Origin of the sequence: Parvimonas sp. oral taxon 393 str. F0440, from assembly GCA_000223315.2 — a bacterium.
In the GTDB taxonomy this organism is placed as follows: domain Bacteria; phylum Bacillota; class Clostridia; order Tissierellales; family Peptoniphilaceae; genus Parvimonas.
Window position 1 is genome coordinate 1 of the sequence record AFUS01000005.1, and the last position, 57,671, is coordinate 57,671.

The following is a 57,671-nucleotide window of genomic DNA, read 5'->3' on the forward strand; positions in this document are numbered from 1 at the left end:
TTGAATTTAATTTTTAGGAGGATTTATAATATGAATAAGATGAAGAAAAAAGCATTTACACTTATTGAACTTTTAGTTGTTATTGCTATACTAGCAATTTTGATTTTAATCGCGGTTCCTAGATATAATAATTCAAGAGTTAAGGCTGATAAAACTGCTCATTCCGCAAATGTTAGAGTTTTAGAGGTTGCAGGGCTTAGATATTTAACTGAGGAAAAAGTTGAAACTGATATGGATATTACTGAAGAATTGGTAAATAAAAAGTATATAAAAGAAATGCCTAAATTACCTAAGTCTATAAAAGGAACAAATTATAAAGTTGAAATCAAAAATGGTGATATTATAGTAACACCGGCAGTTGAAAAAGATGATTAAAAGAAAATCATTTACTCTTATAGAATTAATTGTCTGTTTAGCTATAATTTCTGTTATGGTTATGATTATTAAAGTAAATTTTGTGAATAACAAAAAATCAATTGCCCTTGAAGAACTGAATTTGATAGCTGAAAGTATTGAAAACGCAAAAGTCTTTTCTATAGAAAACAGGGAAAATGTTGTTTTAGAATCTGATTCAAAAAATGATACTTTTAATATTTCATCAGAAGGATATATTTTTAAAAAATTTTATTGTAAAAACTTGAATATATTGAATAGTATTAAATTGGAATTTAACACAAACGGAATTCCAAGTGAAGGAAAGACTTTTAAATTTTCATATAAAAAAGAGAATTATGAAATTAGAATAAGACCTGTAACAGGTTTTGTTAATGTGATTAAAGATGAAAAATAATTTTTTTAGAAATAGAGCATTTACAATGATAGAATGTATTTTTGCAATTTTTATTTTATCTGTTATAAGTATTTATATAATTTTTGGAATTAATACTTTTTTACGAATTCAAAATGTCAATATAAATAATAATGAAAAATTGTTAGGTATTGAAAATACAGTTGTTCTTATAAGAAATAATATAAAAACTAATAAGTCTATTTTAAATGAAGTGAATACTAAAAAATATGATGTTAAAATTTCAGATTTAGGTGAATTATATAATATAAAGATTTTTTTAAAAGATGACATGGAGAAAGTATATGAATTTTATATATCCAAATAAATTAAAATCATTTACATTGTTAGAGCTTTTAATTACAATTGTAGTTTCAAGTATTATTGTTATTTGCTGTGTGTATATTTTTTATGGAACATACTTTGCAAATTTGAATCAAAGAAAAAATTATTCAAAATTAGAACAAATAAATTATGCAATGGAATATATGGAAAATGAAATTTCTGATTCGGTAGAAACTAAAGTTGATTCAGATGGAATAAAGATAAAAAGGTATAGATATAATTCTTTTATAAGCGAAAATTCAAATCATACAATATCGAAAGTAAATGAAATAGCATATAAAAAAGTAAAATATGGGAATAGATATGAAATTCGCAGGATATCTAAAGACATTTTAAATTCAACATATTATGGTAGTAATTTGTTGATAAAAGATTTAGATTTTTTTAATGTGGAAAAATCTGGTGATTATTTGATTTTAAGGTTTTCTTTTAATAGTAAAGAATATACTAAATACATTTTTTTGAAGAATAAAAAAATTGAATATCTTACGGGAGAAAATTGATATGAAATGTAAATCTTATATTATGCCGATTGTTCTGTTAATATTTTCTTTAGTTGTTGTTGCATTTTTTTCGATTTATCATAGAACGATTAATACTCATAATCATAAAAATTCAAAAGAAAAATCTATTCATAAAAAATTGGAAGAAATAGGTTTGGAAGATATTCTAGGTACGAAGAATACTTTAAATTTTATAAATAGTAAATTAAACAATAGGGAGAATTTTAATTTAAGGATAAATATTAGTGAATTGTTGAAAGTTAATAATATCAATGACTATTCAAAATATTTTGAAAAATACAATTTAACCTTAAATAGTAAGAAGATTAAGAAAAAATTAAATTTTTATGATAAAAGAAGTGGGGCTGTATCTTATTTTGTTCATCAATATGAAATTTTTTTTGAAGTAAGGAATAATAATAATCTTGTTGAATATAAGATTGTTGATAAAAATAGAATAGAAAATTATTTATTTGATTTGCAAGTTAAGAATTTTATTGATGGGAAACTTAAAATGTTAAGTAATGATTTTTATTTTGATTTAAATAAAGATTATTCTAAATTATATGATAGAATTTTTAGTGATGAAATACAAAATACATATTCTGAAGATTTAAGAATTTATGATTATAAAGATAAGATATATTTTATGTATAACGAACAATATATCAAATTATTGAAAAATTATCTCTTATACAAGGGATTTGAAGCAGAAAATATAGACTTAAACTTATGTGATATTGATAATTTTGCAAATAAGCATAATTTACTGAATTGTTCTAGAGATGATTTCATTAAAACTTTGCTAATAGAAAATTCAGAATATATTAAGGATTATAAATATAATATTATAAACATTAATATTAAAAATAAGCTATATTTTGATTTAAGTAAAGAGGTAAAAGTTTTTAGTAATTTAAAAATAGAAGATAAAGGTGAGGTTATTGTTACTGATAACAGACTTAAAATTCAGGGAGTTTTTGTAAATAATTCAAATAAAGAAAAGTTTGATTTTAATTTTGAAGGGATTTTGTTTTCAAAAAACAAATTAACAAGTAAATATAAATTTTTGCCGGAAGTCTTAGATGTGACTGCAAGATTTATAAAAATAAGTGAAGATTTTTACTTGGAAAAAATAGATAATAATGATATTAAGTAGTTTGATTAAAAGTGATAAATTTGATATACTATACCTGTTAAAGTTTATTTTTTGGAGGATAATTAAGTGCAAATTAAAATTATAAATAGAAGTAAGAACGAAAATCCTACTTATGCTACAGAAGGAGCTTCAGGATTTGATTTAAGAGCCAATTTGGAAGAAGATTTAGTGATTAAGCCTATGGAGAGATTGGCAGTACCAACTGGTATATTTATAGAAATACCTTTAGGATATGAAGGTCAAATAAGAGCTAGAAGTGGAATGAGTTTAAAGCATGGCATAACTATGGCAAATGGTGTTGGTACTATAGATAGTGATTATAGAGGAGAAATAAAAGTTCTAATTGTTAATATTTCTGATAGAGAATATGTTATAAAAAATAATGATAGAATTGCACAAATGATAATTACAAAGTATGAAAGAGTTGATTTTAAACTTGTAGAGGAACTTTCAGATACATCCAGAGATAAAGGTGGGTTTGGTCATACAGGTTATTAGTAGGGGAAAATATGGAAAATAAGAGAAAAACAAGGTCTAAGACAAAAAAACTAATTTTAATAAAGATTATAAACTATTTAAGAATATTATTTTGGGATTGTTTTTACTGAATTCTTTTTTTATTATATTTTCTTTTTTTGCTAATACAGGATTTTTAGGAAATTTTGTAAAAAATATTTTTCAAAAGTTATTTGGTAGTACATATTTTATATTCTTAGTTATTATGGAAATAATTTATATAGTCGTACTTCTTGGAAAACTAAATAAAAAGAATAAAAATCGTAGCATTATGTCTTTATTATTGTTTTTTAATTATATGGCTATAGTTGATTTATCAAATAACACCTCTAATAATTTGTCAATAAAATTTGCAGTTGTAAAAAGTATCACTCCGAAAGGAAGTGGTTATATTGGTGCTATTTTAGGATATTTTTATAATATTATGATTGGAACAATAGGCCTTTATATTTTTACTTTTTTAATAGGATTATTTTTGATATTATCATTTTTAGATATAACATTTGTTGACTTTTTAAAGATTATGAAAAGTTATATTTTAAAAGCTTATGAAAATATAAATAATAAATATTTAAAATATAAAGAAGAAAAAGCACTAAAAGATAAAACAAATGAAGCAAATAATGTAGAAACTTTAGAAATTATTGAAAATGTAGATAATTTTGAAGAAAGAGAAATTGTTGTTTCAAATCACAATGATAGCGTATCTAATAAAAATGATATTGAGATTGTAGAGATGGAAAAAGAGCATTTATTAGACAGTTTTAATTTATTTCCTGATGATAATATAGGTAATTTAGATAAAAAAGATGATATTACTGAAAAAAAATCAGATGATTTAGATATAAAGATTACTACTTCAGAAGTGAAAAAGATAGAATATAAAATTCCATCATTAAGTTTATTAAAGGGAAGTAAAACTAAAGAAACTGAATCGGAATTAACTTTAAAACAAAGAGCTAAAAAAATAGAAACAACTTTAAAAAGTTTTGGAGTAGGAGCAAAAGTTGTTAGAATAAATAAAGGACCAACTGTAACTTGTTTTGAATTACAACCTGATATGGGAGTTAAAGTTAATAAAATTGTAAATCTAGCAGATGATTTATCTTTAGCATTAGCATCATCGGATATAAGAATTGAAGCTCCAATTCCGGGTAAATCTGTTATAGGAATAGAGGTTGCCAACACTTTAAAAGAGAATGTGTCTTTGAAAGAGATATTGTCTTCAAGAGAGTATCAAAGTTGTACTTCTAAGATGCCTATGGCTTTAGGAAAGACGATTTCAGGTGAAATTATTGTTTCTTCAATTGATAAAATGCCACATATGTTAATTGCAGGTGCAACAGGTTCAGGAAAATCTGTTTGTATTAATACATTAATTATGAGTATTTTATATAAATCTTCTCCTGATGACGTAAAGATGATTTTAATAGATCCAAAGGTTGTTGAACTAAAAATATATAATAATATTCCACATCTTGCTATACCGGTCGTAACAGATTCAAAGAAAGCAAGTGCAGCTTTAAATTGGGCTGTTAGAGAAATGGAAAGACGTTATACTTTATTTTCTGATAACCAAGTTAGAGATATTAAAGGCTATAATGAAAAACAAAAGACTGATAAATTGGAAAAATTACCATATTTAGTTATAATTATAGATGAGCTTTCTGATTTAATGATGGTAAGTGCAAATGAAGTAGAGTCATATATTTGTAGACTTGCTCAAATGGCAAGAGCATGTGGTATTCATTTAATAGTTGCAACTCAAAGACCATCTGTTGATGTTATAACAGGAACAATAAAAGCTAATATTCCTTCTAGAATATCTTTCCAAGTATCTTCACAGATAGATTCAAGAACTATTTTAGATTCTTCCGGAGCAGAAACACTGTTGGGAAAAGGTGATATGTTGTTTAATCCTTCCGGGCTTTCAAAACCTATTAGAATTCAAGGTTGTTTTGTTTCTGATAGTGAAGTTGAAGCAGTTGTTAATAATATTAAAGAACAAATGCAAGAAGTGTTTTATGATGAAGAAATTATTAAAAATATTGAATCTGAGGTTTCAAATATGGATAATAGTGACGACGAAGATGTTGATGATTTATTTTATGATGCAGTCAGAATAGTTCTGGAGGAAAATTCCGCTTCAATATCTCTATTACAACGTAAGATGAAAATTGGATATGCTAGAGCCGGAAGAATAATTGATGAAATGGAAAGTAGAATGATTGTTGGAAAACAAGAAGGAAGTAAGCCTAGAAAAATTTTAGTTGGATTTGATTATTTAGATAAAATGAAAGGGGACAATAATGAATATAGCAAATAAATTAACTTTGTTTAGAATATTTTTAGTACCAGTTTTTATAATGAGTTTGTTATTTTTAGGGATTGATAATATTTTAGGCTTTCTAATTTTTGTAATTGCCTCTTTAACTGATATGTTAGATGGATATTTAGCAAGAAGTAGAAATTTAGTTACTACATTTGGGAAATTTATGGATCCTTTAGCGGATAAAATATTAGCATGTTCAGCACTTGTAATGCTTGTACAATTTGGAAAAGTTGAAGCTTGGATGGTTTGTATAGTTTTGGCAAGAGAGTTCATAATTTCAGGGTTTAGACTAATTGCAGCATCAAATGGAATAGTTATATCAGCTAGCATTTATGGAAAAATAAAAACTATAACACAACTTTTTGCTATAAGTTTTATTCTCTTAAATTCTACGAATTTAATAAAAATTCCACTGAATATTGATGTTGTATTGTGGTATATATCTGTTATATTTACTGTAATTTCAGCAGTTGATTATATTTGGAAAAACATAAAAGTATTAGATTTAAACAATATTTAAAATAGGAGGAAATAATGGCAATAAAGAAAACTGATAAGTTTGAAAGAATAGAAGATAAAGATGAAAGAAAAAAAGCTCTATCCATTGCACTTGAAAAAATTGAAAAAGATTTTGGAAAAGGAATAATAATGAGAATGGGTGATGCCCCTAAAGTAAATATAGAATCAATAAGCACAGGAGCAATGAACTTGGATATTGCTTTAGGAATTGGAGGAATACCTAAAGGAAGAATTGTTGAAATTTATGGTCCGGAATCTTCCGGTAAAACTACATTAACATTGCATATAATAGCAGAAGCCCAAAAAATTGGAGGAGTAGCGGCATTCATTGATGCAGAGCATGCTTTGGATCCTGAATATGCCAGAAAATTAGGAGTGGATGTTGATAATTTGCTTATTTCACAACCTGATACAGGAGAACAAGCACTAGCTATTGTGGAAGCATTGGTTAGAAGTTCTGGAATTGACTTAGTTATAGTTGACTCTGTTGCGGCACTTGTTCCTAGAGCGGAAATTGAAGGAAATATGGGAGATTCTCATATGGGATTACATGCAAGACTTATGAGTCAAGCATTGAGAAAGTTAGCAGGGATAATCTCAAAGTCAAATACAACTGTTGTATTTATTAATCAATTAAGATCAAATATTTCAACTAATCCTTATGCCGGTGGAGGTCCTGCTGAAACTACAACAGGAGGTAGAGCTTTAAAATTCTATGCGAGTGTAAGAATCGATATAAGACGTGCTGAACAATTAAAACAAGGTGATGGAGAACCATATGGAGCAAAAACTAAAGTAAAAGTAGTTAAAAACAAAATGGCACCTCCATTTAAAACATGTGAATTTGATATAATTTTTGGTGAAGGAATATCAAAACTTGGAATTATAGTTGATATGGCAGCAGATAAAAATATTATTAAAAAGTCAGGTGCATGGTATAGTTGTGGAGATATTAAATTAGGACAAGGAAAAGAAAAAGCAAAAGCTTATTTAGAAGAACATCCAGCATTTTTAGAAGAAATAAAAGAAAAAATATATGCAGCTTATGGCATTGATTATGAGAAAAAAGATGTTCCGGAAGAAATTGAGACAACGACTTTAGTAGATGAAGAAATCGAAAATTCAGAAGAATTATTGTTGGATGATTTAATAATTGAATAATTTTTATATTAAAGATGAGATTAGATGCTCATCTTTTTTATGTGGATTCTATATAAGATGATTTTTATTTATTATTATGATATAATAAATATGATTTTATTCCATATATTAAAGCGATATTTTTTATATAATAGTCGTTTTAATTTAATTATGATATAAAATAATTATTTTTTAGGAGGTTTTATGAAAATAGATTTATTGAAAGACAGTTTTATAAATATTTCTAAAAATATTTATGATTCTGATTTTATTAATTTAGCAAAAATTAATTGTGGAAAAATATGTTTTGATGATAACACTCTGTTTCTTTCTAAAAGTAGTAAAAATAAACTAAATTCTCAACCGATAGAAAATAACAAAGAATGTATTTATATTTTTAAGTATTTTGATTCTTATGGGATACTAGCTGATTTGCCAATTGAAGAATATATTTCTGAGAAAATAAAATGTCATGAACTTGTTTTACCGGATGTTATTCAAGGGATGATTGCAAATTATCATATTTACAATTCCGAAACCGCTCCTTCTTTCATTGTGCATAAAGAAGAAATTGATTATGAAAGTATTATTGAAGAAAAAAATACGAAAAAGAATATCATTTTGATAATATTGATTTATATGTATATTTTAGAGATGAAGCAAAAGAAATTCTAGAAAAATTTTCAGGTATAGAGCAAATGTATGTAGCTGATGGTCACCATAGATTATATACATCTTCCATGTTAAAAAACAAAAATACTGTTTTTTCTTGTTTTTTAAGTTTTTCACAAGTAAAAATTTCTCCTATTCATAGAGTAATAAAAAATATAGATGCTACTTCTTTTGAAAAGGCAAGAATATTTATGGATAGCTTTTTAGAAGTTTTTGATGAGGGAGAATTGAAAAAAGGATTTGTCAGAATATCATATCAAGGAGATTCTTTTCTTGTAAAGTTAAAAGATACAGAAAAGGATTTGTTTTGGAATAATGATGTTTTTAGAATGAATACTCAAATTATTTCAACGGCTTTTTAGAATTTTAAATTTTTCAAATGTTGAATATATTGGAGATTGTGATTTAGATTCAACGAAGAAAAATCTTGGTAAAAATGAAGTATTAATTGAAATTTGTCCATTAGATTCTGATGAATTTATGGAATTAGCTAATGAAGTCTGTGTACTTCCACCGAAATCTACATTTTTTATTCCAAAGTTTCCATCATTTTTAGTTTTTAAAAAGTATAAATAGGAGGTACTTAAATGCAAGCAGTTATATTAGCCGCAGGACTTGGTAGCAGATTAAAGAAACTTACTGAAAATAATACAAAATCAATGGTAGAAGTAAATGGCATTTCTTTAATGGAAAGAATGCTTAGAATATTAGATAAAAAATCTCTTTCAAATATTGTTGTCGTTACAGGATATAAGAGTGAGTTTTTTATTAATTATATAAAGTCTCTAAATATAAATACTAAATTGACGTTTATAAACAATGAAATTTATGATAAAACGAATAATATTTATTCAATGTTTCTTGCTAAAAATGAAATGATTAATGAAGATAGTATTTTACTTGAATCTGATTTGATTTTTGATGATAAAATGATTACAGAAATCTTAGAAGATAAACGAAAAAATTTAGCTTTGGTTGCAAAATATGAACGTTGGATGGATGGAACTTGTTTAAAGATAAATGAGGATGAGGAAATATTAGATTTTATTCCTGGAAAAGATTTTAATTTTAAAGATGCAAATAATTATTTCAAAACTATAAATATTTATAAATTTTCTAAAGAATTTTCAAAAAATATTTATTTTCCTTTTTTAGAAGCATATATGAGTGCTAATGGAAAAAATGATTATTACGAAGCGGTTTTAAAGACAATAATTGATTTAGGTAAAAATCATATATATGCAAAAGTGATATCAGAAGATATTAAATGGTATGAAATTGATGATGAACAAGATTTAGATATTGCTTCTTCAATATTTTCAACAGGAGATGAAAAACTTGAAAAATACCAAATAAGATATGGTGGTTATTGGAGATATCCTAAATTACTGGACTTTTGTTATTTAGTAAATCCATATTTTCCACCTAAAAAATGATAGATGAATTAAAATATAATTTTAAAGTGCTTCTTGAACAATATCCTTCAGGACTTAATGTCAATTCGAGTCTTGTGGCTAAAATTTTTGATATAAAGAAAGAAAATATTGTTGTTGGAAATGGAGCTGCTGAACTTATAAAATCAGTCATCGAAAAAATTGATGGAAATATTGGTTTTATAAGGCCTACCTTCGAGGAATACCCTAATAGACATAATAGCGAAAAATCAATAGTATTTATTCCAAAAAATGATAATTTTTCATATACCGCTAAAGATATAATTGAATTTTATTCTAATAAAGATATAGAAGCATTGATTTTAATTAACCCTGATAACCCTACAGGTAATTATATCTGTAAAAAAGATGTTTTTACTCTAATTGATTGGGCAAAGGATAAAAAAATTAAATTTATCTTAGACGAGAGTTTTGTTGATTTTGCAGAAGAAGAAAATTCTACATTTTTAGATAATGAGTTGTTAAGTTTATATGATGATTTTATTGTTGTAAAAAGTATTTCAAAATCTTATGGAGTTCCGGGTATTCGACTTGGGATTGTTGCAACTTCAAATTCACATTTAATTTCTATGGTTAAAAAAGATGTTTCAATTTGGAATATAAATTCATTTGGAGAATATTATCTTCAAATATATGATAAATATAAAAAAGTTTATGCTAATGCATTAACTGAAATAAAAAATGCTAGAAAGATTTTTTTAAATGAATTAAACAAAATTGGAGAATTTAGAGTTATACCATCTCAAGCCAATTATTTTACTATTGAATTGAAAAAGGGAAATTCTAAAGAGTTATGTTCTAAAATGCTTGAAAAATATAATATATTTATAAAAGACTTGACTTCAAAAATTAATTTAAAAGATAGAGAATTTATTAGAGTAGCTGTTAGAAATATTGAAGATAATGAAATTTTCATTTTAGCAGTTAAAGACTATTATAAAAATTTATAGCTGCAAATATACAATATATTAAAATATTAAACAGTAAATTTTAACTAAATTATAATAAATTTACTGTTTTTTATTACATAAATACATAATAAAATAATTATTAATTTTAAAATAAAAATTTGTATAAAAGTTATAAATATGATATACTAAAGTGTACTAATATTGGAGGTAATTATGAAAATAATAGTGGATTTATTGGGGTCAGATAAAGGTGCTGAAACAATTTTTAAAGGGGTAATTGAAACAAGTAAATTGATTAAAGATTTGGCTTTTGTAGTTATTGGTCCAAAAGAAATAATAGATAAAATAGATATTGATGACGATTTAAAGAATAGATTGGAAATTATAGATACCAAAGAATATATTTTAAATACAGAAGAACCAACTTTTGCAGTAAGAAAGAAAAAAGATGCATCTATAGTTTTAGGAATGAAGTATTTAGATAAAGGAAATGCAGATGGTTTAATTTCTTTTGGAAGTACAGGTGCGGTTCTCGTTTCCGGACTTCTTATAGTGAAAAGAATGGAAAATGTTGAAAGACCTGCATTGACAATAACATTGCCAACTAATGAAGATAAAATGATTTTATTGGATATTGGAGCAAATATTGAATGTACTGTCGAAATACTAAAACAATTTGCAATAATGGGAAATATTTACGCCAAAGAAACTTTAAATAAAGAAAATCCAATGATTGCTTTATTAAATATTGGAAGCGAAAATGGTAAAGGAACAAAAATTTTAAAAGAAACATATTCAATTTTAGAGAATGAAGATATGAATTTCATTGGAAATATTGAGTCAAGAGATATTTTTAATGGGGATGTTGATGTAGTGGTATGTGACGGATTTCACGGAAATATATTACTCAAAACTATTGAGGGATCTGTCAAATTCATATTGGATAATATGAAGAAAACTTTGATGTCTTCAACAATTGGAAAAATTGGAGGACTTTTAATAAAGTCTCCAATGAAGAAACTAAAAAAGACTTTAGATTATAAAGAATACGGAGCATGTCCTATGTTGGGATTAAAAAGAGTTGTATTTAAAGGTCATGGAAGTAGTGATGAGAAAGCTGTTGTTTCAGGTATTGTTTCGATGGTTGATTATATAAGAAAAGACATAAATTCAAAAATTGAAAAAGAAATTGAGAGAGGAGAAAAGTAATGGTTTTTGAAAAAGTTAAAGAATTTTTACAAAATTCATTTAAAGGAAAAGAGATAAATTTAGATACTAAATTTAGAGAAGATTTACAAGCTGATTCTATAAAAGTTTTAAGTGTTATTATGGACATTGAAGATGAATATAACCTAGAATTAGATGAAGAAACTATTCGTTCAATTGTAACAGTTAGAGATTTAGTAGAATATATAGAAAAAAATATCTAAGAGGCAATTCAATGATTACAAATGAAAGAAAAAAATTATTGGATGAGTTAATGGAAATACTAGGATATCAATTTAAGGATTTAGAATTATTGAATTTAGCATTTGTTCATAGATCGTATATAAATGAATACAAGGATTTTAAATTATCTAATGAAAGACTTGAATTTTTAGGAGATGTTGTTCTTGGTTTTATAGTTAGTGTTGAACTATATGAGCAATTTCCTAATTCTGATGAAGGATATTTGACTAAAATTAGAAGTAAAGTTGTATGTGAAGAATCTTTTTCTAATGCTGCAAGAACTTTTAATCTAGGAAAATATCTTTTATTAGGGAAAGGAGAAGACAATTTTGGAGGTCGAGATAGGAATAGTATTTTAGCAGATACTTTTGAAGCTCTTTTTGGTGCTTTATATCTTGATGGTGGGTTGGAAGTAGTTACAGATATAGCTAATAAATTCTTCTTTGATACTGTTGTTTATGGAATAAATAAAAATATTTTTATAAAAGACTATAAAAGTTATTTACAGGAATATTTTCACAAAGGTTCTTCAACTAAAATTACGTACACACTAGTTTCAGAAAGGGGTCCAGACCACGACAAAGAGTTTGATATGTGTGTTAATATTGATGAAGTTATTATGGGATATGGAACGGGTAAAAATAAAAAACAGGCTGAACAACAAGCAGCAAGAGATGCTCTTATAAAGTCAGGAGCAATAAGTGAATAAATGTAATATAATTCCTATTTTTGTTCCACATATGGGATGTCCACATGATTGTATCTTTTGTAATCAGAGAAAAATTACTAATTTTGTAGATGTTCTTGATGAAATTGATATGCGCAGAAATATCGAAAAATATCTTTCGTATTTTAAAAGCAAATCAATTCCTATTGAAATTGCTTTTTATGGAGGTAGTTTTACAGGATTAGATAAAAATTTAATGATAGCTTATCTTAATATAGCCAAAGATTATATAAATAAAGGTTTAATTAAATCTATAAGATTATCAACTAGGCCTGATTATATAAGTAGAGAAATTTTGGATATATTAAAAAAATATGAAGTTGGAACTATAGAATTAGGTGTTCAATCTATGACCAAAACAACATTAGACTTAAATAACAGAGGACATAATGTAGAATGTGTATATGAATCATCTTTGCTTATAAAAGAATATGATATTAAATTAGGTCTACAAATGATGGTCGGACTGTATGGAGACACTTTTCAAACTACATTGAATACAGCTTTTGAGTTATGTAAAATTAAACCAGATTTTGTTAGAGTATATCCTACACTTACTATAAGAGATACAGAATTGGAAAGACTTTATTATTTTAAAAAATATATACCAATGAGTCTTGAAGATTCTATTTATTTGTGTAAGTATATTTATATATTATTTGAATATTATCATATACCTATAATTAGATTAGGGTTACAAAGTAGTGATAATATTTCAGAAGATGGAGATGTAGTTGCAGGACCTTACCATCCATCCTTTAGAGAACTTGTTGAAAGTTCTATTTATAGGGAATTTATAGAATATTATATGAGTATTTTTGATATTAAAGATAATTTTATCATTGAATGTAATAAAACTGAAGTTTCAAAAATAATAGGAAACAAAAAATTAAATTTATATTATTTTAAAGAAAAATTTGATATCAATATAAAGATAAAAACTCATATTTTAGATAAAAATATTTTGAAATTAGATGAAAATATAGTTTATATGAATAATTTTATAGATTATTATTTTAAGAATAATATTTTAAGGAGAATTGATGAGACTTAAAAGCATTGAAATAAATGGTTTTAAATCATTTGCAGATAAGATAAAATTAGATTTTGAGACAAATATCACGGCGATAATAGGTCCAAATGGTAGTGGAAAAAGTAATGTTGCAGATGCTGTCAGATGGGTTTTGGGAGAACAAAGTGCTAAAACCTTAAGAGGAAGCAAAATGGAGGATGTTATTTTTCCGGAACCGATAATAAAATTAAAAAAATTATTCAATTGTGAGTATAACTTTCGATAATTCAGATAACATAATACCTATTGATTTTAAAGAAGTAACTATTTCAAGGAAATTATATAGAACAGGAGAAAGTGATTATTTTATAAATAAATCAAATGTTAGATTGAAAGAAGTTAGAGAATTATTTTTAGATACCGGCATAGGAAGAGAAGGTTACTCAATAATTGGTCAAGGTAGAATTGAAGAAATTATAAATGGAAAATCAGAAGATAGACGAGCTATTTTTGAAGAAGCTTCAGGTATATCAAAAATTAAATATCAGAAGAATGAGTCCCAAAAGAAGTTATTCAGAGCAAAGGATAATTTAACGAGACTTAGAGATATAATTATTCAAAATGAAAATCGATATGGTTTTTTAAAAGGGCAATCTACTAAGGCTAAAAGAGGGATAGCTCTATTAGATAGCATTGAAAAAGCTGAATTTTCTATATCATATAAAGATTATAATAATTTAAGTAGTAATTTTAACAAATATTCTGAGACTTTGGAAATAAATAAAGAGGAATTATCTGATATAAATAAAGAATTTGAAGATGTTAAGTTAAAAATTTCTCCACTTAGAGATGAGCTAAATAGTATAACAAATTTAATTGAAACTGATTCTGCTGAATTGAATAAAATAACAAATAAGAAAAATGATATTATTAATAAAAAGAATGTTTTAATTGAAAGAAACAAGTTTATAAATTTAAATAATCAACAATCTTTAAATTTAAAACAGGAGTATATTAATAATTTAGAAAAAATTAATCTTGAAATTATAGAAAAGAAAAAAATATTTCTGAAAAACAATTATTTTTAAAAAAATATATAGATGATAAAAATAAAGTAAAAAATAAATTATCAGAAAAAAGGGAAACATTAGATTCTAAATTACAAGTTTTGGATAAGTTTATTTTAGAAAAAAATGAAATTGAAAATAAGATAAATGATTTAGAAACTGAAAAAAGAGCTAATGAAATTGTAACAGATAATATAAAAAGAAAATCGAAGAAAATACTGAAGAAATTTCAAGATTAAATATTGAAAAACAGAATTTAGAAAAAAATTTATCTGAAAATAAATTCCTTTTAGAGTCTAATATACAAAAAATAGAATATTTAAAGCTAGATATCTCTGAAAAGGAACTATTTATAGCAAATTTAGAAAATGAGCTTAACTTATTGAACAATCAAAATTCTAATATAAATAATGAAATTAACTATAAAAATAAAGAGGTAGTTATGCTTAAAAATTATATTAGAAATTATGAAGGATACGGAAAATCCGTACAAGATTTGTTTAAACTTTGTGATAAAGAAATTGAATTGAAATCGATGATTTGTGGTACTCTAGGAGAGCTTATTTCTGTAGAAGAAAAGTATAAAAAAGCCATTGATACAGTATTATCTTCTAACTTACAAGGGATTGTCGTTCATAATGATTTAGAAGCTAAAAAAATTATTGAAAGAATAAAAAATAATAAAATTGGAAGGATTAACTTTTTTCCAATTTCAAAAATATTATTTAAAAGAGAAAATAGCAATTTAATTGATAATAACATATTATCTTTTGCAAATGATGTAATAACTTGTGATGATGAGTACAAAAACATAATCAATTATTTTTTGGCAAATACTGTAATATGTGATGATTTGGATATTGCTTTGAAATTATCAAACAAGTATAAAAATAGATTTAGGATTGTTACATTAGATGGTGATGTAATAAATAGCTGGGGTTCTATATCAGGTGGCTATAAGTCAAGTAAAAGTTCTTTTTCAATAATCGGAAGAAAACAACAATTAAATGAAACTTTATCAGTTATTGAAAATTTAGAAAATAATTTGAAAAAAAATTCAAATAGAATTTCTGATATAAAAAATAATATAAATCTTAATAAAGAAAATTTACTTAATTTAAAATCAGAAAAAGATGATACTAACTTAAAAATCGATTCATTGCAAAAACTAATATATAAGAATGAATTTGATATAAATAATATTTCTGAAAAGATTGATGAAATTGCTAATTATAAAGAAAATCATTATGGGTTTAATTCGGATAAGGAAAAGGAATTACTTTTATATCATGATAAGAGTGCAGATATCAATGATACAATTAGTAGAATTAATTTAGAAATTAATGAAATAAAGAATTTTATTTCAGAATTGGAAAAAGATGAGATTATTGTAATAAATAACTTGGACTCAATAGAAAGAGATATAAATGTTTTAGATAATTCTAGAAATATTTTATTGGAAAATAAAAATTCAAATGAAAATAAGTTAAAACTTAAAGTAACAGAATTAGAAGAATTTGAAGAGCAATTAAAAAATAATTTATCTGAAATAAAAAGAATAGAAAAAATTAATGATGATTTAGACATTAAAATTGATAAATTAACTAATTCAATAGGCTTTAATATTGACTTAAAGAAAAGATTGGTGTTTGATAATGAAGAAATCTCAAAAAGATATTCTGAATTAAGTGAAAAATCTTTAACTTTAGAAAAAGAAATTGAGAAAAATGATCTTAGAATTTCAAATATAAAAGAACAATTTTCGAGTTTAATTAATAGACTGTGTGAAGAGTATTCTTTAACTTTAGAAAATTGTGAGAAAAAAATGCAATTGTATAAAAATGAGCATTTTAATAAAGAAGAATTGAAAAAATTAAAAGAAAGTTTAAGAGAATTAGGTTCTTTTAGTTATGATTCTATTGAAGAATTTGAAAAAGTAAAAACTGAACTCGAATTTCAAAAAAATCAGGAAATTGATTTACAAAATTCTATAGAAGATATAAACAAAATTATATTAAAATTAGAAAATACGATGAAAAAACTTTTGTTAATGAATTTAAAAATATAAATGAAAATTTTTCAAATATTTTTAAAATTCTATTTAATGGTGGAGAGGCAAGACTTGAGCTTGATAGTGATGATATTTTAAATTGTGGAATAGATATTGTTGCAAAACCTATAGGAAAGAAAATGCAGACATTGTCTTTAATGTCTGGAGGTGAAAAATCATTAACAGCTGTAGCTTTATTGTTTGCTATTTTTGAAACAAGACCATCACCATTTTGTATTTTAGACGAAGTTGATGCCGCATTAGATGATTCAAATATATTAAGATATGTTGAATATTTAAAGAATTATTTAACGGAAACTCAGTTTATAATGATAACCCATAGAAAACCTACTATGGAAATGGCAGATATGATTTATGGTGTAACTATGGAACAAAAAGGAGTTAGTAAGATTGTTTCTATGACTTTTAATAAGGAGAATGAATAATATGTTAATTTTTTTGGGAAGAAAAAAGAAGAAAATGAAACAGAAGAAGTTATTGAAAAAAAACATAGTTTTTTTGAAAACTAAAAAAAGGATTAGTAAATACGAGAAATAATTTATCAAGCAAGATAGATAATTTACTATCTATGTATACAAAAATAGATGAAGAATTATTTGAAGAATTAGAATATATTTTAGTTTCTGCTGATATTGGTGCCAATGTTACTATGGAGTTAATAGATGATTTAAAAGATATTGTTAAAAGTGAAAAAATTAACGATCCGTCATTAATTAAAGACAAATTAATTGAACTTATGAACTCAAAATTAATTTCTAAAAAATTAAATCATAATTTTAATATTACAGAAGGGGTTCCAACAATTATATTGGTTGTTGGAGTAAATGGAGTTGGAAAAACTACATCAATAGGAAAATTGGCAAATAAATTTAAGACAAAAGGTAAGAACGTAATGCTTGTTGCAGCAGATACTTTTAGGGCAGCCGCAACTGAACAACTAACAGAATGGGCTATCCGATCAGGAGTTCCAATAATTTCCAATGAAGAAGGAGCTGATCCTGCATCTGTTGTATATGATGGAATTCAAAGCGCAAAAAGTAAAAAAATTGACATTTTAATTTGTGATACAGCTGGTAGACTTCATAATAAAAAGAATTTAATGAATGAGTTAAATAAAATTACAAGAGTAATTGATAGAGAATTTCCTGAAGCTAACAAAGAGGTAACTCTTGTTCTTGATGCTACTACAGGACAGAATGCTATTGTTCAAGCGAAAGAATTTAGAGAAACTGCAAATATTGATAGTGTAACTCTAACGAAGTTAGATGGAACTGCTAAAGGTGGCGTTGTATTTACAATTCAACTCGAAATGGGGATACCTGTTAAACAAATAGGTATTGGAGAAAAAATAGATGATTTACAAGATTATAATGATGAGGATTTTGTAAATGCAATTTTTAGGTAATTATTAAAAATTAACGTTGAAATATGCGTTAATTTTTTTTGAAAAATATTACAAAATTTATAAAAAAAGTATTGACAAATCTGTATTTAATGATATAATATTAAGGTCAAGAAAAAAACTTGACCCATTTAAGAGGTGATTATGGAAAAAATAGTTGAGATAGCTGTTCTGTTTGATTATTATGGTAAACTTCTTAGCGATAAGCAATATAATGTTGTTGATCAACATTGTAATGAAGATTTATCTCTTAGAGAAATTGCTGAATTAAATGGAATTTCTAAACAAGGTATATCAGATATTTTAAGTAGAGCAGAAAAAAATTAAGATTTTATGAAGCTGAATTAAAATTAATTTCTAAATTTGAAAAAATAAATAATAGTTTAAAAGAAATTAACTTATTAATTGAAAGTTCAAAAAATGTTGATTCCACTTTGCTTAATATTCTAGATGTTATTCAAAAGAAAAATAACGAAATTATCGAAAATGATTTATAGGATGTGGTAAGAATGATATTTGAGAATTTATCTGAAAAACTTCAAGGAGCATTAAATAAATTAAGAGGCAAAGGAAAATTATCTGAAAAAGATGTAGATCTTGCCATGAGGGAAGTTAAACTCGCACTTTTAGAATCAGATGTTAATTTCAAAGTTGTAAAACAGTTTATAAGTAATGTAAAAGAACGTGCTATTGGTAAAGAAGTTATGGAGAGTCTAACTCCAGCACAACAAGTTATCAAAATTGTAAACGAAGAACTTACTGCTCTTATGGGGAAAAAGGAAGAAAAGATTCAAATTGATTCCAATCCTCCTACTGTTATTATGCTTTGTGGATTACAGGGTGCAGGAAAGACTACACATGCAGGGAAACTTGCAAGATATTTTTTAAAACAAAACAAAAGGCCTTTGTTAGTTGCATGTGATGTTTATAGGCCGGCAGCAATAAAACAATTACAAGTTGTTGGTAAATCAGTTGATGTTCCGGTGTTTACTATTGATGATTGTAAGGATGTTACCAAAATAGCAAATGAATCAATAAAATTTGCTAATTTTAATGCTAAAGATATAGTTATTTTGGATACTGCTGGTAGATTGCATATAGATGATATTCTTATGGAAGAATTGAAATCTATAAAATTATCAGTTAAACCGATAGAAATTTTATTAGTAGTAGATTCCATGACTGGACAAGATGCTGTAAATGTTGCTGAAAGTTTTAATAATGAATTGGATATTACAGGAGTAATAATGACCAAATTAGATGGAGACGCCAGAGGTGGAGCTGCTTTATCTATAAAGGCAATAACAGGAAAACCTATTAAATTTATTGGTGTTGGTGAAAAATTAGATGATTTAGAACAATTCTATCCTGATAGGATGGCATCAAGAATTTTAGGAATGGGGGATATTTTATCTGTAATAGATAAGGTTCAAAAACAATTTGATTTAAAACAAACAAAAGAACTTGAAGAAAAAATTAGAAAGCAAAGTTTTACATTAGATGATTTTTTAAGTCAAATGCAACAGGTTAGAAATATGGGTCCATTGCAAGATTTACTTTCAATGATGCCCGGTGTAAATTCTAAAATGCTAAAAGATGTTAACATTGATGAAAAAGAACTTGATAAAATAGAAGCTATGATTTTATCAATGACAAAGAAAGAAAGAGAAAATCCGGACATAATTGACAACTCAAGAAAGCAAAGAATTGTTAAAGGTTCCGGTACTAGTATCACTAATCTTAATAAATTGCTTAAACAATTTAAGGATAGTAAAAAAATGATGAAAAAAATGCAAGAAATGACTAAAGGAGCTAAGAAAAAAGGAAAATTTGGTTTACCTTTTTTTAAATAAATTTTAAGGAGGACAATATGGCAGTTAAAATTAGATTAAAAAGAATGGGTTCAAAGAAGAAACCATTTTATAGAATAGTTGTTGCCGATTCAAGAGCACCAAGAGATGGTAAATTTATTGAGGAAATTGGATATTATAATCCACTAACAGAATCAAAAGAAATTAAAGTTGATGCTGAAAAGGTAAATGCTTGGATTAAAAATGGTGCAAAACCAACTGATACTGTAAATAGACTATTTAAAAATAATAACATATATTCTGAAAATAAATAAGGACTGTATATATGAAAGAATTAGTAGAATTTATGGTTAAATCTTTAGTTGACAATCCTGAAAATTTAGTTATAACCACTGAAGAAGATGGTGAGATATTAAAGATTATTATTAAAGCGGATGAAAATGATATTGGGAAAATTATAGGAAAGCAAGGTAAAATTGCTAAGGCTATTAGAACAATTGTTAGATCTTCTGCAATGAAGTTAGGTAAGAAGGTAATCGTAGAAATAAATTAGTATTATGGAATTTATAGAAGTTGCAAAAATTATAAATGTTCACGGAATAAAAGGAACTGTAAAAATATATTCATTGACTTCAAATATTGACAGATTTAAGGATGATTGTAAATTTTATATTGACAAAAAAATACCTGTTACTGTTAAATCTATAAGGGAATTAAGTTCAGAACTTGCTTTATTAACTTTTAATGAGTATGATAATATAAATCAAGTATTAGAATTTAAGAATAAAGGACTTTTCGTTGAAGAAAGTAATTTATTGAAGCTTCCTGATGATGAGTATTATATATACAAACTAATTGGAATGGATGTATATGATCAAAATAATAAATTTATTGGAAAATTAAAAAATGTTTTGACAACATTGGCTAATGATGTTTATGAGATTGATTATAATGGAAAAAGTGTATATATACCAGCAGTAAAAGAATTTATAAAAGATGTTAATATTGAAAAATCTATAATGAAAGTAAATATAATTGATGGTATGTTAGATGATTAAGATTACAATTTTGACTTTATTCCCTGAATTCATCGAATCAATAAGAAATTATGGTGTTTTAGGGAAAGCTATTGAAAAAGGTATTATAGAGTTTGAAATTTTGAATATTAGAGATTTTTCTGTTGATAAGCATAATAAAGTTGATGATGAAATATATGGTGGTGGAGCAGGTATGTTGATGACTGTTCAACCGGTTTTTGATGCCATAAATTTTAGTAAGAATGATAATTCTAAAGTTATATTTCTATCTCCACAGGGAGAAGTTTTGACACAAAATAAATGTAAAGAGTTATCTAAAGATGAACATTTAATATTTTTATGTGGTCATTATGAAGGTATTGATTCCAGAATTATAAATAATTTTGTTGATGAAGAAATTTCTGTAGGTGATTATGTTGTTACTGGAGGAGAAATTCCTGCCATGTTACTTATGGATGCTGTTTGTAGAATGGTAGATGGAGTATTAGGAAATTCAGATAGCGCTCCTACGGATTCACATTATAGTGATTTATTACAATATGATGTTTTTACAAGACCTAGAAATTTCAAAGGATTAGAAGTTCCGGAAGTTTTACTTAATGGAAATCATAAAGAAATTGAAAAGTGGAGAGAAAAATCTTCATTAGAAAATACGAAGAAAAAAAGACCTGACTTATATGAAAAGTACATTTTAAAAAGAAATAGGATGTTCCGCTAGTTTATTAAAATAAATTAAGAACATTGATATTAGGAGGAATTGTTGTGGATATAATAAAACAAATTGAAAATGAACAATTAAGACAAGAAAAATTTGATTTTAATGTTGGTGATACAGTTGTTATCGGATATAAAATCAAAGAAGGAAATAGAGAAAGAGTTCAAGCATTTGAAGGAACTGTAATTAAAATTCAAGGAAAAGGTTCAAGAGCAACTTTTACTGTAAGAAGAGTATTACAAGGAGTTGGGGTAGAAAGAACATTCCCAATTCATTCTCCAAGAATCGAAAGCTTAAAAGTAGTTAGACGTGGTAAGGTAAGACGTGCAAAATTATATTACTTAAGAGATAGAGTAGGTAAAGCTTCAAAAGTTAAAGAATTAAAGAAATATTAAAAATTAAGTACCTCGATTTTTCGAGGTACTAATTTTATAGAAAAGAGGAAAATATGGATTTATTTAAAATGAATTACAATTTATTTTCTAAATTATCAAAACCGTTGGCCGAAAGAATGAGACCGAAAGATTTGTCTTTTTTTGTTGGTCAAGATAATATAATAAAAAACAATTCTGTGCTTAAAAATATGATTAAGAATAATAGATTTTCTTCAATGATATTATATGGTCCTCCAGGATCGGGGAAAACATCACTTGCAAATATTATTTCTAGTAGTACTGATAATTATTTTGTAAAAATTTCTGCAGTGACTTCTGGAACAAAGGAAATAAAAGAAATTGTTGAACTTGCAAAAGATAATTTATCAATGTATAATAAGAGAACCATACTATTTATAGATGAAATACATAGATTTAATAAAATGCAACAAGATTATTTACTTGAGTATGTAGAAAATGGAGATATAATTTTTATTGGAGCTACTACTGAAAATCCTACTTATGAGGTAAATAACGCATTATTATCAAGAGTTATAGTTTTTGAGTTACAAACACTTAGTTTTGAAAATTTAAAAGATATAATTGATAATGCTATTTTAAATGATGAAATTTTAAAAAGCAAGAAAATCAGTTATACTGAAGATGGTATTAGCTATTTAATAAAAATGTCAAATGGAGATGCAAGAACAGCTTTAAATTATTTTGAACTAATTGTTGACAATATAGAATCAGACGAAAAAATAATTTCTGAGGATATAATAAAAAATATTTTGATAAAGTAAAAATCTATTATGATAAAAATTCAGATAAACATTATAATTTTATCTCTGCTTTTATAAAGTCTATGAGGATTGGAGATCCTGATGCGGTAGTATACTATTTAGCATCAATGCTAATTTCTGGAGAAGACATTAATTTTATTGCTAGAAGAATGATTATTTTTGCGTCTGAGGACATAGGAAATGCTAATCCAAATGCATTAGTTTTGGCAAATTCTTGTGCGGAGTCAGTAAAGAAAATTGGAATGCCTGAAGCAAGAATAATTTTATCACAATGCGCAATTTATCTTGCGTGTAGTGAGAAAAGCAATACATCTTATTTAGCTATAAATAAAGCATTAAAATATATTAAAGAAAATGGACTTGAAGAAGTTCCTGATTTTTTAAGAAGTTCAAAAACTATTTCAAAGAAAAATGAGGAATATAAATATCCTCATAACTATGAAAATATGTTTACAGGTCAAGAATATTTACCTGAAAAAATTAAAGATTTAAAATTTTATAATCCTAAAAATATTGGATTTGAAAAAATTTTTTTGATAAATTAGAGGAGGAATAATATGTTTTTATTAAAAGATATTTTTGCAAATGAAAAAGATTTTATTGACAAAGAAGTTGAAGTAGCAGGCTGGATAAAAAATAGTCGTTTTAACAATAATATTGGTTTTATAGAACTTAATGACGGAACTACATTCAAGAGTATTCAAATTGTGGTTGAGTCAAAATTAGATAATTTTCAAGCTATATCAAAATTATTATTACCTTCTGCAATTATAGTTAAAGGTAAACTTGTTAAAAGTCCAGGCGGAAAACAAAATTTTGAAATTAATGCTTCTGAAATAGTTGTTGAAGGAGAATCTACTGATAAATATCCTCTTCAAAAGAAAAGACATACATTTGAATTTTTAAGGACTATACAACATTTAAGACCAAGAGCAAATACATTTAATGCAGTTTTTAGAGTTAGATCAATTTTAAGCTATGCTTTACATAAGTTCTTTTTGAAAGAGGATTTGTCTATGCACATACACCAATCATTACAGCAAGTGATGCAGAAGGTGCAGGAGAAATGTTTAGAGTTACAAATTTAGATGTAGATAATCTTCCAAAAACAATTAATGGAGAAGTTGATTTTTCTCAGGATTTTTTCTCAAAACCTACAAACTTAACAGTTAGTGGGCAATTAGAAGGGGAAGCCTTTGCTATGGCATATAGAAATATTTATACTTTTGGACCGACATTTAGAGCTGAAAATTCTAATACTACGAGACATGCTGCAGAATTTTGGATGATAGAACCAGAAATAGCATTTGCTGATTTAAATGACGTAATAAAATTATCAGAAGATATGGTTAAGTATATTATTAAATTTGTTTTGGAAAATGCACCGGATGAAATGAAATTTTTTAATGATTTTATAGATAAAGGATTGATTGAAAGACTGAATTCTGTTGTTAATTCCGAATTTAAGGTTATGACATATACAGAAGCAATTGAAATTTTAAAATCGTCTAAAGAAAATTTCAAATACCCTGTTGAATGGGGAGTTGATTTAAAAACAGAACATGAGAGATATATTTGCGAAAAAATTGTTAAAGGTCCTGTATTTTTAACCGATTATCCAAAAGAAATTAAAGCTTTTTATATGAGATTAAATGATGATAATAAAACTGTTGCCGCTACTGATATGTTAGTTCCGGGAATAGGTGAATTGATAGGCGGAAGTCAAAGAGAAGAAAGATTAGATATATTGGAACAAAAAATGAGAGATTCAAATATGAATATTGAAGATTATTCTTGGTATTTAGATTTAAGAAGATTTGGCGGAACAAAACACGGTGGATATGGATTAGGATTTGAAAGAATGTTGATGTATTTAACAGGAATGCAAAATATAAGAGACGTATTACCTTTTCCAAGAACAGTTGGACTATGTGAATTTTAATTTAATAAAAAGAATATTGATGAGGTGTTTAAAACATCTCATTTTTTATTGAACAATAACAATAAAATAGTATGTTAATAATATAGATAAGTGTAAAAATATGGTTAAAATATAATTAATTTTAAAAATTTAGTATATATTAAATAATTTTAATAAATAATCTTTTTAATTATTAAAATTAGATTTTTTTGTAATAATATGATATAATTATGATGTATTTTTATTTCGTAAATGCAATAATTGAGGTGTGTTATGATAAAAAATAAAAAAGAAATTATTTTAATTACTTCTATGTTTTTAGGATTAACTATTTTAGGTTTTGGTTATAAATATTTGTCATCTAATAAACAGAACAAGATAGTAGAAAATATTAATAGTGAGAATAAACAACAGAAAGAAGATGATTCTTTAGAGAATAATAAACAAAGTTCTGAAATTTATATACATATAGATGGTGAAGTAAAAAATCCGGGTGTATACAAGATGAAAAACGGAGATAGAGTTAATGATGTCATTCAAGCTGCAGGAGGACTAACTGATAATGCAGATAAAAGTAAAATTAATTTAGCTATAAAGATAAAAGATGAAATGAAAATACACATTTATAAAATAGGAGAAGATAAAAACAATTCCAATTCAAAATCATTGGATGAAAATGCAAATTCTAATTTAAATAATACTAAATTGATTAATATTAATACTGCAAGTAAGGACGAACTTTGTAAATTAAATGGAATTGGAGAAAACAAAGCTAAACTTATTATTCAATATAGAGAAAAGAAAAAATTTACAAAAATAGAAGATATAACAAAAGTTTCAGGTATTGGAAAGAAAACTTTTGAAAAATAAAAAATGATATAACAGTAGAATAGGAAAATAAAATGAAAAATATTGATATAAAAGATATAAAGTTAACTTCATATGCTAAAACTTCAGGATGAGCAGCTAAAGTTGGTCCAGATATTCTGGACGAGGTTTTATCCGGGTTGGATAATACAACTTCCGTTAGTGAAAATTTACTTGTAGGGATAGAAACATCTGATGATGCTGCAGTTTATAAAATTAATGATGAATTAGCTCTAATAGAAACTTTGGACTTTTTTACTCCAATAGTTGATGATCCATATACTTTTGGGAAAATAGCAGCTACTAATTCACTTTCTGATGTCTATGCTATGGGTGGAGAACCTAGCATGGCTATGAATATAGTATGTTTTCCAAATTGTCTACCACCAAAAATTTTAACTGAAATTTTAAAGGGTGGCTTAGAAAAAATGAAAGAGGCGGAATGTTTACTTATAGGTGGGCATACTGTACAAGATGATGAACCTAAGTATGGATTAAGTGTTTCAGGTTTTGTTCATCCAAATAAAGTTTGGAAAAATTCATCTGCAAAAGTTGGAGATGTTCTTATACTTACTAAACCAATAGGACTTGGTTTAATAAATACTGCTATAAAAGGTGGACTTGCAACTAAAGAAGAAATTACAGATGCTGTTCACACTATGGAAACTCTTAATAAATATGCAAAAAGAGCTGTAGAAGATAACACTATTAATTCCTGTACGGATATTACAGGATTTGGACTTATGGGACATTGTTATGAAATGGCAAAAGGATCAGGTACAACTTTTGTACTTAATAGCTCTAATTTACCTATTTTAAAAGGAGCTATTGATTATGCTAATATGGGACTTATCCCTAAAGGATGTTATGATAACAAGAAATTTGTTGGAAATAATTATATTCTTCAAAATGAGGTAGATGAAGCATTACTTAATGTAATGTTTAATCCTGAAACTTCAGGGGGGCTTCTAATTACAGTTCCAGAAAATGAAGTTGATGAAATTTTAAATAAACTAAAAAATATTCCTACAAGATTTGCTGTTATAGGAAAAGTTGAAGAAAAAAGAGAAAAGTATTTAATAGTTAAGTAATATAATTAGATAATGGAGAAATTTATGAATTTATATAAAATGATACCTAAAGTTGACCAAATTTTAGAAAATGATATGATTAAAATTCTTTTAAAGGAAAATTCTAAAAATCTAGTTATGGAGTCAATTCACGAAGAACTAGATGATATAAGAAAAAATATATCTAATGGTTGTGCTGAAGATGTAATATCAAATAGAATTACAAATTTAATTGAAAATATCAGGAACAATTTAGTAAATAAGAAAACATACAATTTAAGAAAAGTTATAAATGCATCTGGGGTTGTTATACATACTAATCTTGGCAGATCTGTTTTAAATGATGAAATTTTAGAAAATATAAAAAGCATTTCAGTTGGATATTCAAATCTTGAGTATGATTTGGAAAAAGGTGAACGTGGATCAAGATATTCTCATTTAAGTAATATTATAAAGAAAATAACCGGAGCTGAAGATTGTATGGTTGTTAATAATAATGCAGCTGCAGTTATGTTAATACTATCAACTATGGCAAAGGGGAAGAATGTAATTACGAGTAGAAGTGAACTAGTAGAAATTGGAGGTTCTTTTAGAATACCTGATGTTTGTAGAGAAAGTGGAGCAGAACTTAAAGAAGTAGGAACAACCAATAAAACACATCTTAGCGATTATGAAAATGCAATTGATGAAAAAACCGCTGCATTATTTAAAGTTCATCAAAGTAATTTTAAAATTTTAGGTTTTACTGAATCAGTAACTTCTTTTGAATTAAATTGTTTGAAAGAAAAATATAATATTCCTATTATTGAAGATTTAGGATCTGGAGTTCTCATAGATTTATCAAAGTATGGATTATCTCACGAGCCAACTGTACAAGAATGTATCAAAAATGGAGTTGATGTTGTAAGTTTTAGTGGAGATAAATTGCTAGGTGGAGTTCAGGCTGGGATTATTGTTGGAAAGAAAGAATATATTGAAAAGATGAAAAAAAATCAATTAACAAGAGCTTTAAGGGTTGATAAATTTACTCTTTCTGCACTTGAAGCTGTTTTTTCATATTATATTGATGATGAGTTAGCTATTTCGAAAATACCAACATTAAATATGTTGACTATAAAAATTGAAAAACTATATAATAAAGCTCAGAAACTTATAGAATGTTTGGGAGAAAACAATGATTTTGCATATGAAATTATAGATATTGATTCAGAAGTTGGTGCAGGATCACTTCCAACTCAAAAATTACCATCTAAAGCTGTAAAAGTGATTTCAAAATCATTTACAGAAAATGAATTAGAAGAAAAGTTAAGAAATTATGAAATTCCTATAATTACGAGAATTTATAAGGGAAACTTGATTTTTGATGTTAGAACTATTTTTGAAAATGAATTTTCTATAATTAAAGATGCAATAAATTCATTAATAGGAGAATAATATGGATAATAAGAAAAATATTATCGTTGGAACTGCAGGACATATAGATCATGGTAAAACAACTTTAATAAGAGCATTAACGGGAAGAAATACGGATAGATTAAAAGAAGAGCAAAATAGAGGTATTTCTATTGAATTAGGTTTTACTCATTTTGATTTAAACAATAACCTTAGAGTTGGGATTATAGATGTTCCTGGCCATGAAAAATTTATAAAAAATATGTTATCCGGTGTTTGTGGTATGGATATGATTATTTTAGTTGTAGCTGCTGATGAAGGAATTATGGCGCAAACTAAAGAACATTTAGATATTTTAAATTTAATAGGTATTAAAAATGGAATAATTGCATTAACAAAATGTGACTTAGTAGATAAAGAATGGACTGAACTTGTTAAATTAGATATTACAGATGAAGTAAAAGGAACATTCTTAGAAGCTGCAAAAATTATAGAAATATCTTCAACAGAAAAAAAAGGAATTGACAATTTAAAAGATGAAATAATAAGAATCGTCGATACTTTACCGGAAAAAGATTTAAATTCAAATCCTAGATTATATGTTGACAGATCTTTTTCTATAACTGGATTTGGGACTGTTGTTACAGGTACATTAATTTCTGGAACATTAAATCTTGATGAAGAAATATTGATTTATCCATCAAATAAATTAACAAAGGTAAGAAATTTACAAGTACATGATAATAATGTTAATATCGCATATGCAGGACAGCGTGTTGCAATAAATCTAGCGAATGTAAAAAAAGAAGATGTACCTAAAGGCTCAGTGTTAGTTCCGAGCAACACTTTTACTGAAAGTAGTTTAATTGATGTTAAATTGAATACTATAAATTTACCATTTTCTATAACTAATAGGACAAGATTTCACTTATATATTGGATCAAGAGAAGTCTTATGTAGAGCAATTTTGTTAGAAAACGAAGAATTAGAATCTAATAAGGAATATATTGTTCAGTTAAGATTGGAAGAACCTATAATTAGTAAAAGAAATGACAGATTTATATTAAGATTATTTTCACCACTTTATACTATTGGTGGAGGATATATAATTGATCCAAATGCTACTAAGAAAAAAAGATTTAATAGTTTTGATATAGACCGAATTAAAACTCTTGATAATTGTAATTTTAAAGAATATATTTATAATTATATTGACAGATTTAGTGATAAATTTTATCTTGAAAAAAATTATTATAATTTTTTATCGGATTCAGCTAAAAACATTTCAAAATTAATTGATGACTTAATTGAAGAAAAGAAAATTATATCATTTGGAAATAATTCTGACAGACTTGTTGTTTCTGATAATTTTATGAAAAAACTTATTAAAAGCATTACTGAATTTATTGAAAATTTTCACGAAAAATATCCTAAAAGAATTGGAGTTTTAAAAGAAACTTTAAAATCAAAATTTTTTGATTCGTTGAGCGGAAAAATAAAAAATGAATTTATGAATTACTTAATTTCTGATAGATTTAATGTTTCTGATGAATATATTTCTACTCTTGGTTTTAAAGTTTCACTAGATGATGAGGATTTTAAAAATATTCAAATACTAAAAAGTAAATTTAATTCTGATAAATTTTCAATTATGAATTTTGAAGATTTCAATCTTACATTAACTATTGAACATTTAAGAGAACTTATTTTGTTTTTAATAATTAATAAAGAAGTTATAAAATTGGATTCAGGCTATATGCTTAAAGATAATTATGATTTAGCTGTAAGTATGATTAAAGAATTTATAATTAAAAATGGTTCTATTTCTGTTTCAGATGCAAGAGATTTATTAAATTCAAATAGGAAATCAACTATGGAATTACTTGAATTTTTAGATAAAGAAAAAATAACTTTAAGAAAAGATAATGAGAGAATATTAGTGAAATAGGAGTTGTTTTATGAAATTAAAAATATTAATGGCTTTACCTATAGATTCGCAAATAAATGATTTGATGTATTCAATGCTAGATGATGAAAATTATGAAATTACTACAGCCAATAATATTGAGGATACTATAATTTTGGCGGACCAAAAGAATTTTGATATTATTATTATGGATATGTATTTTAAAGATGGCACCGGATTGGATTTAAAGAGAAAATTAAATGAATTTTGTGATGTACCAACAATAGTTACTACAACATTAAAAGATGATATGCAAAAGATTTTAATTTTTGAATATGGTGCTGATGATTACTTAATTTATCCTTTTAATATTCTTGAATTAAAAGCAAGAATTCGTGCTATAATGAGGAGATTTGGTCAAAGAAGAACGGATATTGATAATTTAATATTTGCAGATGATTTAGAGTTTAACATTGTTGGAAGAACAGTAAAATTAAAGGGCGAAGAAGTAGATTTAACTGGGAAAGAATTTGATATTTTATATATAATGGCTATTAATTCAGAAAAAATATTTAGTAGAGAAGACATTGCTAAAATTGTTTGGAAAGAAGAGCATGTTAGCGATTATAGAAAAATTGATGTTCATATACGAAGGTTAAGAGAAAAATAAATAAAGGTGATGTTACATACATCCAAACTAAATGGGGAGAAGGATACTATTATAAAAAATACAAGGTTAACTAGGAGAAAAATATGAAAGAATTAATTAGTAAATTAAGAGATAAAATTATAAATGAAATTAAAGATTCAGATAAAAATAGTTTAGAAGAACTTAGAATAAAGTATTTAGGTAAAAAAGGTGAATTTACCAGTGTGCTTAGAAACATGGCAAATGTTTCAAAAGAAGAAAGACCAAAAATTGGAGAGCTAATTAATCTAACAAAGCAAGAAATTGAGAATATAATAAACGAAAAAATTGAAATGTTTAATAAAATTGAGCTTGAAAAAAGAATTAAGGAAGAAACTATAGATGTCACTATAAATAAAAAAATTGTAGATATTGGACATAGACATCCTTTAAATCAAACTATGGAAGAACTTGAAAATTTCTTTATTTCAATGGGATTTTCAGTAATTGAAGGTCCTGAAATTGAAACTGTTGAAAATAATTTTAATAAGTTAAACTCTCCAATGGATCATCCTTCAAGAGATATGTCAGATACATTTTATATAGATAAAGAATTGCTATTAAGAACTCATACTTCACCAGTTCAAATTAGGACTATGCTATCAACTAAACCGCCTATAAAAATGGTTTCTGCTGGTAGGACATTTAGATTTGATGAAGTTGATGATACACATTCACCGATGTTCCACCAAATAGAAGGACTTGTTGTGGATGAAAATATAAATATGAGTAATTTAATAGATACACTTAATACTTTTATTAAAGAGTTCTTTGGAGAAGATATGCAAACTAGATATAGACCTCATTATTTTCCATTCACAGAACCTAGTGCAGAAGTTGACGTATCTTGTTTTAATTGTAAAGGGAAAGGTTGTAAAGTTTGCAATGGAACAGGATGGAGCATGGAATTATTAGGTTGTGGAATGGTACATCCAAATGTTCTAGAAGCATGTGGTATTGATTCCAAAAAATATTCAGGTTTTGCTTTTGGTATGGGAATAGATAGAATAACAATGGTTAAACATAAAATAAATAATATTAGATTATTATATGATAATGATAAGAGATTTTTAGAACAATTTTAAGGGGGATTATATGTTATTACCAATAAAATGGGCAAAAGAATACGTTGATATAGATAATTATATAATGGATATATGTGATAAAGTTACTCTAACAGGTTCTCATGTTGAGTCTATTGAAAAATTAGGAACAAATATTAAAAATATAGTTATTGGAAAAATTTTAGAAATATATAGACATGAAAATTCAAAAAAACTTTGGATTACAAAAGTTGATATAGGAAATGAAATTGTACAAATTGTTACAGCTGCTCAAAATTTACAACAATTTGATTATGTACCGGTTGCTAAAGTTAACTCTACACTTGCTGATAATACACAAATCAAGGAAGCAAAACTTGCTGGAGAAATTTCACAAGGGATGTTTTGTAGTTACAAAGAATTAGGATATCCTGATTCTGTTATTCCTAAAGAATATAAAGACGGTGTTCTTAGAATTTTTGATGAAAATATAGTTCTTGGAACTGATATTAGAGAAATTCTAGATTTAGATGATACTGTTGTAGAATTTGAAATTACTCCAAATAGACCTGATTGCCTATCTATTGTAGGAATGTCTAGAGAAATTGCTGCAAGCTTTAATAAAAAATTAAATGAAATTAATATTAAAGATTTAAAAAATATTAATAATAGTAGTTTATTGGAAATCAACATATCTTCAGATAACTGTAAAAGATATTCTGCTAGTATAATTAAAGATGTTAAAATTGAAGAATCAAATAGAAAAATGCAAAATTATTTATTAAATTCTGGTATAAGACCTATTAATAATATAGTTGATTTAACAAATTTTTTAATGCTAGAATTAGGACAACCTCTTCATGCATTTGATTTAGATAAATTAGAAGGAAATATTACTATTAGAAATGCTTTTGAAGGAGAAAAAGTAGTTACTTTAGATGATATAGAAAGAACTCTTTCTAGCGATGATATGCTAATATGTGATGATGTAAAGCCTATAGCTATCGCAGGAGTAATGGGACTTAAAAATTCTGAAATAGATTCTAATACAAAAAACATTTTAATTGAGTCAGCCTTTTTTACAAAGAAAGCAATTAAATTGACATCAAAGAGATTAGGATTAAAATCTGAAGCTTCAATTAGATATGAAAAGGGACTAACACCGGAACATACAGTAAATGTATTATCTAGATTTTTATATTTATTAGAAAGATATGTTGATTGTAAAATTGAATCTGTATTTGATGTTAAGAGAGAGGAATTTATTCCTACAAAAATAGAATTTGATCCTAATTTAGTAAAAAGGTTATTGGGAGTTGAAATAGATAATTCAGAAATTCTTAACTACTTAGAATTATTAGAAATTAAAACAGAAGTAAAAATAATTATATATATTGTACTATTCCTTATTTTAGAACAGATTTGTCTATTCAGGAGGATATAGTTGAAGAGATAGGAAGACTATATGGATTCTCTAATCTTAATCCTATGCCTATTTTAGCCCCAAATACGATAGGTAGAAAAAGCAAGAAGAGAATTTATGAAGATAAGATTAAGAATATTTTATTAAATTTAGGATTGTATGAAATTACAACTTATTCATTTATAGGTGGTAATATTATTGGAAAATCAAAGATGAATACTCATAATACAGTTAAAATTTTAAATCCGTTAGGAGAAGAATTTAGCATCATGAGAAAATCATTAATTCCAAATGTTATTGATGTTTTAGCTAAAAATTTAAATTATAAAAATGAAGATTTATTAATTTATGAACTTGGTAATACTTTTCACATTGTTAATGGTAATAAAGTTCCTTTAGAAAAGAAAAAAGTAGTGATTGGTTGTTATGGGAAATATGATTTTTATTATGTTAAGGATATAGTAGTAAATTTATTAAGTATTTTAAATATTGAAAATTATGAGTTTGTAAAGAATGCTTCAATTGATTATTTTCATCCTGGTGTATGTGCTGATATAATTGTAAATGGAGAAAAAATTGGTGAAATTGGACAAATATCTTATGAGGTTTGTAAGAATTTTTCTATAAAGAAAAAAATATTTGTATGTGAAATAGATATTGAAAAAATTAGAGATAAATCTAGTTTAGTTAGAATATATGAGCCACTTATTAAATACCCTGCTGTAAAAAGAGATTTAGCTATAATTGTAGATAAAAATATTGATAGTGGTATGATTGAAAAAATATTTAGAGATAATTCAAATAATTTATTAAAGAATGTGGAACTTTTTGACATTTATACCGGAAATCAAATTGATGAAGGAAAAAAATCAATGGCTTATAAATTAACTTTTCAATCTAAAGATAAAACATTAGTTGATGAAGATATTAATACCGTCATTGATGGCATGTTGAAAGATTTAAATGAGAAATTGGGTGCATATCTAAGGTTTTAATTAGGAGAATATTATGGATGCTAATAAAATAAAAGTTAATATAGCCGGCACGGTTTATACAATAATAGGTGAAAAACAAAGACTGAAGTAGAAGATATTGCTAATTTTGTGGATGAAGAAATAAAAAAATTACATCTCAAAATTATTTATTAAATTCAACTATGGCTGCTACTTTAGTTGCATTAAATGTTTCTAGTGATTATTTTGATTTAAAAAAGAAATTAACTTATTGAGTGAAGATAGTGAATTTCCTTTAAAAAACAAGAAGAATTTATAAAAAATAATCAAAAAATTGAAAAAGAGAAAGAAGAATTAAAACAAACTGTAAAAGAACTAACAGATAAAAATAATGTTTTAGTTCGTACAATAAGTACACTTGAAAAAAGGTATGAAAATTTAGAAAAAATTTCTTATGATAATTTCTATGAGTTAAAACAAAAAAATGAAAAAATTATAGAATTACAAAATGAAATTGTTAAAATAAAAAATGAATACATTAATAGAATTATTAAATTTGGAGAAAAATAATAATAATGAATAATAAAGTACTAAAAACTTTAGAATTTTATAAAATTATAAATATGTTATCAGACCGTTCTCAAAGCATTATAGGTAAAAAAGTTATTAAAAATTCTGAAGTTTCTACAGATATGATTGAAGTACAAAGACTATTAGATGAAACAGATGAAGCCTATAGATTTATAGTAAAGCATAGATTACCAGGAATTTCCAATATTCAAGACTTAGAAGAAGACTTTAAACTTTTAGAAATAGGACAATTTTTTTCTCCTAGAAAGCTTTTAGAAGTATGGAAACTTCTTAACACTTCGAGATTTTTGAAAAATATAATTTCTTATGATGAGTCTTTAGAATTTAAAAATATTTTTGAACTTTTAAATTCATTAAATACAGCTGTTCAGTTAGAAAGAGATTTAGAAATATCTATAATATCTGAAGATGAGATTTCTGATGATGCAAGTTCTGATTTAAAAAGAATTAGAAGAATGATTAAATCAAAAAATGATTTGATTAGAGATAGATTAAATCAATTGATTTCAACATCTGATAAGTTAATGGATAATTTATATACTTTAAGGGATGGTAGATATGTAGTTCCTGTAAGAAGTGAATTTAAAAATTCTTTTAAAGGTATTGTTCATGATCAATCTGCATCAGGTCAAACAGTTTTTATAGAACCTATGTTTGTAGTTGATTTAAATAATGATTTAAAAAAGTTAGAAATTGATGAAGAAAAAGAAATCGAAAGAATTTTAATGGAATTTTCTAAACGTGTTTTAGAAATTTTACCAGAATTAATTTCAAATTTAAATGTAATTGCTAATATAGATTTTATATTTTCAAGAGGAAAATTGGCATATGATATGGAAGCTATTAAACCTATAATAAACAATAATGGAATCATTTCATTAAAATCAGCAAGGCATCCTCTAATTGATAAGGATAAAGTAGTTCCAATTGATATTTCCCTTGGTAATAGTTTTAATACTTTAGTTATTACAGGTCCGAATACCGGAGGTAAGACTGTAACTTTAAAAACTGTAGGCATTTTAACTTTAATGACTCAATATGGACTTATGATACCTTGTGCAGATAATTCAGAAGTGGCTGTATTTGATGAATTATTTGCAGATATTGGTGATGAACAAAGTATAGAGCAATCTTTAAGTACTTTTTCATCACATATGAAAAATATAATAGAAATAATAAATAATGCAAAAGAAAATTCTTTGATTCTATTTGATGAACTAGGATCTGGAACTGATCCCGAAGAAGGTTCGGGACTTTCAATTTCTATATTAAATTATTTCTTAGAAAAAACATTAGAACTATTGCAACAACTCATTATAGTCAATTAAAGATGTATGCTATGACAACTGAAAACGTTCAAAATGCTGCAATGGAATTTGATGTTGAAAAGTTAGAACCCACTTATAAATTAATCATTGGTATTTCCGGGAAATCAAATGCTTTTGAGATTTCAAAAAAATTAGGTCTTGATGAAAGCTTTATAATTAATGCTAAAAAGTTTATATCAAATAATGAATTATCTTTTGATAAATTGGTCAGTAATGTTGATAATAGGCGTAAAGAATATGAAGAGCTTATTATTGAACAAAGAAAAATATTAAGTTTTAACAAGAAAATTAAAGAAGAATATGAAGAAAAACTTGAAAAATTTAATAAACAAAAAGAAAAAAGATAAAAAAATTGGATGAATATATTGAAAATTCAATATATGAAACAGAAAAATTTTGTAGAGAAACAATTAATCATATAAACAAAGCCAGATCAAAAGAGCAATCTACTAAGTTGAAAAAAATATCTGAAGAAATATTGAAGAAAATAGATAAAATTAATCATTCTAAAATGATTAAAAAAGAAAATGAATCTAATATATTAAATGAACCATTAATGTTAGGCGAAGAAGTTAAAGTTCTAAGTTTAAATGAAAATGGATATGTACAGACATTACCGGATAAAAATGGAAATTTACAAGTTAAAATAGGTATTTTAAAAGTAAATGCAAATATTAGTGATATCATTAGAATTGAAAAATTATAGATCATTCTAAAGATAAAATATCTTATTCAAAATCTAATTTTATTAAAAGTGATAAAATGTTTAATAATAAGATAGATGTAAGAGGATATAATACTGAAGATGCAATTTATGAAATTGATAAATTTTTAGATGATTCTTTTATAGCTAATTTAAACGAAGTAACAATTGTTCATGGTAAGGGAACTGGAGTTTTAAGAAAAAATATTTCAGATTTTCTGAGAAAACATAAGTTGGTTAAGTCTTTTAGCTTTGGTAAATTTAATGAAGGTGGAGATGGAGCTACCGTTGTAAAACTAAAATAGGAGAAAATTATGATAAACTTTAAGGATATAGTTATAGATACTATTTATGATTTAGATATAAATTTAAATAAAGAAGAAATTAAAGAATTGATAGAAATTCCCCCTAATCCAGAAATGGGAGATTTTTCATTTCCTTGTTTTAAATTATCTAAAACTTTAAGAAAAGCACCAAATTTAATTTCTGAAGAATTGGTAAATAGAATTAATATAGATAATAGTATATTCTCAAATGTGAAAAATGTTGGTCCCTATATTAATTTCTTTATTAAAAATTTGGAATTTTCTAAAAATGTTATAAAAGAAATACTTGATAAAAAAGAAAAATATGGATCTACACAAGATAATTTAGATAAAACTATTGTTATAGATTACTCTTCAACAAATATAGCTAAACCGTTTCATATTGGACATATAAGAAGTACATTAATTGGAAATGTAATTAAAAATATATACAAATTTTTAGGCTATAATACAGTTGGTGTAAATCATCTTGGAGATTATGGAACTCAGTTTGGAAAAATAATTGCTGCATACAAATTGTGGGGGAATGATGAAGAGATAAATGCTGATCCAATAAATCAGTTACTAAAATTGTATGTTGATTTTAATAATCTATGTAAAACTGATGAAAAAATGTTAGAAACTGCCAGAGACTATTTTAATAAATTAGAGAATGGAGATGAAGAGTCTGTCAGACTTTGGAACTGGTTTAAAGATATTAGTTTAATGGAATTTCAAAAAGTTTATGATAAATTAAAAGTTGAATTTGATTCATACAGAGGTGAAGCTTATCATTCTCAGTTTATTGATGATGTTGTTAAAGAACTAGAAGATAAAAATTTATTAATTGAAAGTGACGGATGTAAAATAGTTAATCTAGATAAATATGATTTACCACCTGCTTTGATTTTAAAAAGTAACTCTTCCAGTACTTATATAACAAGAGATATTGCAACTGCATTAACTAGAAAAAAAGACTATAATTTTTATAAAAATATTTATGTAGTTGCAACTCAACAAAAATTACATTTTCAACAATTAAAAGCTGTTTTAGAAGAAATGGGATATGAATGGGCTAAAGATTGCATTCATGTTTCATTTGGGATGGTAAGTGTAAAAGATGACTTTCTAGGAACTTCAGCAAAGTTAAGTACAAGAGAAGGAAATGTTATATTTTTAAACGATGTACTTGAGAAAAGTGTAGAAAAAACTCTAGAAATTATAAATGAAAGAAACAATTCTCTTGAAAACAAAGAAGAAATTGCTAAAGAAGTTGGTATTGGTGCTGTTATATTTCAAGAACTATTCAATACTAGAATTAAAGATTATTCTTTTGATTGGAATAATGTTCTTAATTTCGAAGGAGAAACTGGTCCATATATTCAATATTCTGCTGCAAGAGCTAATAGTATATTAGAAAAGAATGATTTTTATTCAAAATTAGATAGTATTGATATTTCAAAAGTTTCAAATTATGAAATGAATATAGATGAATTATCTTTAATTAAATCAATCTATAAATTTGAAGATATTTTATTAGATTCAGCAAAAAAATATGAACCTTCAATACTTGCAAGATATATAACTGAAGTTTCAAAATTATTTAATAAATTTTATAATTCTTGTCCTATAAACAATCAAGAAGAAAATATTAAAGAATTTAGACTTGTATTAACATATTGTACAAGATTACTTATTGAAATTGGATTGACCCTTTTAGGTATGGATACTCCTAAAAAAATGTAGGTGAATATGGATAATTTATATAATTATTTTAAAAAATTTTCTGATAAAGTATATTTTCTTACAGTGAAAAATATTAAATTTAATGAAAAAAAATACGAAAATATTGATTTTCCAATCAGTTCAAATGTCCTTTTAGAAAATATAAAAAATAATAAATTTAATGAAAATATTAATTTGACATACTTTTTAGAAGGAATTTTATTGTTAAATGGAATAGATTCAAACTTTGAAAATATTGAATTTTTAAATGATTTTATCAAGTCAAAAAATGTTAACTTATTACATTTTGTAAAATCTAAAATTAATTTTAATGATAATAATTATGATACTATAATATATAATTTATTAATTATTAGAGGATTAATTAATTTAGAAAAAATGATGATTTTATTTTAAAAGTATATACTAAATATCTTTTAATGATTTTAGATTATGATAATAGTTATTATAATATATTCTTAAATGAAATCAAGATTCTATTATCTGATTTGGAAAGAAAAAATGAAGATGATTATTTGCTAAATATGCTTTATGGTGATTTATATGTAAAAGAAAAATTTTATATTAAAGCTAATATATTCTATAAAAAATCTATAACAAATTCAAATAAGATAATTGATAATATTATCAATAAAAAAATACAAGATATTAATGTAAAAGTTAAAATTGAAGAGCTACTACAACTGGTAGATAGATTTAAGTTTGAAGACTGTTATAAAATATTAAAAAATATTGATAATTTTAATCTAGATAAAGAAGATTCTTATTGGATTGGATATATATATAATAAATTAAACGAAAACGAAAAAGCTATAGAGTACTACGAAAAATCATTGGATTTAAACGCTGATTTTTTAAATATTTTTATAGAACTAGGGTTATTATATTACAAAATGCAAAAAATCGAAAAATCGCTTAAAATTTTCGAAAGAGGACTATCTATATATATAGATGATGAAAAATTGCTATTTAATAAGATAATATTAGAACTAAAGCTAAAAAAATATAAAAAAGCGAAAGAAGATATGGATAAATTGTTATTGTACGAAGACTTAGATAATTCTATAATGAATGATATATTATACTTACAAGAGTTATATAAAGAGGACTTAGAAAAATTTTAAATTTAAAATTGTTAATTTTGATTTAATTAATAAATTGAAATACATTTATATGTAAATAGAGTAGAGATTATATTTTAATCTCTACTCTATATTTTTAAATAATTATTTTCGCAAAATTATAGTTTTGCGAAAATAACACAAAAAACTCATAATATAAAATAATTTCTATTTTTGATTAAATACTTAAATTAATCTAATATAAATTTATATTAATTTAAAAATTATAATTATTTTAAAAAATTATTTAGGTTTCTTTTCGTTAAAATTATCTATCTCTCTTTCATCGATATCTATCTTCTTATCTTCTATATTTGATTTCTTTTCTTCGATTTCAGTATCTTTATTTTTTTCTTTTTCTTCTTTCATTTTTTGATTTTCCTTATTTTTATTATAATTTGTTTTTTGTTGTTCAAGTTTCTCTTTTTCCTGTTTATAAATTTTGTAGTTTCTAAAATACAGTATTAACACAAAAAAAGTTATACAAACAATTAAAAAAGATATAATTTTACCAAAGTTTGAGTTAAAAAATTTTTTTAAATTTGATTTCATTTTAAACTCCTTTTAAACCGTTAAATCTAGCATATTCATTTTAAATAGTATACTTAACTTTTTATCTTTATTTTAATAAAAGATTATTATTACAAATTTTTACCTATTACTTCAAATATGTTCATAAAAAACTTCATAATATGATATAATATTATATTATATCATAAAATATTAATCAAAAGTACTTTTATATAACTTTAATTTGAAATTTACTTTACAATGACTTATTACCCAAATTATAGTATAATAATAATGGTACAAATATTTAAGGAGTGAAATATGATGCATTTTAATGATTGTCCAACAATTTTAGATGACTATTTAAATTATTTATTAACAATTAAAGGCAGATCTAATCTAACAGTTAAAGAATATTATTATGATTTGAAACGATTTTTAAAATTTATTATAATGAGAAAAAATTATTTGGATATAATTTAGATTCTGATATAAACTCCGTTTCTATTTTATCAATTAGTAAAAAGGATATTTCTGATATAGATATAACTGATTTACATGCATATATATCTTTTTGTGATTCTAACTATAACGATTCAACTAAAACAAAAGCAAGAAAAATTTCAGCAATAAAATCATGGTTTAAATATTTGCATAATACAGTTGAACTTATAGATAAAAATCCTTCAGAAAAATTAGAATTACCAAAATTACAAAAAAGAAATCCAGTTTATTTAACATTATCAGAATCAGAAAAAGTATTAAATTCTATAAAGGAGGAAAAGAATGAATTTAACAGAGCTCGAGATTTATGTATAGTATTAATTTTTTTAACATGTGGTCTTAGGATATCTGAACTTACTGGAATTAATATAGAATCAATTAAAGATGATAAATTAAGTGTTATTGGTAAAGGTAATAAAGAAAGGACAGTTTTTTTAAATGAAAACTGTATTTATGCTATAAAATGTTATATGAAACTTAGACCGATAACAAGAGATACAAATGCCTTATTCATAAGTTCACATAAAAAAGAATTTCTAATAGGTCTATACAATTGAGATTAAAAATATATAGAATTATCAGGACTAAATCCCAAAATATATACACCACATAAATTAAGACATACCGCAGCAACTCTTATGTATAAATATGGAGATGTTGACATAAGAACAATTCAGAGTATTTTAGGACATACAAGTGTTGCTACAACACAAATATACACTCATTTAGATGATGACGATATAAAAAAAGGAATTTCAAAAAATCCAATTTCAAAGCTAAAAATATAATTTTCAATAAAAAAGACAAGTTATAAAACTTGTCTTTTATTAAACTCTTGATAAATATTCATTAGTTCTAGTATCAATTTTTATTTTATCTCCATTATTGATAAATAATGGAACAGTAACAACAGCACCTGTTTCTACTTTTGCAGGTTTATTTGCTCCTGTTGCAGAATCCCCTTTAACACCTGGTTCAGTTTCAACAACTTCTAATTCTACAAAGTTTGGAGCGTTTACTTGAAACGCCTTTCCATCATGAAATCTAATAGTTGCATTATCATTCTCTCTTAAATATAAAAGCGCATCTTCAACAACATCAAAATTTAATGGTAATTGTTCATAAGTTTCTGTATCCATAAAGTAGTATAGTTCACCATCTGAATACAAGTATTGCATTTCTTTAGTTTCTATCTTAGCCACTTCATATTTATCATTTGGGTTAAAAGTCATTTCTCTTGAACCACCACTCTTTACAGATTTAATTTTTGTTCTTACAAACGCTGCACCTTTACCAGGTTTTACGTGTTGAAAATCTATTATTTGGTATACATCACCATCCATTTCAAATGTTGTACCTTTTCTAAAATCTCCTGCTGAAATCATTAATTTTCCTCCTATTTTTATGAATAATTCAACAAATATTATATCATAATATTAAAAAAATATCCATATTTTTATATGATTTTAATCGTTATTAACAGATTCTTCTGTATCTGCTTTTTTTGTTCCAACTTTAACTATTTGTTTCTTTGGTTTATAATAATCACTATTTAATAATATTGGTTTCTCATTTTCTTTTTGCTTATAAGAAGAGCCTCTATAACCAGGGAATCCCTTTTCAACAATAACTCTTTTGCCTTCAGGTAAACTAGGATCTTGAATTTCTTCGACGGGCATTGGTATTTTAGATACATCAGATGTAAATAATTTAATATTATAATTTTTTTATCTGTATCACCGAAAATTTTAAAGGTTAATTCTCCGTTAGAAACATAACTTTTTATAACTATAGGAAAATCAAAAGTATTTTGAAACTTCAAATCACTTTGTCCTTCATAATACATCGCATCTAATCCAATAGTACAATAAGGTACTCTCATAGAATGCTGATTTCTTTCAACTATTTTTAAATCAGATTTTACTAATGCTTGATATAAGGTAGATGTGACTTGACAGATTCCTCCACCAATTGAATCCACTATCTTATGATTTAGAAAAGTTCCTGCAGGTTTATAACCTGTATTTTTAGACACTTCGCCTAATTCTTTAGAAAAAGAAAAAGTTTCTCCGGGATTAACTACAAATTCATTAACTTTCCCTGCAGCAATTTTAATATTTGTATTTCTATTAGGCTGATTATCAAATTTAGTAGTAGCTTCCCCTATCACTCCCTTTATTGAAGACAACAAAGTTTTATCAATTTTTTTATATTCTGTAACAATAGCAGGTATTTCAAAATTAAATTTTACCGGAACCCTTTTAAAATTATCTACTATTTTTTCATTTTCAACTTTAAGTCCAATTTTACCTTCAACAATTGATATCTTGTCATCAGAAAAAGAAAATTTTTCATCTATTGGATTGGAATTTAGTTTTTCTGATATTTCAGAAATAATTTCATTTAATTTTGATAAATCATAAGTAGCTTTAACTTCGAATTTCTTAGGATTTTTTAATAAATTTTTTAATGTTTCTATTCTTTCATCATCAGTACCAAATCTACCTATATTAAATGCTTGATTAACTAGATTTTCATAATCATATGAAAAGTTAATATCTTTAGGAAGAAATTTCTTAGTATAATTGTCTCGTGTTAAAGTAAATTCATTATTTATTCCTAAACTTTCTTTTATCTTACTTATAGCCTCTTCTTTTGTTAGACCTTTTAAATCAACATCATTAATAAAAATTCCTTCATAAAATTTGTCATATGCTAAAAGTTCTTCTTTTTTTAAGTTTTTTGTCTCTCCAGCCGCATTACTTAATGGATGTCTATTAAGTAAAAATAACCTACTATTGTACCTATTATCAATATTCCTAATACTCCCGATACAATACTAAATACCTTAAGATATTTTTCATATATCCTCCTACAAATTTTTATAATATAAACACTCAGAATTTATTATGCATTTTTCACAATCCGGTTTTCTTGATTTACAAATTCTTCTTCCATGAAAAATAAATAGATGATGTGCCTTGTTCCATGTATCTTTCTTTAACTTCTTCATTAGTGATAATTCAGAATCTAGAACATTATTTTCATTAATAATTCCTATTCTGTTTGTAACTCTAAAAACATGAGTATCAACTGCTAGTGAAGGTATATTAAAAGCACAAGATCTAACTACATTTGCTGTCTTTCTTCCAACTCCAGGTAATATTGTTAAAGATTCCATATCACTTGGAACTTTAGAATTATATTTTTCTACTAAAATTCTACAAGTTTCTAAAATATTTTTACTTTTTGAATTATAAAAACCACAACTATGTATATATTTAGACAATTCATCTACACCTAAAGTTAAAAAATCTTCAGGAGTCTTAAAATCCTTAAATAATTTTTCCGTAACTTTATTGACTCTAACATCAGTACATTGAGCAGATAAAATGGTTGCTATCAATAGTTCGAAACTGTTAGAAAAATTAAGTTCTGGTTTTGCATCAGGATATAATTTTTCTAATTTTTCCATTACAATGTTTATTTTTTCTTTTGATAAACATTTCAAATCATTCACTCCAATATCATATATAATTAATATATAATTAATATAAAATTATTAATTATTTCAATTTTTTGTACATTTATATTTAACACAAAATGCGAAAAACTACTACTATTATACCATAAATAATATAAAAATAAGCTAAACTTTTTAAAAATATTTTTATTTACTATAAGTCTATATATTTTTTATTATAAAAAGTATTTAAAACATTAATTAATGCTATCTTAGTTTGATAAAAATTCAGTCCACCTTGATAATATACATTATATGGTTCTCTTAAAGGTCCATCTGCACTTAATTCAATACTTGAACCATCTATAAAGCTTCCTGAAGCCATTATAACTTTATCTGAATATCCTGGCATATCCCACGGATAAGGAACAACATGACTATCTACACAACAAAATTCCTGTATAGATCTACAAAAGTCTATAACTTTATTTTCATCATTCATAGTAATCACTTGAATAATATCACTTCTATTTTCATTATATTTAGGTATTGTTTCATATCCTAACTTTTCAAATATATATGACACTAATATTGCACTTTTTACTGCCTCTAAAACCACACGAGGTGCAAAGTATAATCCTTGAATAATTGCTCTTGTAGTACCAAAACTTACACCTACATGCCTTCCAAGTCCTGGAGATGTTAGTCTATTAGAAATAGATTCTATAATTTCAGTTGAATTTGAAACTATATATCCACCGTTTAAAGTTATTCCTGCACCTAAATTTTTTAATAATGATCCTACAACTATGTCGGCACCAACTTCTAGAGGTTCCTTTTTTTCTACAAATTCACAGTAGCAATTATCAATCATTATAATTATATTAGGGAATTTTTCTTTTATTTTCTTAATAACTACTTCTAATTCATTAATGGAAATACATCTTCTGCTACTATATCCAGGAGATCTTTGAATAGCTAATAATTTAGTCTTTGAATTGATTTTAGATAATACAGTTTCTACATCAATTTCATTATTTACTAAATCAACCTTATTATACTTTATTCCATAATCAAGTAGTGTTCCCTTTTCATCTCCACTAATACCTATAACCTTTAAAAGTGTGTCATAAGGAGTTCCAGTTATATAAATAAACTCGTCTCCTGGTAATAAATTTCCTTGCAATGCTAAAGATATTGCATGAGTTCCACATGTTATTTCTTGCCTTACTATAGCATCTTTTGCTTTAAAGATGTCGCAATATATCCTTTCTAATTTCTCTCTTCCAACATCACCGTATCCATATCCTGTTGTCCAAGAAAAATCAGTAGCAGATAATTTTTGCTTTTTAAATGCATTTAAAACTTTTAATTGATTATATTCTTCTATTTCTTTTAAAGTTTCAAATTCTATTTCTATTTCCTTAGAACATTTGTTTACAAAATTAATAATTTTAGAATCAAAATTAAAATCAGTATCTAAATATTTTTCCAATTTATAATTCTCCTTTAGTTAAAAAATCTTTTACTAATTTTTTAGATTTAAATAGAACTTCATCATATCCATTTTCAACATCAATCCAATGTATATTTTCATTCTTATTAAACCAAGTAAATTGTCTTTTAGCGTATTTTCTTGAATTTTGTTTTATATTATCAATACAAGATTCCAGAGTAATTTCTCTCTTAAAATATGGAATAAACTCTTTGTATCCAATAGCAGTAAATGGTTGTGAATACTCGCCATATTTTTTATATAGACTTGATGCTTCTTCAACAAGTCCATTATTAATCATTATATCGACTCTAGAATTTATTTTATCATATAATATTTTTCTATCTAAAGTTAATCCTATTATTAAGTAATCATACTTACAATTATTATTTTCATAATCTTTGCATTGTTTGGAAAATTCTTTTTTTGTATTTACACAAACTTCTATTGCTCTAATTACTCTTTTTATATTGTTTTTATGAATTTTTTCTCTACTTGAATAGTCTAGATATAATAATAAATCATAAAGCAAATTTGCCCCATTTTTTTCGTAAAATTCTGTAATTTGTTCTCTTAGATTATTCGATTCTTCAGATTCAGTAAATTTAAAATCATATAATATAGAATTTACATAAAGTCCTGTTCCTCCAACAAAAATAGGAAGGCTATTATGAGAATAAATTTCTTCAATGTAGTTCTCTGCCATTTTTTTATATTCAGAAACATTAAATTTTTGATTTCCATCTAAAATATCAATCATATAATGATTAATTCCTCTTACTTCCTCTTCTGTTATCTTTGCAGTTCCAATATTAAATTCTTTATATATTTGCATGGAATCACAAGAAATAATTTCTCCTGAAAATTCTTTTGCTATGTCAACGCTTAACTTTGTTTTTCCGACAGACGTAGGGCCAACAATAAATATTATTTTTTCTTCATTTTTATTCCTTAAAAAATAATTTATCAAAATCTTCTTTAGATATTTTTCTTAATATTTTTTATCATAGAAATTTATATCTAGATTTATTTTAGATAACTGTGACAATAATTCTTCTACTTCAAAATCCGTTAAACCGATATTTATTCGTTTTTTAGAAACCATTTTGTATAATGAATCTTCAAACACTCTATTATCTTTAAATAACAGTTCATCAATCATTTCTCTAATATCTTCTTTATCTAAATTATCATTTAATAAATTAGGCATTGTCCTTATTGCTATAGAATTTTCATCAAAAATATCAGCTTCTATACCTAAATTATTCAACTTATCTTTAATAGTATTAAAAACACTCAATTTATATTCATTTAATTCCAAAATTATAGGAAATAAAAGTATCTGTTTTGTAATAGTACAATTATTGTAATTATCCAATAAATTTTCATACAACAGTCTATATTTAGCATTTAGTATATCTATAATTATAAACTCATCCTTATCGGACAATAAAATATATTTTGAAAAAATTTTACCTATAATTTCATAATCTAAAATATTTTTTGAAGTTTCAGTATTATCATCAAGTTTTATTTGTTCCAATACTGGAGTATTTTCTACTTTTTCGTCCTCAACAATATAATTTTCAATATTATCTTCTTCATTTATCGTTTTTATATCATCTTTATTTACTTTAAATAAATCATCATAAGAAAACTTATTTACAATATTTTGTGTATTATAATCATCATCATAAATTATAGTTTCAATAATATCTTCTTCTGAAGATTGTTCGTTATTAATCTTTTCTTCGTTGTATAAGATTTTTTCTTTTTGTTCTTCCTTTACAGATATAAAATCACTTGTAGTATTTTTTAGAACGATGTCAGTAATGTTATTATTAAGTAAATTTAGTAACTTGTCTTCAAAAATAAATTTAATCTTTCTTTTATTTGGATGAACGTTTATATCTATTAAGCTGGGATTTACTTCGATAAATATTACAAATGTAGGAAACTTTCCTTTTGGTATTAATGTAGCAATTGATTTTTCTATTATATTTCTAATCTTTTCATCAAAAATATATCTTCCATTAACAAATAAAAATTGTGATGCTCTACTACCTTTATAAAAGTGATTATTTGAAATATATCCATAAATCTTATAATCTGAGTCCTCAATATTTACAGAAATTAAATTCTTATAAAAATCATCTTTAAAAATATGTTTTATATTATCTTTTAAAGTATTTTTTTCACTTGTTTCGAATACAACTTTCGAATCTTTTATATATTTAAAAGATATTTTTTGATTAGCCAATGCAAAAGAGTACATCAATGTTGTTATGATTGAGTTTTCATACGCATCTGATTTTAAAAATTTCTTTCTAATAGGAACATTGTAAAATAAATCTCTAATGTAAATTGTTGTTCCTAAATTCATCCCTATCTTATTTTTTCTAATAATCTTATTATTTTCAAGATAACAGTGAATTCCGAATTCACTGTTCTTTGTTCTTGTATTAATGTCAACTTTTGAAATTGCAGATATACTAGCTAATGCCTCTCCTCTAAATCCATAAGAAAGAATAGAATATATATCTTCAAAATTATTTAATTTAGATGTAGCATGTTTGGTAAATGCCAACTCTATATCATCTTCTTCAATTCCACAGCCGTTATCAGAAATCATAATTTCTTTTTTACCTGCATTTTTAATTTCAACCTTAATAAATGTTGCACCTGAATCTATTGAATTTTCAACCAACTCTTTTATTACAGAATAAGGATTTTCTATAACTTCTCCTGCTGCAATTTTTTGAATTGTATCTTCTGACAATAATTTTATAGACATATAAATCTCCTATCTATTCATTATCACTTTTAGCTATATTTATTAAATCATTTAATATACCAAAAGCTTCCATTGGGCTTATTTTTTCAATATTTATACTATTTAGATTAGTAATTATTTTATCATTGACCTTAGTTTTTATTACATTTGAACTATCAATAATATCTTTTTCTATTTGAATTTCCTTCTTTTCAATGCTATCTAAAATAATTTTTGAACGATTTATAACTTCCATAGGAAGTCCCGCAAGTTTTGCAACTGCAATACCATAACTCTTATTAGCTCCGCCATCCATTATTTTTCTTAAAAAGACTATTTCATCATTTTCTTTATCTTCAATAACTTGAATATGTTTATTTTTTATGCAAGCAAAAGTATGTTCTAAGTCAATTAATTCGTGATAATGTGTAGCAAATAATGTTTTCGATTTTATATTTTTTGTAATATACTCAAGAATTGCCCAAGCGAGACTTAATCCATCAAAAGTTGAAGTTCCTCTTCCAACCTCATCAAGTATAAGTAAACTATTTTTAGTAGCATATCTTAAAATATTATTAACTTCTTTCATTTCTACCATAAAGGTACTTTCTCCTTTATATAGATTATCTGAAGCTCCAATACGAGTAAATATCTTATCTACTATCGAAATATTTGCACTATCAGCAGGTACGAATGAACCAATCTGAGCTAATATAACTATGAGAGCTATCTGTCTTATATAAGTTGATTTTCCACTCATATTAGGTCCTGTTATAATCTGAATTAAATTATCACTTTGCCCAATATTTGTATCATTAGGGATAAATTCATTTATTGAACTTAAAAAGCTTTCAATAACAGGATGTCTACCATTTTTTATATCTATTATCCCTTCTGAATTTAAAGTCGGTTTACAATAATTATTTTTAAATGCAACTATTGATAAAGAAAATATAGAATCTATGAATGAAATTATATCTGATAATTTTTGTAATGTTTTAATATTCATTTTTATTGTATTTCTTATTGAAATAAATAATTCATATTCTTTTTCTATAATATCACTTTCAGATCCGAATATCATATTTTCAATAGTTAGAAGCTCATTTGTTTTATACCTATTTGCATTAGTTAAAGTTTGTTTTAATTCAAAATATTCAGGAACTAAATTTTGATATGATTTTGTAACTTCAAAAAAATAACCTGTTTTCTTATTAAATATTAATCTTAAATTTTTAATTCCGGTAATATTTCTTTGATCAACTTCATATTTAATTAGCTTTTGTTTTCCAACTATTTTATTATTTCTTATTAAATCAAGTTCGTCATCATAACCAATCTTTATCAAATTTCCTTCTTTCAATAAAATTCCTACGTCTTCAAGAATAGCTGAATTTATAAGATTATAGATATATTCGGTATCAGGAATATTTAAAGCTATATTAGAAAATAAAGTATTACTATCTAAAAATAATCTTTTAATCTTTGGAACAGCTGATAAAGAATTTTTTAAATGAATTAAATCTCTTGCATTACAATTTCCAAAAGAAATTTTTGAATTTATTCTTTCTATATCAGAAATACTTGCTAATAGTTCTTCTAATTCATTTCTTAAATTTGAGTTTAAAACTAAATCTTCAACCAACGATTGCCTTCTTTGAATTTTTTCTATTTCTATAAGCGGTTGATCTAACCATTTATTAAGTAGCCTAAATCCCATAGGAGTTTTAGTATAATTTATAACTGATAATAAAGAGCCATTTATGTCATTACTAAAATTATTTTTTTAAGTTCCAAATTAATTCTTGAATTAGCATCAATTCTTAGATAATCGCTTAATTTATATAAATTAACTTTTTTAAAATCATTCAATTTAACATTAAATCTGCAAACATATTTATAAAAGTTATCTATTGAAAAAAGTAATATTTTATTACTAAGATTATTAGAATAAAATTCTTCATTATTCTCTCTTAAAGATTTAAAATCTTGATCTATATCTACTTTTGTATAAATAATTCTTAAATTTTTTAATAATTTAACAACACTTTTTTCTAATGATTTTAATATATTTGAATTTATTATAACTTCTGACGGAGTTGTACGAATTACTTCTTCCTCTAAAGCGGTAATTAAATTATCTCTGTTCATTTCAAAAATACTTGTACAGAATATTTCACTGGTTGAAATATCAGAATATGTGATACTTAAATTTGTAGAATCCATATAGATACTCATAATATAATTATTTTTATTAGTAGCTAATTCATCAAATTCATCAATAGTTCCCGGAGTTACTAATTTAATAACTTCTCTCTTTACAATTCCTTTAGCAAGTTTTGGATCTTGAACTTGTTCACAAATAGCAACTTTAAAACCTTCAGAAACCAGCTTATACAAATATTGATTTACAACATGATGAGGAATACCACACATTGGTGCAGTTTTTCCACCACCACAATCTCTTTTAGTCAAAGCTAAATCCAATATTTTTGAAACTATTTTTGCATCATCAAAAAACATTTCATAAAAATCACCTAGTCTATAAAATATAATACAATCACTATAATTAGATTTAACTTCTAGATATTGTTTCATCATTGGTGTAAAATCGCTCATAATTACTCCTTACTAAACTATCTCTCCTTCAAGTGCGAATGAATTATGTCCAGTTATTTTAACGTTAACTAACTGTCCAATATTTCTTTTTCCACCTTTAAAATGTACTAATTTATATCCTCTTGTTCTACCTGTAAGAATATCTGGATTATTTTTACTAATTCCTTCAACTAACACTTCAAGAGTTTGTCCTAAACATTCTTTGTTTTTTTCATAAAAAATTTTATACATAGAATCTATTAGTCGCTGAAATCTTTCTTGTTTTACTTCATGTGGTATTTGATTTTGCATTTCAGCAGCTTTTGTACCTTTTCTTATAGAATATAGAAAAGTAAATCCTTGGTCATATTTAACCTTTTCCACCATGCTTAATGTATCTTCAAAATCTTCTTCCGTTTCACCTGGAAATCCAACAATTATATCAGTAGAAAGAGTAATATTAGGTACTTTCTCTTTTAATTTTCTGATTAATTCCAAATAATGTTCTCTAGTATATACTCTATGCATATCCTTTAGTATCTTATTACTACCAGACTGGAATGGTAAATGAATATTTTCACAAACTTTATCCAAATTTGCTATGGCATCTATTAATTCATCAGAACAGTCTTTCGGATGACTTGTCAAGAATCTAATCCTTTCAATTCCTTCTATCTCATTAACCATTTTTAATAATTCTGGAAATGTCACTTTAGGTCTTAAAGTTTTTCCATATGAATTAACATTTTGTCCTAATAATGTTATTTCTTTATATCCCTTTTTTGCCAATTCTTTTATTTCATTAATTATGCTTTCAGGGGTTCTACTAATTTCTTTTCCCCTGGCATAAGGAACTATACAAAAAGTACAATAATTATTACAACCTGTCATTATATTTACATAAGCAATAAATGGATGTTCTCTATTTATAGGAGTTTCATCATCAAGTATGTCTTCTTCTTCAATATCTACGACAACTTCTCCTGTACTTCTATGTCTTGAGATAAGAGAAGGCAATCTTGAGATATTTTTCGTTCCAAAAATTATATCTACATGTTTATATTTTGAAATTATAGTAGCTCTTGCATCACCTGTTTGCATCATACAACCACAAACGGCTATAATCATTTCCGGTTTCTTTCTTTTTAAATTTTTCAAAGCACCAAGTTGTCCATAAACTTTAAGTTCTGCATTCTCTCTGACTAAGCATGTATTATATATAATAAAATCTGATTTTTCTAAATCATCTTCTTTTGTATAACCTAAAGTTTCTAGTAAATATGATATTTTTTCTGAATCATGATGATTCATTTGACAACCATAAGTTATAATTGTATATTTTTTGCTCAAAAAATTCACCTCTATTTATATTTATTTTTTAGTGCATACTGTATCTTTCTCTCGTGTTCTTTTTCAAGCATACTGTCTCTCTTATCATAATTTTTTTTACCACGAGCGAGTGCAATATCAAGTTTTATCCATCCGTTTTTAATATGAACATTTAAAGGAATTAATGAATAACCTTTTTCTTTAGTTTGTCCAATTAATTTATTAATTTCTCTTTTATTTAAAAGTAACTTTCTTTCTCTTGTAGGGTCTAAATTATATATATTCCCATAATCATAAGGTGTAATATTCATTCCAAGAATAAAAACTTCTCCATTCTTAATTGAACAATAACTTTCCTTAATAGAAACTTTTCCCTGTCTAATACTTTTGACTTCAGTACCTGATAAAGAAATTCCAACTTCATAGATATCTTCTAAAAAATAGTCATGTCTTGCCTTTTTATTATTAGCTATTATTTTTATAGTTGTTTTATCTCTCATAATATCACCTATTTAAATAAAAATTAATTTCATTAGTTATCTCATTAACTTTAGAAACAATAACTTCTACATCCATTCCTATATCAAATAATTTTTTTGTTCTTCTACCAACAGCAGTCAAAGTTTGTTCATCAAATTCATAATAATCATCCATAATATCTTCATATTTAACTAATCCTTCAACAGTATTTTCTAATTGCACAAAAAGCCCGTATGAAGTAACTGAAACTATAATCCCTTTGAAAATTTGTCCTATTTTATTTTTCATAAATTCCACTTTTTTAATATCTTCCAACTTTCTTTCTGCATCTATAGCTAGTATTTCAGTATCATTTATATGATTAGAAGTTATATCTAGGTAACTTATATAATTTTTTGGTATTTCATTATTTGAATGTAAATAATTTTTTAAAGTTCTATGAACGGTTAAATCTGCATATCTTCTTATTGGAGAAGTAAAATGGCAATATAAAAATGTTGATAATCCAAAATGAATATCAATATTCGGAGAATATCTAGCCTTAGTCATAGATCGTAAAATAGAATAGTTTATAAATTCAGATTTATTTGTATCTTTAAATTGATCTACAATTTCACTTAAATATTTTGAAGAAATCATATCTATTGATTTCATTTTTATATTCAAACGATTTAAGTGATTTCTTAATATTTCCAATTTATCTTCAGGTGGTTTAGAATGTATTCTATATATAATTGGTATATCAAGATCTCCAAAATGCTTACCTACCACTTCATTAGTACAAATCATAAATGATTCTATTATTCTATTTGCAAGACCGTCTTCTTTTTTTGTTATATTTTCTACTTCACCATCTTTATTGAAAGTAATGTCAATTTCAGGAAAATTAAAATCTATAGTTCCTCTATTGATTCTTTTAGTAGTTAATATCTCATCTAATTCTTTCATAACAAATAACTTTTCTTTTAGTATTTCATCATCATAAAAATGCTTTTTACCTTCTAAAAAATTAGTTACATCGTCATAAACTAGTCTATAATTACTGTTTATTACAGATTCATAAAATTTATATTCTTTAACATTACCATTTTTATCTATAATCATTTTTACAGATAAAGTTAGTTTTTCTGTATTTGGATTTAATGAACAAAGATTATTAGAAAGTACTTCCGGTAACATAGGGACTACATAATCAAATAAATATACACTATTACCTCTTTTATATGCTTCCCTATCCAACTTGCTATCTTTTTTAACATAATGAGATACATCTGCTATATGAACATAAAGAACATAATCGTTCCCTTTTTTATCAATAGAAATAGCATCATCAAAGTCCTTTGCATCAGCTCCATCGATTGTAACAGTAAACAAGTTCCTAAAATCTACTCTATTTTTGAATTCTTTTTTTAAATCCATTTGAGATAATTCTTCTAATTCTTTATTAATCTTATTTGAAAATTTATATGGAATTTCCATATCTTTTAATAAAGAAATTATTTGAGCTTTTTTATCATTTTTATTTCCTATTATTTCAATTATTACTCCCTCAGGATTTTTCTTTTTATCTGGAAATTCAACTAATTTACATACAACCTTATCATCAGTTTTTGCTCCATTCTTATCGCCTTTTTTTATAAAAATATCATAATTACATTTAATATCATCAGGAACTACAAATCCAAAATTTTTATTTTCAGTAAATGTACCAACTATTAAATTACTATTTCTATTTAAAACTTTTATTACTCTTCCTTCGGCTTTTGAATTTACTCGCTTTTCTTTTATAATTTCTATTTCTACATCATCATTATGATTAGCATGATTTAATTCCTTTTTTGGAATAAAAATATCATCTATGTCTTCTTCTGAAACAAAAAACGCATTGCCTTTTGGAGTAAAAGTAATCTTTCCTTTTAATGTTTCCTTTTTTTCATAGATACTATATCTAAAATCATTTAATGATATTTTTTTACTATTAACAAGAGAATCTAATATTTTAAAAAATTTTTTAAACTATTAAAATGAACATTTAATGCAACAGCAAGTTCTTCCTTTGTTAATGGAATATAATTCTTTTTTTCATAAAATTTAATATTTGTTTTTCTAAATTCATTAAAATCTCCCTATATGTAAAAGTAAAAAATATAAGGTAATACCTTATATTTAATTATATATATTAAGCAAAACTATAAGCCGTGTTCTGTATTTGACAATCATCTATCTAGACAAATTGTTGCCAATTTGTTCAAGCAATCTACCTATGAACGTAGCGAGCAACTACAAAAGTTCAATCTTGATCTTGCACCGAATGGGGTTTACATAGCCACATAGTCTCCTATATGCTGGTAAGCTCTTACCTCACCTTTCCACCCTTACCATTATAATGGCGGTATATCTCTGTTGCACTAGCCTTAGGGTCGCCCCCACTGGACGTTATCCAGCATTCTGCTCTATGGTGCACGGACTTTCCTCGTGGAATATCCACGCGATTGTCTGTCTTACTTAATTAAATTAAAATATATTTCTTTTAAAAATGTTATTTTCATAAATTAATATCTTTAAATCAATATTTTTATTTATAAAAAATTCTTTTAAAGATAACAAACCAAAAATTTCAGATTCATAATGTCCTAAATCAATTATCTTTAAATTATTTTCTAAAGCTAATTGAATATCATGATACTTAAAATCTGAACTGATTAATAAATCAGCTTTCTTAGAAATTGCATTCTTTATAGAAAACGCACCTGAACCGCCCAAAACAGCAATTTTTGAAATGATATTATCAGTATTCCCATAATATAACATTGGAAATTTAAAACTATTTTTTAACTTTGCAAGATAGTTTTTAAATGTATCATTTTCAATACTTCCAATTATTCCGTAACCATATCCTTCTTTATAATCAATGAAAACTTCCTTATTACTTAAAAAACATTTATCAGCCAAAAATTTATTAACCCCATTTGGATGAATATCTAATGGTGTATGTATAGAAATTACATTAACATCATTTTGCATCAACAGTTCAAGCTTTTTATATAAGTCAGAATTGACTTGCAAATTTTGAATTTTTTCAAAAAATAAAGGATGATGTGTCAAAATACAATTAATATTATTTTGTATTGCATAATTTATAGAATCAACTGTTAAATCAAGTGCTAATAAAATTCCTCCAACTTCATCTTCGTAATTTCCAATCTGAAAACCTGAATTGTCCCAATCTTCTTGCAAATAGAATGAATATTCAGTATTTAATAATTCTACTAAATCACTTACTTTAAAATTCATTTAAAATACCTCTAATTTCATTGATTAAATTAGTTATTTCTAAAATTCTTTCGTTACTTTTGCTTGCTAAATTTATTTTATCTAAAATATTCTCATACTTTTTTAATTCATTTTCTAAAAATATTCTTAAATTTTCAGATTTGTTTTTTATAAGCAACTTACCATATAGGAATTCATAAGCATTTCTATAAAAGTCTTTGCCTCTTTTTACTTTCAAAATTTGATAATATTTTTTATTTTCTATTACATCATCTTCTTTTTCAATAACAAAATTATTTTGCAATAAAAACTTTCTTAAAATATCCAATGAATTATTTGGTGATAGAATTAAACTGTTTGCTGTCTTTGCAACAGACAAATTTTTTTCTAAAATTTCTTTAATTAGTATACCACCCATACCTGAAATAATTATAGTATCAACTTCAAATTCATCAAAACAGTATAGTCCATCAGATACTCTGGTTTCAATATTTACTATGTTACTGTTATATATTAGTTTATGCTCTAATTTTTCCAAAGAATTTTTACTAATATCAGTTGCAATAATTTTTTTTGATATACAACTTTTTGATAATTCTATAGGAATTATACCATGATCTGTTCCTATATCTGCCACAATGGAATTTATATCAACTAAATTGCAAATCTTCTTTAATCTTAAACTAACCATATCTTTATTCCAAGAAATCTTTTAGTTTTTGACTTCTACTAGGATGCTTTAATTTTCTAAGCGCTTTGGCTTCTATTTGTCTTATTCTTTCTCTAGTAACCTCAAATTCTTTACCAACTTCTTCCAAAGTTCTAGGTGTACCATCATTAAGACCAAATCTAAGTTCTAAAACTTTTTTCTCTCTATCGGAAAGTGTACTTAAAACTTGGTTTAATTGCTCTTTTAACATTGAAAAATTAGCTGCTTCATCAGGAGCGATTGCTGTCTCATCTTCAATAAAATCTCCTAAATGACTATCATCTTCTTCACCAATAGGAGTTTCTAAACTAACAGGTTCTTGAGCAATTTTTCTAATTTCATTTACTTTATCAACTTCAATTCCCATATGTTCTGATATTTCTTCATTAGTCGGTTCTCTTCCTAGTTCTTGAACTAATTGTCTTTCAATTCTAACTAATTTATTTATAGTTTCAACCATATGAACGGGAATTCTTATTGTTCTAGCTTGATCAGCTATGGATCTTGTAATTGCTTGTCTTATCCACCAAGTAGCATAAGTACTAAACTTAAAACCTCTTCTAAAATCAAATTTTTCAACTGCTTTCATAAGGCCCATATTTCCTTCTTGTATTAAGTCAAGAAATTGCATTCCTCTACCAACATATCTTTTTGCAATACTAACTACAAGTCTT

Annotated in this window: 63 protein-coding genes, 1 other RNA gene and 4 pseudogenes (1 of these 68 running past the window's edge); 50 read left to right on the plus strand and 18 right to left on the minus strand. The window is 25.1% G+C overall.

Annotation, left to right across the window (positions count from 1 at the left end; genetic code table 11):
- Positions 1-30: 30 nt before the first annotated feature.
- The 11 genes from HMPREF9127_RS04410 to HMPREF9127_RS08420 all read left to right on the plus strand — a co-directional run bounded on the left by HMPREF9127_RS04410 (position 31) and on the right by HMPREF9127_RS08420 (position 8,335).
- Positions 31-375 carry a prepilin-type N-terminal cleavage/methylation domain-containing protein gene (locus HMPREF9127_RS04410; protein ID WP_009448778.1) on the plus strand — a complete coding sequence of 115 codons (345 nt, stop codon included), beginning with the start codon at positions 31-33 and terminating at the stop codon, positions 373-375.
- On the plus strand, positions 368-790 hold the full coding sequence (locus HMPREF9127_RS04415) for a type II secretion system protein (protein WP_009448876.1): 423 nt from the start codon (positions 368-370) through the stop codon (positions 788-790). The genes HMPREF9127_RS04410 and HMPREF9127_RS04415 overlap by 8 nt, the downstream gene beginning before the upstream one ends.
- Positions 780-1,115, plus strand: a complete 336-nt coding sequence (locus HMPREF9127_RS04420; protein ID WP_039849448.1) for a PulJ/GspJ family protein — start codon at positions 780-782, stop codon at positions 1,113-1,115. The genes HMPREF9127_RS04415 and HMPREF9127_RS04420 overlap by 11 nt, the downstream gene beginning before the upstream one ends.
- Positions 1,093-1,635, plus strand: a complete 543-nt coding sequence (locus HMPREF9127_RS04425; protein WP_009449086.1) for a PilW family protein — start codon at positions 1,093-1,095, stop codon at positions 1,633-1,635. Before HMPREF9127_RS04420 ends, HMPREF9127_RS04425 begins: the two co-directional genes overlap by 23 nt.
- Before the next feature lies 1 nt (position 1,636).
- Entirely contained in the window at positions 1,637-2,794 is a 1,158-nt protein-coding gene (locus HMPREF9127_RS04430; RefSeq protein ID WP_009448648.1) for a hypothetical protein, read from the plus strand.
- A 66-nt stretch (positions 2,795-2,860) separates the two neighbouring features.
- Positions 2,861-3,292 carry a dUTP diphosphatase gene (dut, locus tag HMPREF9127_RS04435; RefSeq protein WP_009448552.1) on the plus strand — a complete coding sequence of 144 codons (432 nt, stop codon included), beginning with the start codon at positions 2,861-2,863 and terminating at the stop codon, positions 3,290-3,292.
- A 223-nt stretch (positions 3,293-3,515) separates the two neighbouring features.
- Entirely contained in the window at positions 3,516-5,636 is a 2,121-nt protein-coding gene (locus tag HMPREF9127_RS04440) for a DNA translocase FtsK (protein ID WP_255261710.1), read from the plus strand.
- Complete coding sequence (gene pgsA, locus HMPREF9127_RS04445) at positions 5,620-6,162, plus strand: CDP-diacylglycerol--glycerol-3-phosphate 3-phosphatidyltransferase (protein WP_009448752.1); 543 nt, start codon at positions 5,620-5,622, stop codon at positions 6,160-6,162. Before HMPREF9127_RS04440 ends, pgsA begins: the two co-directional genes overlap by 17 nt.
- 14 nt (positions 6,163-6,176) lie before the next feature.
- A complete protein-coding gene (gene recA, locus HMPREF9127_RS04450; protein WP_009449007.1) occupies positions 6,177-7,322 on the plus strand; it encodes a recombinase RecA in 1,146 nt (381 codons plus the stop codon).
- Between the two features lie 183 nt (positions 7,323-7,505).
- Positions 7,506-7,976 (plus strand): hypothetical protein, encoded by a 471-nt coding sequence (locus tag HMPREF9127_RS08415; RefSeq protein WP_009448705.1) that lies wholly within the window; start codon positions 7,506-7,508, stop codon positions 7,974-7,976.
- A gap of 23 nt (positions 7,977-7,999) precedes the next feature.
- Entirely contained in the window at positions 8,000-8,335 is a 336-nt protein-coding gene (locus tag HMPREF9127_RS08420; protein ID WP_009449150.1) for a DUF1015 family protein, read from the plus strand.
- Here the strand turns inward: HMPREF9127_RS08420 and HMPREF9127_RS09085 are convergent.
- Positions 8,321-8,566 (minus strand): hypothetical protein, encoded by a 246-nt coding sequence (locus tag HMPREF9127_RS09085; RefSeq protein ID WP_009448550.1) that lies wholly within the window; start codon positions 8,564-8,566, stop codon positions 8,321-8,323. The two genes, HMPREF9127_RS08420 and HMPREF9127_RS09085, sit on opposite strands and share 15 nt — an antisense overlap.
- On the opposite strand from HMPREF9127_RS09085, the gene HMPREF9127_RS09090 reads away from it, so the two are divergent.
- The 37 genes and pseudogenes from HMPREF9127_RS09090 to HMPREF9127_RS09135 all read left to right on the plus strand — a co-directional run bounded on the left by HMPREF9127_RS09090 (position 8,561) and on the right by HMPREF9127_RS09135 (position 39,866).
- Positions 8,561-9,409, plus strand: coding sequence for a phosphocholine cytidylyltransferase family protein (locus HMPREF9127_RS09090; protein ID WP_009448645.1), 849 nt, complete (start codon positions 8,561-8,563; stop codon positions 9,407-9,409). The genes HMPREF9127_RS09085 and HMPREF9127_RS09090 overlap by 6 nt on opposite strands.
- Entirely contained in the window at positions 9,406-10,377 is a 972-nt protein-coding gene (locus HMPREF9127_RS09095; RefSeq protein ID WP_009448584.1) for an aminotransferase class I/II-fold pyridoxal phosphate-dependent enzyme, read from the plus strand. Before HMPREF9127_RS09090 ends, HMPREF9127_RS09095 begins: the two co-directional genes overlap by 4 nt.
- A gap of 174 nt (positions 10,378-10,551) precedes the next feature.
- Entirely contained in the window at positions 10,552-11,547 is a 996-nt protein-coding gene (gene plsX, locus HMPREF9127_RS04465) for a phosphate acyltransferase PlsX (RefSeq protein ID WP_009449019.1), read from the plus strand.
- On the plus strand, positions 11,547-11,768 hold the full coding sequence (locus HMPREF9127_RS04470; RefSeq protein ID WP_009449108.1) for an acyl carrier protein: 222 nt from the start codon (positions 11,547-11,549) through the stop codon (positions 11,766-11,768). Before plsX ends, HMPREF9127_RS04470 begins: the two co-directional genes overlap by 1 nt.
- Positions 11,769-11,779: 11 nt before the next feature.
- Complete coding sequence (gene rnc / locus HMPREF9127_RS04475) at positions 11,780-12,496, plus strand: ribonuclease III (RefSeq protein ID WP_009448770.1); 717 nt, start codon at positions 11,780-11,782, stop codon at positions 12,494-12,496.
- A complete protein-coding gene (locus tag HMPREF9127_RS04480) occupies positions 12,489-13,568 on the plus strand; it encodes an elongator complex protein 3 (protein ID WP_009448866.1) in 1,080 nt (359 codons plus the stop codon). Before rnc ends, HMPREF9127_RS04480 begins: the two co-directional genes overlap by 8 nt.
- Positions 13,558-13,812: an AAA family ATPase gene (locus HMPREF9127_RS09100; protein WP_009449071.1), complete on the plus strand. Its 255-nt coding sequence runs from the start codon at positions 13,558-13,560 to the stop codon at positions 13,810-13,812. Before HMPREF9127_RS04480 ends, HMPREF9127_RS09100 begins: the two co-directional genes overlap by 11 nt.
- A complete protein-coding gene (locus tag HMPREF9127_RS04490; RefSeq protein ID WP_009448482.1) occupies positions 13,793-14,614 on the plus strand; it encodes a coiled-coil domain-containing protein in 822 nt (273 codons plus the stop codon). The genes HMPREF9127_RS09100 and HMPREF9127_RS04490 overlap by 20 nt, the downstream gene beginning before the upstream one ends.
- Before the next feature lie 80 nt (positions 14,615-14,694).
- Complete coding sequence (locus HMPREF9127_RS08200; protein ID WP_176604729.1) at positions 14,695-14,832, plus strand: hypothetical protein; 138 nt, start codon at positions 14,695-14,697, stop codon at positions 14,830-14,832.
- A gap of 203 nt (positions 14,833-15,035) precedes the next feature.
- Positions 15,036-16,661 (plus strand): coiled-coil domain-containing protein, encoded by a 1,626-nt coding sequence (locus HMPREF9127_RS04495; protein WP_141557523.1) that lies wholly within the window; start codon positions 15,036-15,038, stop codon positions 16,659-16,661.
- Positions 16,662-16,687: 26 nt separating this feature from the next.
- Complete coding sequence (locus HMPREF9127_RS07780) at positions 16,688-17,089, plus strand: coiled-coil domain-containing protein (RefSeq protein WP_255261741.1); 402 nt, start codon at positions 16,688-16,690, stop codon at positions 17,087-17,089.
- 143 nt (positions 17,090-17,232) lie between these two features.
- Complete coding sequence (gene ftsY, locus HMPREF9127_RS04505) at positions 17,233-18,069, plus strand: signal recognition particle-docking protein FtsY (protein ID WP_009448877.1); 837 nt, start codon at positions 17,233-17,235, stop codon at positions 18,067-18,069.
- Between the two features lie 141 nt (positions 18,070-18,210).
- On the plus strand, positions 18,211-18,393 hold the full coding sequence (locus HMPREF9127_RS09105; protein ID WP_009448799.1) for a helix-turn-helix protein, YlxM/p13 domain protein: 183 nt from the start codon (positions 18,211-18,213) through the stop codon (positions 18,391-18,393).
- A 182-nt stretch (positions 18,394-18,575) separates the two neighbouring features.
- A complete protein-coding gene (gene ffh / locus HMPREF9127_RS04515; RefSeq protein WP_009448572.1) occupies positions 18,576-19,919 on the plus strand; it encodes a signal recognition particle protein in 1,344 nt (447 codons plus the stop codon).
- A 17-nt stretch (positions 19,920-19,936) separates the two neighbouring features.
- Positions 19,937-20,191 (plus strand): 30S ribosomal protein S16, encoded by a 255-nt coding sequence (rpsP, locus tag HMPREF9127_RS04520; RefSeq protein WP_004833375.1) that lies wholly within the window; start codon positions 19,937-19,939, stop codon positions 20,189-20,191.
- 11 nt (positions 20,192-20,202) lie between these two features.
- On the plus strand, positions 20,203-20,430 hold the full coding sequence (locus HMPREF9127_RS04525) for a KH domain-containing protein (RefSeq protein ID WP_009448561.1): 228 nt from the start codon (positions 20,203-20,205) through the stop codon (positions 20,428-20,430).
- A gap of 4 nt (positions 20,431-20,434) precedes the next feature.
- The gene (gene rimM / locus HMPREF9127_RS04530; protein WP_009449113.1) at positions 20,435-20,935 is read left to right on the plus strand and encodes a ribosome maturation factor RimM; all 501 of its coding nucleotides are present in this window, start codon (positions 20,435-20,437) and stop codon (positions 20,933-20,935) included.
- Positions 20,928-21,632 (plus strand): tRNA (guanosine(37)-N1)-methyltransferase TrmD, encoded by a 705-nt coding sequence (gene trmD, locus HMPREF9127_RS04535; protein WP_039849454.1) that lies wholly within the window; start codon positions 20,928-20,930, stop codon positions 21,630-21,632. Before rimM ends, trmD begins: the two co-directional genes overlap by 8 nt.
- 44 nt (positions 21,633-21,676) lie before the next feature.
- Positions 21,677-22,024, plus strand: a complete 348-nt coding sequence (rplS, locus tag HMPREF9127_RS04540) for a 50S ribosomal protein L19 (RefSeq protein WP_009449063.1) — start codon at positions 21,677-21,679, stop codon at positions 22,022-22,024.
- A gap of 53 nt (positions 22,025-22,077) precedes the next feature.
- A complete protein-coding gene (locus HMPREF9127_RS09740) occupies positions 22,078-22,806 on the plus strand; it encodes an AAA family ATPase (RefSeq protein WP_009448977.1) in 729 nt (242 codons plus the stop codon).
- Positions 22,807-22,868: 62 nt separating this feature from the next.
- Positions 22,869-23,351: an AAA family ATPase gene (locus tag HMPREF9127_RS09745; RefSeq protein ID WP_009449109.1), complete on the plus strand. Its 483-nt coding sequence runs from the start codon at positions 22,869-22,871 to the stop codon at positions 23,349-23,351.
- A gap of 12 nt (positions 23,352-23,363) precedes the next feature.
- Positions 23,364-24,748, plus strand: a pseudogene (gene asnS, locus HMPREF9127_RS04550) (asparagine--tRNA ligase).
- Between the two features lie 252 nt (positions 24,749-25,000).
- Positions 25,001-25,597 (plus strand): helix-hairpin-helix domain-containing protein, encoded by a 597-nt coding sequence (locus HMPREF9127_RS04555; protein ID WP_009448831.1) that lies wholly within the window; start codon positions 25,001-25,003, stop codon positions 25,595-25,597.
- A 47-nt stretch (positions 25,598-25,644) separates the two neighbouring features.
- The gene (selD, locus tag HMPREF9127_RS04560; protein WP_482198252.1) at positions 25,645-26,685 is read left to right on the plus strand and encodes a selenide, water dikinase SelD; all 1,041 of its coding nucleotides are present in this window, start codon (positions 25,645-25,647) and stop codon (positions 26,683-26,685) included.
- A 24-nt stretch (positions 26,686-26,709) separates the two neighbouring features.
- The gene (gene selA / locus HMPREF9127_RS04565; RefSeq protein ID WP_009448604.1) at positions 26,710-28,098 is read left to right on the plus strand and encodes an L-seryl-tRNA(Sec) selenium transferase; all 1,389 of its coding nucleotides are present in this window, start codon (positions 26,710-26,712) and stop codon (positions 28,096-28,098) included.
- Between the two features lies 1 nt (position 28,099).
- The gene (gene selB, locus HMPREF9127_RS04570) at positions 28,100-30,004 is read left to right on the plus strand and encodes a selenocysteine-specific translation elongation factor (protein WP_009448516.1); all 1,905 of its coding nucleotides are present in this window, start codon (positions 28,100-28,102) and stop codon (positions 30,002-30,004) included.
- Positions 30,005-30,014: 10 nt separating this feature from the next.
- On the plus strand, positions 30,015-30,632 hold the full coding sequence (locus tag HMPREF9127_RS04575; protein ID WP_009448735.1) for a response regulator transcription factor: 618 nt from the start codon (positions 30,015-30,017) through the stop codon (positions 30,630-30,632).
- A gap of 83 nt (positions 30,633-30,715) precedes the next feature.
- A complete protein-coding gene (gene pheS, locus HMPREF9127_RS04580) occupies positions 30,716-31,735 on the plus strand; it encodes a phenylalanine--tRNA ligase subunit alpha (protein ID WP_009448646.1) in 1,020 nt (339 codons plus the stop codon).
- A 10-nt stretch (positions 31,736-31,745) separates the two neighbouring features.
- The gene (gene pheT / locus HMPREF9127_RS09110) at positions 31,746-33,137 is read left to right on the plus strand and encodes a phenylalanine--tRNA ligase subunit beta (protein ID WP_009449085.1); all 1,392 of its coding nucleotides are present in this window, start codon (positions 31,746-31,748) and stop codon (positions 33,135-33,137) included.
- The gene (locus HMPREF9127_RS09115) at positions 33,116-34,111 is read left to right on the plus strand and encodes a phenylalanine--tRNA ligase subunit beta-related protein (RefSeq protein ID WP_009448499.1); all 996 of its coding nucleotides are present in this window, start codon (positions 33,116-33,118) and stop codon (positions 34,109-34,111) included. Before pheT ends, HMPREF9127_RS09115 begins: the two co-directional genes overlap by 22 nt.
- Positions 34,112-34,644: 533 nt before the next feature.
- The gene (locus tag HMPREF9127_RS07470; RefSeq protein WP_009449130.1) at positions 34,645-35,988 is read left to right on the plus strand and encodes an endonuclease MutS2; all 1,344 of its coding nucleotides are present in this window, start codon (positions 34,645-34,647) and stop codon (positions 35,986-35,988) included.
- Between the two features lie 2 nt (positions 35,989-35,990).
- Positions 35,991-36,335 carry a hypothetical protein gene (locus tag HMPREF9127_RS09120; RefSeq protein WP_255261711.1) on the plus strand — a complete coding sequence of 115 codons (345 nt, stop codon included), beginning with the start codon at positions 35,991-35,993 and terminating at the stop codon, positions 36,333-36,335.
- Positions 36,336-36,340: 5 nt separating this feature from the next.
- Positions 36,341-36,694: a MutS2/Smr-associated SH3 domain-containing protein gene (locus HMPREF9127_RS09125; RefSeq protein WP_009448656.1), complete on the plus strand. Its 354-nt coding sequence runs from the start codon at positions 36,341-36,343 to the stop codon at positions 36,692-36,694.
- 56 nt (positions 36,695-36,750) lie between these two features.
- A complete protein-coding gene (locus HMPREF9127_RS07485; RefSeq protein WP_009449120.1) occupies positions 36,751-36,996 on the plus strand; it encodes a Smr/MutS family protein in 246 nt (81 codons plus the stop codon).
- A 9-nt stretch (positions 36,997-37,005) separates the two neighbouring features.
- Positions 37,006-38,742: an arginine--tRNA ligase gene (gene argS / locus HMPREF9127_RS04595; RefSeq protein ID WP_009448518.1), complete on the plus strand. Its 1,737-nt coding sequence runs from the start codon at positions 37,006-37,008 to the stop codon at positions 38,740-38,742.
- A gap of 63 nt (positions 38,743-38,805) precedes the next feature.
- Positions 38,806-39,138: a hypothetical protein gene (locus HMPREF9127_RS09130; protein WP_255261712.1), complete on the plus strand. Its 333-nt coding sequence runs from the start codon at positions 38,806-38,808 to the stop codon at positions 39,136-39,138.
- Positions 39,139-39,161: 23 nt separating this feature from the next.
- Positions 39,162-39,866, plus strand: coding sequence for a tetratricopeptide repeat protein (locus HMPREF9127_RS09135; RefSeq protein WP_009448927.1), 705 nt, complete (start codon positions 39,162-39,164; stop codon positions 39,864-39,866).
- A gap of 240 nt (positions 39,867-40,106) precedes the next feature.
- Here HMPREF9127_RS09135 and HMPREF9127_RS04605 read toward each other — a convergent pair whose 3' ends face one another.
- Entirely contained in the window at positions 40,107-40,415 is a 309-nt protein-coding gene (locus HMPREF9127_RS04605; RefSeq protein ID WP_009448855.1) for a hypothetical protein, read from the minus strand.
- 279 nt (positions 40,416-40,694) lie between these two features.
- On the opposite strand from HMPREF9127_RS04605, the gene HMPREF9127_RS09140 reads away from it, so the two are divergent.
- Entirely contained in the window at positions 40,695-40,856 is a 162-nt protein-coding gene (locus HMPREF9127_RS09140; protein ID WP_255261713.1) for a site-specific integrase, read from the plus strand.
- A 167-nt stretch (positions 40,857-41,023) separates the two neighbouring features.
- Positions 41,024-41,665: pseudogene (locus tag HMPREF9127_RS04610) on the plus strand (tyrosine-type recombinase/integrase).
- A 39-nt stretch (positions 41,666-41,704) separates the two neighbouring features.
- Here the strand turns inward: HMPREF9127_RS04610 and efp are convergent.
- From efp to rpoD, 16 genes and pseudogenes are all read right to left on the minus strand, one after another.
- Positions 41,705-42,262 (minus strand): elongation factor P, encoded by a 558-nt coding sequence (efp, locus tag HMPREF9127_RS04620; RefSeq protein ID WP_009449004.1) that lies wholly within the window; start codon positions 42,260-42,262, stop codon positions 41,705-41,707.
- An 81-nt stretch (positions 42,263-42,343) separates the two neighbouring features.
- Complete coding sequence (locus HMPREF9127_RS09750; protein WP_083814282.1) at positions 42,344-42,556, minus strand: G5 domain-containing protein; 213 nt, start codon at positions 42,554-42,556, stop codon at positions 42,344-42,346.
- A gap of 74 nt (positions 42,557-42,630) precedes the next feature.
- Positions 42,631-43,710 (minus strand): annotated as a pseudogene (locus HMPREF9127_RS09755) (VanW family protein); the annotation flags it as partial.
- A gap of 39 nt (positions 43,711-43,749) precedes the next feature.
- A complete protein-coding gene (nth, locus tag HMPREF9127_RS04630; RefSeq protein WP_039849504.1) occupies positions 43,750-44,352 on the minus strand; it encodes an endonuclease III in 603 nt (200 codons plus the stop codon).
- 202 nt (positions 44,353-44,554) lie between these two features.
- The gene (locus HMPREF9127_RS04635) at positions 44,555-45,835 is read right to left on the minus strand and encodes a methionine gamma-lyase family protein (protein WP_009448943.1); all 1,281 of its coding nucleotides are present in this window, start codon (positions 45,833-45,835) and stop codon (positions 44,555-44,557) included.
- Position 45,836: 1 nt separating this feature from the next.
- Positions 45,837-46,805 (minus strand): tRNA (adenosine(37)-N6)-dimethylallyltransferase MiaA, encoded by a 969-nt coding sequence (gene miaA / locus HMPREF9127_RS04640; protein ID WP_009449092.1) that lies wholly within the window; start codon positions 46,803-46,805, stop codon positions 45,837-45,839.
- A 21-nt stretch (positions 46,806-46,826) separates the two neighbouring features.
- The gene (gene mutL, locus HMPREF9127_RS04645; protein ID WP_009448966.1) at positions 46,827-48,629 is read right to left on the minus strand and encodes a DNA mismatch repair endonuclease MutL; all 1,803 of its coding nucleotides are present in this window, start codon (positions 48,627-48,629) and stop codon (positions 46,827-46,829) included.
- Positions 48,630-48,642: 13 nt separating this feature from the next.
- The gene (mutS, locus tag HMPREF9127_RS04650) at positions 48,643-50,328 is read right to left on the minus strand and encodes a DNA mismatch repair protein MutS (protein WP_009449072.1); all 1,686 of its coding nucleotides are present in this window, start codon (positions 50,326-50,328) and stop codon (positions 48,643-48,645) included.
- 41 nt (positions 50,329-50,369) lie between these two features.
- A complete protein-coding gene (locus HMPREF9127_RS04655) occupies positions 50,370-51,227 on the minus strand; it encodes a MutS N-terminal domain-containing protein (RefSeq protein WP_009448803.1) in 858 nt (285 codons plus the stop codon).
- 12 nt (positions 51,228-51,239) lie between these two features.
- Positions 51,240-52,556, minus strand: coding sequence for a tRNA (N6-isopentenyl adenosine(37)-C2)-methylthiotransferase MiaB (gene miaB / locus HMPREF9127_RS04660; RefSeq protein ID WP_009448701.1), 1,317 nt, complete (start codon positions 52,554-52,556; stop codon positions 51,240-51,242).
- A gap of 11 nt (positions 52,557-52,567) precedes the next feature.
- The gene (gene smpB, locus HMPREF9127_RS04665; RefSeq protein ID WP_009448551.1) at positions 52,568-53,035 is read right to left on the minus strand and encodes an SsrA-binding protein SmpB; all 468 of its coding nucleotides are present in this window, start codon (positions 53,033-53,035) and stop codon (positions 52,568-52,570) included.
- Positions 53,036-53,039: 4 nt separating this feature from the next.
- A pseudogene (gene rnr / locus HMPREF9127_RS04670) lies at positions 53,040-55,016 on the minus strand (ribonuclease R); the annotation flags it as partial.
- Positions 55,017-55,191: 175 nt separating this feature from the next.
- Positions 55,192-55,523, minus strand: an RNA gene (rnpB, locus tag HMPREF9127_RS07585) — RNase P RNA component class A.
- Positions 55,524-55,529: 6 nt separating this feature from the next.
- Positions 55,530-56,309, minus strand: a complete 780-nt coding sequence (locus tag HMPREF9127_RS04675; protein ID WP_009449100.1) for a Nif3-like dinuclear metal center hexameric protein — start codon at positions 56,307-56,309, stop codon at positions 55,530-55,532.
- Positions 56,299-56,979 carry a tRNA (adenine(22)-N(1))-methyltransferase gene (locus HMPREF9127_RS04680; RefSeq protein WP_009449034.1) on the minus strand — a complete coding sequence of 227 codons (681 nt, stop codon included), beginning with the start codon at positions 56,977-56,979 and terminating at the stop codon, positions 56,299-56,301. Before HMPREF9127_RS04680 ends, HMPREF9127_RS04675 begins: the two co-directional genes overlap by 11 nt.
- 4 nt (positions 56,980-56,983) lie before the next feature.
- On the minus strand, positions 56,984-57,671 hold the 3' portion of the coding sequence (gene rpoD / locus HMPREF9127_RS04685; RefSeq protein WP_009448821.1) for an RNA polymerase sigma factor RpoD. 461 nt of this gene lie beyond the right edge of the window; the window shows 688 of its 1,149 coding nt (coding positions 462-1,149); the start codon falls outside the window, past its right edge; its stop codon occupies positions 56,984-56,986.

Coding starts and splice junctions, on each gene's coding strand:
- rnc (WP_009448770.1), top strand. CDS start 11,780: ATGATTACAAATGAAAGAAAAAAATTATTGGATGAGTTAATGGAAATA.
- rpsP (WP_004833375.1), top strand. CDS start 19,937: ATGGCAGTTAAAATTAGATTAAAAAGAATGGGTTCAAAGAAGAAACCA.
- rimM (WP_009449113.1), top strand. CDS start 20,435: ATGGAATTTATAGAAGTTGCAAAAATTATAAATGTTCACGGAATAAAA.
- HMPREF9127_RS08415 (WP_009448705.1), top strand. CDS start 7,506: ATGAAAATAGATTTATTGAAAGACAGTTTTATAAATATTTCTAAAAAT.
- HMPREF9127_RS07470 (WP_009449130.1), top strand. CDS start 34,645: ATGAATAATAAAGTACTAAAAACTTTAGAATTTTATAAAATTATAAAT.
- HMPREF9127_RS09120 (WP_255261711.1), top strand. CDS start 35,991: ATGTATGCTATGACAACTGAAAACGTTCAAAATGCTGCAATGGAATTT.
- nth (WP_039849504.1), bottom strand. CDS start 44,352: ATGGAAAAATTAGAAAAATTATATCCTGATGCAAAACCAGAACTTAAT.
- pheT (WP_009449085.1), top strand. CDS start 31,746: ATGTTATTACCAATAAAATGGGCAAAAGAATACGTTGATATAGATAAT.
- mutS (WP_009449072.1), bottom strand. CDS start 50,328: ATGGGATTTAGGCTACTTAATAAATGGTTAGATCAACCGCTTATAGAA.
- HMPREF9127_RS04410 (WP_009448778.1), top strand. CDS start 31: ATGAATAAGATGAAGAAAAAAGCATTTACACTTATTGAACTTTTAGTT.
- HMPREF9127_RS07485 (WP_009449120.1), top strand. CDS start 36,751: ATGTTTAATAATAAGATAGATGTAAGAGGATATAATACTGAAGATGCA.
- HMPREF9127_RS09095 (WP_009448584.1), top strand. CDS start 9,406: ATGATAGATGAATTAAAATATAATTTTAAAGTGCTTCTTGAACAATAT.
- smpB (WP_009448551.1), bottom strand. CDS start 53,035: ATGAGAGATAAAACAACTATAAAAATAATAGCTAATAATAAAAAGGCA.
- selB (WP_009448516.1), top strand. CDS start 28,100: ATGGATAATAAGAAAAATATTATCGTTGGAACTGCAGGACATATAGAT.
- mutL (WP_009448966.1), bottom strand. CDS start 48,629: ATGTCTATAAAATTATTGTCAGAAGATACAATTCAAAAAATTGCAGCA.
- HMPREF9127_RS04575 (WP_009448735.1), top strand. CDS start 30,015: ATGAAATTAAAAATATTAATGGCTTTACCTATAGATTCGCAAATAAAT.
- HMPREF9127_RS04420 (WP_039849448.1), top strand. CDS start 780: ATGAAAAATAATTTTTTTAGAAATAGAGCATTTACAATGATAGAATGT.
- HMPREF9127_RS09135 (WP_009448927.1), top strand. CDS start 39,162: ATGATTTTAGATTATGATAATAGTTATTATAATATATTCTTAAATGAA.
- HMPREF9127_RS04430 (WP_009448648.1), top strand. CDS start 1,637: ATGAAATGTAAATCTTATATTATGCCGATTGTTCTGTTAATATTTTCT.
- trmD (WP_039849454.1), top strand. CDS start 20,928: ATGATTAAGATTACAATTTTGACTTTATTCCCTGAATTCATCGAATCA.
- ftsY (WP_009448877.1), top strand. CDS start 17,233: ATGTATACAAAAATAGATGAAGAATTATTTGAAGAATTAGAATATATT.
- HMPREF9127_RS04425 (WP_009449086.1), top strand. CDS start 1,093: ATGAATTTTATATATCCAAATAAATTAAAATCATTTACATTGTTAGAG.
- ffh (WP_009448572.1), top strand. CDS start 18,576: ATGATATTTGAGAATTTATCTGAAAAACTTCAAGGAGCATTAAATAAA.
- pgsA (WP_009448752.1), top strand. CDS start 5,620: ATGAATATAGCAAATAAATTAACTTTGTTTAGAATATTTTTAGTACCA.
- HMPREF9127_RS04655 (WP_009448803.1), bottom strand. CDS start 51,227: ATGAGCGATTTTACACCAATGATGAAACAATATCTAGAAGTTAAATCT.
- HMPREF9127_RS04605 (WP_009448855.1), bottom strand. CDS start 40,415: ATGAAATCAAATTTAAAAAAATTTTTTAACTCAAACTTTGGTAAAATT.
- selA (WP_009448604.1), top strand. CDS start 26,710: ATGAATTTATATAAAATGATACCTAAAGTTGACCAAATTTTAGAAAAT.
- HMPREF9127_RS09090 (WP_009448645.1), top strand. CDS start 8,561: ATGCAAGCAGTTATATTAGCCGCAGGACTTGGTAGCAGATTAAAGAAA.
- HMPREF9127_RS04680 (WP_009449034.1), bottom strand. CDS start 56,979: ATGGTTAGTTTAAGATTAAAGAAGATTTGCAATTTAGTTGATATAAAT.
- pheS (WP_009448646.1), top strand. CDS start 30,716: ATGAAAGAATTAATTAGTAAATTAAGAGATAAAATTATAAATGAAATT.
- recA (WP_009449007.1), top strand. CDS start 6,177: ATGGCAATAAAGAAAACTGATAAGTTTGAAAGAATAGAAGATAAAGAT.
- plsX (WP_009449019.1), top strand. CDS start 10,552: ATGAAAATAATAGTGGATTTATTGGGGTCAGATAAAGGTGCTGAAACA.
- HMPREF9127_RS04495 (WP_141557523.1), top strand. CDS start 15,036: ATGCTTAAAAATTATATTAGAAATTATGAAGGATACGGAAAATCCGTA.
- argS (WP_009448518.1), top strand. CDS start 37,006: ATGATAAACTTTAAGGATATAGTTATAGATACTATTTATGATTTAGAT.
- HMPREF9127_RS04525 (WP_009448561.1), top strand. CDS start 20,203: ATGAAAGAATTAGTAGAATTTATGGTTAAATCTTTAGTTGACAATCCT.
- HMPREF9127_RS04555 (WP_009448831.1), top strand. CDS start 25,001: ATGATAAAAAATAAAAAAGAAATTATTTTAATTACTTCTATGTTTTTA.
- HMPREF9127_RS09745 (WP_009449109.1), top strand. CDS start 22,869: ATGAGGATTGGAGATCCTGATGCGGTAGTATACTATTTAGCATCAATG.
- HMPREF9127_RS04675 (WP_009449100.1), bottom strand. CDS start 56,309: ATGAATTTTAAAGTAAGTGATTTAGTAGAATTATTAAATACTGAATAT.
- HMPREF9127_RS08420 (WP_009449150.1), top strand. CDS start 8,000: ATGTATGTAGCTGATGGTCACCATAGATTATATACATCTTCCATGTTA.
- HMPREF9127_RS09750 (WP_083814282.1), bottom strand. CDS start 42,556: ATGCCCGTCGAAGAAATTCAAGATCCTAGTTTACCTGAAGGCAAAAGA.
- HMPREF9127_RS09140 (WP_255261713.1), top strand. CDS start 40,695: ATGATGCATTTTAATGATTGTCCAACAATTTTAGATGACTATTTAAAT.
- HMPREF9127_RS09100 (WP_009449071.1), top strand. CDS start 13,558: ATGAGACTTAAAAGCATTGAAATAAATGGTTTTAAATCATTTGCAGAT.
- HMPREF9127_RS04440 (WP_255261710.1), top strand. CDS start 3,516: ATGGAAATAATTTATATAGTCGTACTTCTTGGAAAACTAAATAAAAAG.
- HMPREF9127_RS09105 (WP_009448799.1), top strand. CDS start 18,211: ATGGAAAAAATAGTTGAGATAGCTGTTCTGTTTGATTATTATGGTAAA.
- HMPREF9127_RS04415 (WP_009448876.1), top strand. CDS start 368: ATGATTAAAAGAAAATCATTTACTCTTATAGAATTAATTGTCTGTTTA.
- HMPREF9127_RS09740 (WP_009448977.1), top strand. CDS start 22,078: ATGGATTTATTTAAAATGAATTACAATTTATTTTCTAAATTATCAAAA.
- HMPREF9127_RS04470 (WP_009449108.1), top strand. CDS start 11,547: ATGGTTTTTGAAAAAGTTAAAGAATTTTTACAAAATTCATTTAAAGGA.
- efp (WP_009449004.1), bottom strand. CDS start 42,262: ATGATTTCAGCAGGAGATTTTAGAAAAGGTACAACATTTGAAATGGAT.